General features: G+C 67.4%; 56 protein-coding genes and 1 pseudogene (1 of these 57 only partly in view). 23 read left to right on the top strand and 34 right to left on the bottom strand.

Annotated features, from left to right (window positions below; genetic code table 11):
• From ACTIEY_RS16140 to ACTIEY_RS16155, 4 genes and pseudogenes are all read left to right on the top strand, one after another.
• A protein-coding gene (locus tag ACTIEY_RS16140) for a DUF1254 domain-containing protein (protein ID WP_439520143.1) crosses the window boundary here: on the top strand, positions 1–440 show its end. The gene continues 811 nt to the left of window position 1, outside the view; 440 of the gene's 1251 nt are visible here — the last part of the coding sequence; the start codon falls outside the window, past its left edge; its stop codon occupies positions 438–440.
• Between the two features lie 42 nt (positions 441–482).
• A complete protein-coding gene (locus ACTIEY_RS16145) occupies positions 483–1502 on the top strand; it encodes a Bug family tripartite tricarboxylate transporter substrate binding protein (protein WP_439520144.1) in 1020 nt (339 codons plus the stop codon).
• A 7-nt stretch (positions 1503–1509) separates the two neighbouring features.
• On the top strand, positions 1510–3252 hold the full coding sequence (locus ACTIEY_RS16150) for a carboxylesterase/lipase family protein (RefSeq protein ID WP_439520145.1): 1743 nt from the start codon (positions 1510–1512) through the stop codon (positions 3250–3252).
• Between the two features lie 107 nt (positions 3253–3359).
• Positions 3360–3935, top strand: a pseudogene (locus ACTIEY_RS16155) (Crp/Fnr family transcriptional regulator); the annotation flags it as partial.
• 48 nt (positions 3936–3983) lie between these two features.
• Here ACTIEY_RS16155 and bktB read toward each other — a convergent pair.
• The 5 genes from bktB to ACTIEY_RS16180 all read right to left on the bottom strand — a co-directional run bounded on the left by bktB (position 3984) and on the right by ACTIEY_RS16180 (position 7757).
• Complete coding sequence (bktB, locus tag ACTIEY_RS16160) at positions 3984–5168, bottom strand: beta-ketothiolase BktB (RefSeq protein ID WP_439520146.1); 1185 nt, start codon at positions 5166–5168, stop codon at positions 3984–3986.
• Between the two features lie 73 nt (positions 5169–5241).
• The gene (locus ACTIEY_RS16165; RefSeq protein ID WP_439520147.1) at positions 5242–5817 is read right to left on the bottom strand and encodes a histidine phosphatase family protein; all 576 of its coding nucleotides are present in this window, start codon (positions 5815–5817) and stop codon (positions 5242–5244) included.
• Between the two features lie 12 nt (positions 5818–5829).
• On the bottom strand, positions 5830–6606 hold the full coding sequence (locus tag ACTIEY_RS16170; protein ID WP_439520148.1) for an SDR family NAD(P)-dependent oxidoreductase: 777 nt from the start codon (positions 6604–6606) through the stop codon (positions 5830–5832).
• A 9-nt stretch (positions 6607–6615) separates the two neighbouring features.
• Complete coding sequence (locus ACTIEY_RS16175) at positions 6616–7272, bottom strand: RluA family pseudouridine synthase (RefSeq protein ID WP_439520149.1); 657 nt, start codon at positions 7270–7272, stop codon at positions 6616–6618.
• Complete coding sequence (locus tag ACTIEY_RS16180; protein ID WP_439520150.1) at positions 7269–7757, bottom strand: HugZ family protein; 489 nt, start codon at positions 7755–7757, stop codon at positions 7269–7271. Before ACTIEY_RS16180 ends, ACTIEY_RS16175 begins: the two co-directional genes overlap by 4 nt.
• A 64-nt stretch (positions 7758–7821) precedes the next feature.
• Between ACTIEY_RS16180 and ACTIEY_RS16185 the strand changes: the two genes are divergently transcribed.
• The 3 genes from ACTIEY_RS16185 to ACTIEY_RS16195 are packed head-to-tail and all read left to right on the top strand — an operon-like array spanning position 7822 to position 11388.
• Positions 7822–8823, top strand: coding sequence for a tRNA dihydrouridine synthase (locus tag ACTIEY_RS16185; RefSeq protein WP_439520151.1), 1002 nt, complete (start codon positions 7822–7824; stop codon positions 8821–8823).
• Positions 8824–8856: 33 nt separating this feature from the next.
• On the top strand, positions 8857–10437 hold the full coding sequence (gshA, locus tag ACTIEY_RS16190) for a glutamate--cysteine ligase (RefSeq protein WP_439520152.1): 1581 nt from the start codon (positions 8857–8859) through the stop codon (positions 10435–10437).
• A 54-nt stretch (positions 10438–10491) separates the two neighbouring features.
• Positions 10492–11388, top strand: a complete 897-nt coding sequence (locus tag ACTIEY_RS16195; protein WP_439520153.1) for a dienelactone hydrolase family protein — start codon at positions 10492–10494, stop codon at positions 11386–11388.
• 14 nt (positions 11389–11402) lie between these two features.
• Here ACTIEY_RS16195 and ACTIEY_RS16200 read toward each other — a convergent pair whose 3' ends face one another.
• Positions 11403–11873, bottom strand: coding sequence for an SRPBCC family protein (locus tag ACTIEY_RS16200; protein WP_439520154.1), 471 nt, complete (start codon positions 11871–11873; stop codon positions 11403–11405).
• Between the two features lie 98 nt (positions 11874–11971).
• Here ACTIEY_RS16200 and ylqF point away from each other — a divergent pair, with 98 nt between their 5' ends.
• Entirely contained in the window at positions 11972–12913 is a 942-nt protein-coding gene (gene ylqF / locus ACTIEY_RS16205) for a ribosome biogenesis GTPase YlqF (RefSeq protein ID WP_439520155.1), read from the top strand.
• A gap of 78 nt (positions 12914–12991) precedes the next feature.
• Positions 12992–13591: an NAD(P)H-dependent oxidoreductase gene (locus ACTIEY_RS16210; protein ID WP_439520156.1), complete on the top strand. Its 600-nt coding sequence runs from the start codon at positions 12992–12994 to the stop codon at positions 13589–13591.
• Positions 13592–13610: 19 nt separating this feature from the next.
• On the opposite strand, the gene ACTIEY_RS16215 is transcribed toward ACTIEY_RS16210, so the two are convergent.
• The 5 genes from ACTIEY_RS16215 to ACTIEY_RS16235 all read right to left on the bottom strand — a co-directional run bounded on the left by ACTIEY_RS16215 (position 13611) and on the right by ACTIEY_RS16235 (position 15834).
• Complete coding sequence (locus ACTIEY_RS16215) at positions 13611–13892, bottom strand: DUF427 domain-containing protein (RefSeq protein ID WP_439520157.1); 282 nt, start codon at positions 13890–13892, stop codon at positions 13611–13613.
• Between the two features lie 10 nt (positions 13893–13902).
• Positions 13903–14043, bottom strand: a complete 141-nt coding sequence (locus tag ACTIEY_RS16220; RefSeq protein ID WP_439520158.1) for a hypothetical protein — start codon at positions 14041–14043, stop codon at positions 13903–13905.
• 86 nt (positions 14044–14129) lie between these two features.
• The gene (locus ACTIEY_RS16225) at positions 14130–14720 is read right to left on the bottom strand and encodes a DsbC family protein (RefSeq protein WP_439520159.1); all 591 of its coding nucleotides are present in this window, start codon (positions 14718–14720) and stop codon (positions 14130–14132) included.
• Between the two features lie 66 nt (positions 14721–14786).
• Positions 14787–15230, bottom strand: a complete 444-nt coding sequence (locus ACTIEY_RS16230) for an RcnB family protein (protein WP_439520160.1) — start codon at positions 15228–15230, stop codon at positions 14787–14789.
• Positions 15231–15342: 112 nt separating this feature from the next.
• Positions 15343–15834, bottom strand: coding sequence for a TerB family tellurite resistance protein (locus tag ACTIEY_RS16235; RefSeq protein ID WP_439520161.1), 492 nt, complete (start codon positions 15832–15834; stop codon positions 15343–15345).
• Positions 15835–15917: 83 nt separating this feature from the next.
• On the opposite strand from ACTIEY_RS16235, the gene ACTIEY_RS16240 reads away from it, so the two are divergent.
• Positions 15918–16607 carry an SOS response-associated peptidase gene (locus ACTIEY_RS16240; RefSeq protein ID WP_439520162.1) on the top strand — a complete coding sequence of 230 codons (690 nt, stop codon included), beginning with the start codon at positions 15918–15920 and terminating at the stop codon, positions 16605–16607.
• A gap of 1 nt (position 16608) precedes the next feature.
• On the opposite strand, the gene ACTIEY_RS16245 is transcribed toward ACTIEY_RS16240, so the two are convergent.
• Complete coding sequence (locus tag ACTIEY_RS16245; protein WP_439520163.1) at positions 16609–17829, bottom strand: hypothetical protein; 1221 nt, start codon at positions 17827–17829, stop codon at positions 16609–16611.
• A gap of 89 nt (positions 17830–17918) precedes the next feature.
• Positions 17919–18278: a hypothetical protein gene (locus ACTIEY_RS16250; protein ID WP_439520164.1), complete on the bottom strand. Its 360-nt coding sequence runs from the start codon at positions 18276–18278 to the stop codon at positions 17919–17921.
• 186 nt (positions 18279–18464) lie between these two features.
• Here ACTIEY_RS16250 and ACTIEY_RS16255 point away from each other — a divergent pair, with 186 nt between their 5' ends.
• Positions 18465–19277 (top strand): tRNA-uridine aminocarboxypropyltransferase, encoded by an 813-nt coding sequence (locus ACTIEY_RS16255; protein ID WP_439520165.1) that lies wholly within the window; start codon positions 18465–18467, stop codon positions 19275–19277.
• Here ACTIEY_RS16255 and ACTIEY_RS16260 read toward each other — a convergent pair.
• A complete protein-coding gene (locus tag ACTIEY_RS16260) occupies positions 19240–19701 on the bottom strand; it encodes an SRPBCC family protein (protein ID WP_439520166.1) in 462 nt (153 codons plus the stop codon). The genes ACTIEY_RS16255 and ACTIEY_RS16260 overlap by 38 nt on opposite strands.
• Before the next feature lie 161 nt (positions 19702–19862).
• Between ACTIEY_RS16260 and ACTIEY_RS16265 the strand changes: the two genes are divergently transcribed.
• The 3 genes from ACTIEY_RS16265 to ACTIEY_RS16275 are packed head-to-tail and all read left to right on the top strand — an operon-like array spanning position 19863 to position 22094.
• A complete protein-coding gene (locus ACTIEY_RS16265) occupies positions 19863–20729 on the top strand; it encodes a DUF3014 domain-containing protein (protein WP_439520167.1) in 867 nt (288 codons plus the stop codon).
• A gap of 1 nt (position 20730) precedes the next feature.
• On the top strand, positions 20731–21381 hold the full coding sequence (gene pcp / locus ACTIEY_RS16270; RefSeq protein ID WP_439520168.1) for a pyroglutamyl-peptidase I: 651 nt from the start codon (positions 20731–20733) through the stop codon (positions 21379–21381).
• Positions 21382–21419: 38 nt separating this feature from the next.
• Positions 21420–22094: a cold shock domain-containing protein gene (locus ACTIEY_RS16275; RefSeq protein ID WP_439520169.1), complete on the top strand. Its 675-nt coding sequence runs from the start codon at positions 21420–21422 to the stop codon at positions 22092–22094.
• A gap of 19 nt (positions 22095–22113) precedes the next feature.
• On the opposite strand, the gene ACTIEY_RS16280 is transcribed toward ACTIEY_RS16275, so the two are convergent.
• Positions 22114–22440 (bottom strand): hypothetical protein, encoded by a 327-nt coding sequence (locus ACTIEY_RS16280; protein ID WP_439520170.1) that lies wholly within the window; start codon positions 22438–22440, stop codon positions 22114–22116.
• Positions 22441–22513: 73 nt separating this feature from the next.
• Between ACTIEY_RS16280 and ACTIEY_RS16285 the strand changes: the two genes are divergently transcribed.
• The gene (locus ACTIEY_RS16285; protein ID WP_439520171.1) at positions 22514–23569 is read left to right on the top strand and encodes a phosphotransferase enzyme family protein; all 1056 of its coding nucleotides are present in this window, start codon (positions 22514–22516) and stop codon (positions 23567–23569) included.
• 4 nt (positions 23570–23573) lie between these two features.
• On the opposite strand, the gene ACTIEY_RS16290 is transcribed toward ACTIEY_RS16285, so the two are convergent.
• Positions 23574–23981 (bottom strand): phage holin family protein, encoded by a 408-nt coding sequence (locus ACTIEY_RS16290; RefSeq protein WP_305540480.1) that lies wholly within the window; start codon positions 23979–23981, stop codon positions 23574–23576.
• 16 nt (positions 23982–23997) lie between these two features.
• A complete protein-coding gene (locus ACTIEY_RS16295) occupies positions 23998–25830 on the bottom strand; it encodes a glutamine--tRNA ligase/YqeY domain fusion protein (protein ID WP_439520172.1) in 1833 nt (610 codons plus the stop codon).
• Positions 25831–25905: 75 nt separating this feature from the next.
• On the opposite strand from ACTIEY_RS16295, the gene ACTIEY_RS16300 reads away from it, so the two are divergent.
• On the top strand, positions 25906–27129 hold the full coding sequence (locus ACTIEY_RS16300; protein WP_439520173.1) for a DUF2157 domain-containing protein: 1224 nt from the start codon (positions 25906–25908) through the stop codon (positions 27127–27129).
• A 6-nt stretch (positions 27130–27135) separates the two neighbouring features.
• Here ACTIEY_RS16300 and ACTIEY_RS16305 read toward each other — a convergent pair whose 3' ends face one another.
• Together ACTIEY_RS16305 and ACTIEY_RS16310 are read right to left on the bottom strand one after the other, a co-directional pair.
• Positions 27136–28962 (bottom strand): choice-of-anchor I family protein, encoded by a 1827-nt coding sequence (locus ACTIEY_RS16305; protein WP_439520174.1) that lies wholly within the window; start codon positions 28960–28962, stop codon positions 27136–27138.
• 139 nt (positions 28963–29101) lie between these two features.
• Positions 29102–29728: a DUF924 family protein gene (locus ACTIEY_RS16310; protein WP_439520175.1), complete on the bottom strand. Its 627-nt coding sequence runs from the start codon at positions 29726–29728 to the stop codon at positions 29102–29104.
• Positions 29729–29869: 141 nt separating this feature from the next.
• Between ACTIEY_RS16310 and ACTIEY_RS16315 the strand changes: the two genes are divergently transcribed.
• Positions 29870–30271, top strand: coding sequence for a hypothetical protein (locus ACTIEY_RS16315; protein WP_439520176.1), 402 nt, complete (start codon positions 29870–29872; stop codon positions 30269–30271).
• Positions 30272–30321: 50 nt separating this feature from the next.
• Here ACTIEY_RS16315 and ACTIEY_RS16320 read toward each other — a convergent pair whose 3' ends face one another.
• Genes ACTIEY_RS16320 through ACTIEY_RS16335 form a run of 4 tightly spaced genes read right to left on the bottom strand, consistent with a single transcriptional unit; the run spans position 30322 to position 32929 of the window.
• The gene (locus ACTIEY_RS16320; RefSeq protein ID WP_439520177.1) at positions 30322–31113 is read right to left on the bottom strand and encodes a LytR/AlgR family response regulator transcription factor; all 792 of its coding nucleotides are present in this window, start codon (positions 31111–31113) and stop codon (positions 30322–30324) included.
• A gap of 1 nt (position 31114) precedes the next feature.
• Entirely contained in the window at positions 31115–32149 is a 1035-nt protein-coding gene (locus ACTIEY_RS16325; protein WP_439520178.1) for a sensor histidine kinase, read from the bottom strand.
• A 32-nt stretch (positions 32150–32181) separates the two neighbouring features.
• Complete coding sequence (locus ACTIEY_RS16330; RefSeq protein ID WP_439520179.1) at positions 32182–32481, bottom strand: 2TM domain-containing protein; 300 nt, start codon at positions 32479–32481, stop codon at positions 32182–32184.
• Positions 32482–32512: 31 nt separating this feature from the next.
• Positions 32513–32929 (bottom strand): DUF2306 domain-containing protein, encoded by a 417-nt coding sequence (locus ACTIEY_RS16335; protein WP_439520180.1) that lies wholly within the window; start codon positions 32927–32929, stop codon positions 32513–32515.
• A 207-nt stretch (positions 32930–33136) separates the two neighbouring features.
• On the opposite strand from ACTIEY_RS16335, the gene ACTIEY_RS16340 reads away from it, so the two are divergent.
• From ACTIEY_RS16340 to ACTIEY_RS16350, 3 genes are read left to right on the top strand one after another with little or no spacing between them, the layout of a single operon-like run.
• A complete protein-coding gene (locus ACTIEY_RS16340) occupies positions 33137–34555 on the top strand; it encodes an efflux RND transporter periplasmic adaptor subunit (RefSeq protein WP_439520181.1) in 1419 nt (472 codons plus the stop codon).
• A 5-nt stretch (positions 34556–34560) separates the two neighbouring features.
• Positions 34561–35292, top strand: coding sequence for an ABC transporter ATP-binding protein (locus tag ACTIEY_RS16345; protein WP_439520182.1), 732 nt, complete (start codon positions 34561–34563; stop codon positions 35290–35292).
• Positions 35289–36521, top strand: a complete 1233-nt coding sequence (locus ACTIEY_RS16350; RefSeq protein ID WP_439520183.1) for an ABC transporter permease — start codon at positions 35289–35291, stop codon at positions 36519–36521. Before ACTIEY_RS16345 ends, ACTIEY_RS16350 begins: the two co-directional genes overlap by 4 nt.
• A 12-nt stretch (positions 36522–36533) precedes the next feature.
• On the opposite strand, the gene ACTIEY_RS16355 is transcribed toward ACTIEY_RS16350, so the two are convergent.
• From ACTIEY_RS16355 to mutS, 4 genes are read right to left on the bottom strand one after another with little or no spacing between them, the layout of a single operon-like run.
• Positions 36534–38441, bottom strand: a complete 1908-nt coding sequence (locus ACTIEY_RS16355; protein WP_439520184.1) for a PAS domain S-box protein — start codon at positions 38439–38441, stop codon at positions 36534–36536.
• Positions 38442–38485: 44 nt separating this feature from the next.
• Positions 38486–39346 carry an alpha/beta hydrolase gene (locus tag ACTIEY_RS16360; RefSeq protein WP_439520185.1) on the bottom strand — a complete coding sequence of 287 codons (861 nt, stop codon included), beginning with the start codon at positions 39344–39346 and terminating at the stop codon, positions 38486–38488.
• Positions 39347–39355: 9 nt separating this feature from the next.
• Positions 39356–40183, bottom strand: a complete 828-nt coding sequence (locus ACTIEY_RS16365) for a peptidase (RefSeq protein ID WP_439520186.1) — start codon at positions 40181–40183, stop codon at positions 39356–39358.
• A complete protein-coding gene (gene mutS / locus ACTIEY_RS16370) occupies positions 40180–42831 on the bottom strand; it encodes a DNA mismatch repair protein MutS (protein ID WP_439520187.1) in 2652 nt (883 codons plus the stop codon). Before mutS ends, ACTIEY_RS16365 begins: the two co-directional genes overlap by 4 nt.
• 98 nt (positions 42832–42929) lie before the next feature.
• Between mutS and ACTIEY_RS16375 the strand changes: the two genes are divergently transcribed.
• Positions 42930–44456 (top strand): cryptochrome/photolyase family protein, encoded by a 1527-nt coding sequence (locus ACTIEY_RS16375; protein ID WP_439520188.1) that lies wholly within the window; start codon positions 42930–42932, stop codon positions 44454–44456.
• A 1-nt stretch (position 44457) separates the two neighbouring features.
• Here ACTIEY_RS16375 and ACTIEY_RS16380 read toward each other — a convergent pair whose 3' ends face one another.
• From ACTIEY_RS16380 to ACTIEY_RS16400, 5 genes are all read right to left on the bottom strand, one after another.
• Positions 44458–45417: a Bug family tripartite tricarboxylate transporter substrate binding protein gene (locus tag ACTIEY_RS16380; protein ID WP_439520189.1), complete on the bottom strand. Its 960-nt coding sequence runs from the start codon at positions 45415–45417 to the stop codon at positions 44458–44460.
• Between the two features lie 41 nt (positions 45418–45458).
• The gene (locus ACTIEY_RS16385; RefSeq protein ID WP_439520190.1) at positions 45459–46808 is read right to left on the bottom strand and encodes an amidohydrolase family protein; all 1350 of its coding nucleotides are present in this window, start codon (positions 46806–46808) and stop codon (positions 45459–45461) included.
• Between the two features lie 2 nt (positions 46809–46810).
• Positions 46811–47653 (bottom strand): alpha/beta fold hydrolase, encoded by an 843-nt coding sequence (locus ACTIEY_RS16390; RefSeq protein WP_439520191.1) that lies wholly within the window; start codon positions 47651–47653, stop codon positions 46811–46813.
• 135 nt (positions 47654–47788) lie between these two features.
• Entirely contained in the window at positions 47789–48577 is a 789-nt protein-coding gene (locus tag ACTIEY_RS16395) for an IclR family transcriptional regulator (protein ID WP_439520192.1), read from the bottom strand.
• Between the two features lie 27 nt (positions 48578–48604).
• Positions 48605–49078 (bottom strand): guanylate cyclase, encoded by a 474-nt coding sequence (locus ACTIEY_RS16400; RefSeq protein WP_439520193.1) that lies wholly within the window; start codon positions 49076–49078, stop codon positions 48605–48607.
• Between the two features lie 156 nt (positions 49079–49234).
• Here ACTIEY_RS16400 and ACTIEY_RS16405 point away from each other — a divergent pair, with 156 nt between their 5' ends.
• Complete coding sequence (locus ACTIEY_RS16405; RefSeq protein WP_439520194.1) at positions 49235–50110, top strand: EamA family transporter; 876 nt, start codon at positions 49235–49237, stop codon at positions 50108–50110.
• Between the two features lie 9 nt (positions 50111–50119).
• On the opposite strand, the gene ACTIEY_RS16410 is transcribed toward ACTIEY_RS16405, so the two are convergent.
• A complete protein-coding gene (locus tag ACTIEY_RS16410; RefSeq protein ID WP_439520195.1) occupies positions 50120–50656 on the bottom strand; it encodes a DUF4142 domain-containing protein in 537 nt (178 codons plus the stop codon).
• A 37-nt stretch (positions 50657–50693) separates the two neighbouring features.
• Positions 50694–50993, bottom strand: coding sequence for a hypothetical protein (locus ACTIEY_RS16415; protein WP_439520196.1), 300 nt, complete (start codon positions 50991–50993; stop codon positions 50694–50696).
• A 444-nt stretch (positions 50994–51437) separates the two neighbouring features.
• On the opposite strand from ACTIEY_RS16415, the gene ACTIEY_RS16420 reads away from it, so the two are divergent.
• A complete protein-coding gene (locus ACTIEY_RS16420) occupies positions 51438–52880 on the top strand; it encodes a sigma-54-dependent transcriptional regulator (RefSeq protein ID WP_439520197.1) in 1443 nt (480 codons plus the stop codon).
• Positions 52881–52941 lie beyond the last annotated feature (61 nt).

A 52941-nucleotide genomic window follows, 5' to 3' on the forward strand; every position in this document is an offset into this window, starting at 1 on the left:
GAGCAGACCTGGAGATGCGCGCCCGCGTGGCGCGCAATTTCATCGGCGCCCTCGGGATCGAGGAGGCCATGTACCCCACCGCGGAAGTGGATGCCCACGGCGAGGTGCTGAACGGCTCGCACGCCTACGAACTTCGGTTCCCGCCCGGCGCCACGCCCGAGGTGGACGCGTTCTGGTCGCTCACCCTGTACCGCCGCAGCGACTGCCTGCTGGTGGCCAATCCCATTCACCGCTACTCGGTGGGCGATCGCCTGCCTGGCCTGCTGACCCAGGCAGACGGGGGTCTGTCGATCCGCGTCCAGGCGCACGACCCGGGAGCGGGCCACAACTGGCTGCCGGCTCCGCCGGGCGAAGACTTTTACGTGGTGCTTCGCCTCTACCAGCCCCGGCGCAGGCACCTGGAGTTTCAGTTTCCGTATCCCCCCTTGCGCCGCAGCTGACCCCGGGCGCGTCTCAGCGACACTTCAAATCAGGAGACAGACATGAGCTTGCACCGCAGACCTTCGCCGACCCTCCGCCCGACCGGGCTCCAGCGCCGCACGGTGCTCGTCTCGCTGGCGGCGGGCGTCGCCGCCGGTTCGGGCGTGCTGGCCCACGCCCAGGCCGACTGGCCCGCGCGGCCGGTGAAGCTGATCTCGCCCTACGGTGCCGGGGGTGCGAGCGACCTCTCGGCCCGCGTGCTGGGCGAGTACCTCGCCAAGGAACTGGGCCAGCAGATCGTGGTGGAAAACAAGCCCGGCGCCGGCACGCGCGTGGCCATCGAGATGGTGGCGCGCGCGCCCGCCGATGGCTACACCGTGCTTTACGTGGCCGCGCCCTACGCCACGGCCGAGGCGCTGTACGGCAAGGGCCTGAGCTACCAGCGTGACCAGCTGCGACCGATTGCCATGGCCATGCACGCGCCGCTGTTCCTGATCGTCAATGCCCAAAGCCTGGTGAAGACCGTGCGCGACCTCGTGGCGTTTTCGAAGACGCGCCCGGGCGGCCTCAACTTTGGCTCGCCCGGCGCCGGTTCGCAGCCGCATCTGGCGGCCGAACTGCTGTTGCGCGAGGGCGGCATGCAGGGGGTGAATGTGCACATGCGGGGCGACGCCATGGCCTATTCCGAGTTGCTGGGCGGGCGCATCGACGCGACGCTGACGGCCATCAGCTCGGCGTTGCCGCACATCGAGGCCGGCAAGCTGCGCGTGATCGGCGTGGCCTCCGAGGCGCGCAGCCCGCTGTACCCGTCGGCCCCCACCATCCGCGAGCAGGGCTTCCCCAGCGTGGTGGCGTCCGGCTGGTACGGCTTCATGGTGCCCGCCGCCACGCCGCCCGAGGTGGTGGCGCGCCTGCAGCCTGCCCTGCTGCGCGCGCTCGACGATCCCGCCATCAAGCAGAAGCTGCTCGACATCGGGCTGGAAGCCAGCGGCGCGCCGGGACCGGAATTCGCCCGGTTCATCGACGGCGAAACCCGCAAGTGGACGGACGTGATCCGCAAGGCCAACATCCAGATCGAGTAGGCCCGCCATGAACACCGCTGCCACTCGCCTTGTCCTCCTCATCGGCGCGCTGCTGATGTTCAACGCCTGCACGCACGCTCCCCACGGGCAATCCGGCCTGCAGCGCCAGACCACGTTCGGCCCGGTGGTCGGTGCCGACGATTCGGCCGCCAACGGCACCCACGCCTGGAAGGGCGTTCCGTTCGCCGCCGCGCCGGTGGGCGAACGCCGCTGGCAGGCACCGGTGGATCCGCCGGCGTGGACGGCGCCTCGCGCGACCACCGCGTTCGCGCCGGCCTGCGTGCAGACCGGCCGCCTCTATGGCCCCGGCCTGAACAACCGCTACGACGCCACCATTGGCAGCACCCTGGGCCAGACACTGGGGTCGGAAGACTGCCTCTACCTCAACATCTGGGCGCCGTCCGCGGCATCGTCTTCCCCCAGGCCCGTCATCGTGTGGGTGCACGGGGGCAGCAACATCACCGGCTACACCGCCGACCCGGTGTACGACGGCGCCGCGCTGGCCCGCGCCACTGGCTCGGTGGTGGTGTCGGTGGCCTACCGCCTGGGCATCTTCGGCTTCCTGGATCTCGCGGCGCTGAAGACGGGCGCCCCGGCGGCCGACTCGGGCAACTTCGCGCTGCTGGACATCGTCAAGTCGCTGGAGTTCGTTCAGGGCAACATCGCGCGTTTCGGCGGCGACCCGAGCCGGGTCACGCTGATGGGCGAATCCGCCGGAGCGGTCAATGTGTACGCGCTGCTCACGTCTCCCATGGTGGTGGCCAGGCCCGCGCCCCTGTTCCAGCGCCTGGTGGCGCTCAGCGGCGGCATTTCATCGGCCGCCACGCTGCCGCCCGGCTCGTTCGCCACCATCCTGCCCCGCAGCGTCTGGGCCACGCGCGGCAATGGTTTGCTGATCCATTCACTCATTGCAGACGGCACGGTGGCCGACCGCGCGGCCGCCGAAGCGCACATGGCCTCGCGCACGCCGCAGCAACTCGCGGCGTACCTGCGCAGCCAGTCGGCCGATGCGCTGCTGACCACGGTGAAGACGCGCCTGACCCCGCTGGGGCTGGCCGCCGCCAACCCGATTCCCGATGGCCATGTGGTGCCGGCCGATCCCATCGCCGCCATTCGCGCCGGGCAGTATGTGAAGGTGCCGGTGCTCTCGGGCAACACGCGCGACGAAAGCAAGCTGTTCCCGAGCCTGCTGGCACTGCGACCCGCACTGGGGGGTACCAGCGGGCGCCTGCTGGATGACGCGGCGGTGTTCGAGCTGGTTCACAGCTACCAGCCCGACGCGCCGCCGGCCAGCCGGATCGAGCAATGGATTCCACCGGCCTACCTGCCGGTGGATGCGCCGACCACGGGCCTCAACGCGCGCATCGCGGAGCTCGATCGCATCTGGTTCTTTGCCTTTCGCGACGACGTGATGAACGCCCTGAAGGCCCGCCAGCCCGACGTCTGGCACTACCGTTTCGACTGGGACGAACTGCCGCCGCCCTTTGACGTGGTCTATGGCGCGGCACACAGTTTCGATCTGCCTTTCATCTTCGGCAACTTCGGCCCATCGCTCTACGCCAACATCTCCTTCAGCCGCGCCAACGAGCCCGGCCGGCTGGCGTTGTCGCAGCGCATGATGCACAGCCTCGGCGCGTTCGCCCGCGCGGGAGATCCCAACACCGCCATTCTCGGTACCCGCTGGCCGGCCTGGCCCGGGCGAATGGTCTTTGATGCCGATCGGCAAACGGCCCGACTGGTGGCGGAGTGAAAGGCGCGGTCAATCTGCTGGACTACGCGACCCGCGTGGCCGTGCGAAGCCGCGGCTGGTTGTCGGGCCTGTCGCCGACGTTGTGCGACGAACTCCTGCGCGACGCCGTGGCCATCCGGCTCCAGGCCGGCCACCGGCTTTTTGCTTCGGGCGACCGGGCCGAAGGCCTCTGGCTCTGCGCCAGTGGTTTTGTTCGTCTGAGCAGGGAATCCAGCGGCCGGCGGCGCACGCTGGCGTATGCCCACGAGGGCGATGTCGTGGGCGCCCCCGGCTTCTTCCTCAACGCGCAGGAATGCGATGCCGATGTGCACCGGGACGCCACGCTGCTGTTCCTGGGTCGAACCGAACTGCAGCGCAGGCTGAACCAGTGGCCGCAGCTCTCGCAGGCGCTGCTTTCGGTGCTCGCCCAACAGGTGAGGCACCTCGGCGAGGAGGTCTGTGACGCCAGGTACCTGCCGCTGGACGCCCTCATGGCCAAACGCCTCGCGTGCCTGTGGTCGCAGCACGGCCAGGCCCTGCATCCCGGGGGTCCCGCCAATCGCATCAAGCTCGCCATGGCGCAATCCGAGCTTGGCGAGCTCATTGGCTACTCACGCCAGCACGTCAACGCCTCGCTCAAGCGGCTGGAACGCCGCGGACTGATCGCCGTCACCGCCTGCGGCATCGTGGTTCACGATGCCGCAGGCTTGCGCGCGCAGTTCAGCGAGCAGCGCGCGGCCGAGCCAGGGCGTTCAGACGCGCTCGAAGATCGCGGCGATGCCCTGTCCACCACCGATGCACATGGTCACCAGCGCGTACTTGCCACCGATGCGGTGCAGTTCGTGCAGGGCCTTGACGGTGATCAGCGCGCCGGTGGCGCCGATGGGATGGCCGAGCGAAATGCCTGAGCCGTTGGGGTTGACCTTGGCCGGGTCCAGGCCGAGGTCGCGCGTGACGGCGCAGGCCTGGGCGGCAAAGGCTTCGTTGGCCTCGATGACGTCCAGGTCGTCCACGGTGAGTCCGGCCTTCTGCAGCGCGACCTTCGTGGCCGGCACGGGGCCGATGCCCATGTACTTGGGATCAACGCCCGCGTGGGCATACGCCACCAGCCGCGCCAGCGGTTTCGCCCCCCGCGCCTTCGCGGCACCCGCTTCCATCAGCACCACGGCGGCGGCCGCGTCGTTGATGCCCGAGGCGTTGCCGGCGGTCACGGTGCCGTTCTCCTTCAGGAACACGGGCTTGAGCTTGCCCAGGTCTTCCAGCGTGGCATTCGGGCGGAAGTGCTCGTCGGTGGCGTAGGCCACTTCGCCTTTCTTGCTCTTGATCATCACCGGCACGATCTGGTCCTTGAAAAGGCCCGCCTCGGTGGCGCGCTGGGCGCGGTTGTGGCTCTCCACCGCGAGCTGGTCCTGCTCTTCGCGGGTGATGCCCCATTTGGCGGCAATGTTCTCGGCCGTCACGCCCATGTGGATGGTGTGGAAAGGGTCGTGCAGTGCGCCCGTCATCATGTCCACCATCCTGGTGTCGCCCATGCGCGCGCCCCATCGCATGTTCAGGCTGGCAAACGGCGCGCGGCTCATGTTCTCGGCGCCCGCACCAATGGCGATGTCGGTGTCGCCCAGCAGGATGCTCTGCGAGGCCGAGACGATGGCCTGCAGGCCCGAGCCGCAGAGGCGGTTCACGTTGAACGCTGGCGTGCCTTCGGCGCAACCGCCGTTGATGGCGGCCACGCGCGAAAGGTACATGTCCTTCGGCTCGGTATTGACCACATGGCCGAAGACCACATGGCCCACGTCCTTGCCCTCCACGCCGGCGCGTGAGAGCGATTCGCGCACCACCAGCGCGCCCAGTTCGGTGGGAGGCTGGTCCTTCAGTCTGCCGCCGAAGGTGCCGATGGCGGTGCGCACGGCGCTGACGACCACGACTTCTCTGCTCATGAGGTGTTCTCCTGTTGTTGAATCGGTTCGCCAGCCATCCTACCCCTGGGGCCGGCCGTGGATTTGACGTGCGTCAGAAGGTCTGGCGCGCCAGCAGGCGCAGCCGGCCGGCTTCGGGCCGGGTTGCGAACACCTCGCCCATGGCGAGGTACTCACCCGTCAGCGCCGTGATGTTGACCTGATGCGTCACCAGCATCAGGTTGCGCGGCGGCGACCAGGCCTGCGCAGCGGCCAGCACCTCGCGGGTCTGGCTGTCGCGCCCCTCGCCACCAAAGAACGAATTGATCGGGGGCCAGACGGTGTTCTGCTTGAAGGCCAGCATGGCGGTGTCGACACAACGGCACCAGGCACTGGAGCGCACCTGGGCCAGCTGCACGCGCTCGCGCACAAAGGCAGCGCCCACCCGGCGCGCCTGCTCGCGGCCGGCCTCGCTCAGGTTGCGCTGGGTGCTGCATTCGCCGAGCCTGAAGTTCGGTGGGTCGCCCACGCCAGGATCGGTCTGGGCGTGGCGCATCAGCAGCACACAGCCCCCTTCGCGCAGCAGTGTCCAGAAACCCTCGGTGGCGCCTTGGCCCGTTGCGAGGCCGGTGGACAGCGCCAGCGCGGTGCCGGCGGTGAACTGGCGCCGGGTGATCAGGCTTTCGGTCATGGAACAGCTCCTTCAGTCGCGCACGTCGGCCACGGGCTTGTCGCCGAAATCGGCGCGTTCCAGCCACACGAGCAGGCGCGCCGCCGCGTCCTGCGGCGACGTGAGCTGACCCTGTCGCTGAAGTTCGACAAAGCGGTTGCGGTCGGGGAATGCCGCGGGGTCCCCGGCGCGCAGTTGCGACTGCATGTCGGTGTCGATCACGCCCGGCGCCAGCGAGACCAGGCGCGCACCGTGCTCGCGCTGGGCTTCGTCGAGCGCGCTGCAGCGGGTGAAGTGGTCCATGCCGGCCTTGGCGGCGCAGTAGGGCGCCTGCGCGGCCATGGCGCTGCGGCCCAGGCCCGAAGAAATATTGAGCACCTTGCGCGGCCCGCGCCAGCCCGCTTGCACCCAGGCACCGGTGGCGGCCAGGAAGGCCGCCGTGAGCTGCATGGGCGCCTCCAGTCCCACGCGAAGCGCGTTGGCCAGTTCGTCAGGAGGGCAGTCGTCCAGCGGGCCGATGCGCGGAATCACGCCGGCATTGTTGATCAGCGTGGCGCTTTTCATTCCGCTGGTGTCCATCGACTCCAGCCACGCCTGCAGACGCTGGCGCGACCCGGTGGTGTCGGCGAGGTCCTGCGTCCATTGCGTCAGCAGTGCGCCCTTGTGCCTGGCCTGTTCTGCGAGCTCATCGCTGGCGCGGCGCGAGATGCACAGCAAGTGCCGCTCGGGTGAGAGCAACTGCTGGGCCATGGCCAGGCCCATGCCGCGCGAGGCGCCGGTGAGGATGGTGAGGTGCGGAGTCTTCGTCATGTGAACGCTTCAGAAAGGGCAGGGGCTGTGGAAATCGATGGCCTGGCCATCGAGCGGATGAGGCAACTGCAACCAGTGCGCGTGCAGCAACAGTCGCCCGGCCATGGCCTGTTGCTGCGCGTTCGCATACAACGCGTCACCCACGATGGGGTGGCCGAGGGCCTGCAGGTGCACGCGCAACTGGTGCGTGCGACCCGTGACCGGCTCCAGTTCTAACCGGGTTGTGATTCCTGCGTGCGTCGCCGGGCTTTGGTCTGGCGACAGGCGCCAGCGCGACAGGCTGGGTTTGCCCAGTTCATGGCTGACGATGCTGCGGGGGCGGTTGGGCCAGTCCACGGTGAGCGGCAGGTCGATGAGGTTCCAGCCGTTGCCGGGCAACAGATTCTTCAGCGCCCCCGCCACCACAGCGGTGTAGCGCTTGTGGACCTGGCGTGTCTCAAATGCGCGGGACAGGGTGCGCTGATGCGCCAGCCCGCGGGCCATCACCACCAGACCTGAAGTGGCCATGTCGAGCCGGTGCACCACCAGGGCATCGGGCCAGCGCGCCTGGGCTCGGGCGCTGAGGCAATCCTGCTTGTCGGGGCCGCGCCCGGGCACGGCGAGCAGTCCGGCCGGCTTGTCCAGCACGATCAGGGCGTCGTCCTCGTGGACGACCTGCAGGGTCACGAAGCCGGCCCGAGCGCGCGAACCACCTCGTCGGCTTCCAGGCTGCGCGCCGCGCCGAAACCCGCCACCTGGCGCGCGCCCAACGGCGTGAGGGCGACAAAGCTGAAGTCGCCCAGCGTGGTCATGTGCGTGGCTTCGGGAAAGCGCAGCAGGTAGGCCGCGCAGGCGCTCTTCTCGGCATTGCCACCGGCCTCCAGGGTCTGCGCCTGCATGACCAGCATCACCCGCGAGAGCGCATGCACCGGCTCGCCGGCCACCTCGGCCTGCGCCACCAGCAACGAGGCGCGTGGCTCGCGCCGAAGGTTGGCGCTGTGCGAGGCGAGGGCGCTGACATGAATCACGATCACGCGCAAGGCGCTGTCGACCGCGAACGGCACCAGAGAGACCCAGGGCGCGCCGTCCATCCCGAGCGTGCCAAGCGACCCCACCCGCTGGCTTGCCAGCAGTTCACGCAGGGCCTGGGTCAGGCGAGGTTGGTGAGGCATGGAAGGGCCATGTTAGCGCGGCGCGGCCCGGCTGTGGAAGCACCGGCGTGGTGAAATACCCGACATGTTGCTGCTCGCGCCCATGGAAGGTCTGCTGGATGCGACCCTGCGCGATGTGCTCACGCGCACGGGCGGGGTCGATCGCTGCGTGAGCGAGTTCATCCGCGTGACCAACACCCTGCTGCCGGAGCGCGCTTTCGTGCGCGTGGTGCCCGAACTGCTGAACGGTGGCCGCACCCTTGCCGGTGTGCCGGTGCGCCCGCAACTGCTGGGCTCGGATCCCACCTGCCTGGCCGAGAATGCGGCGCGGCTGGCCGGGCTGGATCCGCCAGGCATCGATCTCAACTTTGGCTGCCCGGCCAAGACCGTGAACCAGAGCCGCGGCGGCGCCGTGCTGCTGGACGAACCCGAGCTGGTGGGCCGCATCGTGGCAGCGGTGCGGCGCGCCGTGCCCGCCAGCGTGCCGGTGTCGGCCAAGATGCGACTGGGGTTCAACGACGATCTCGTGGCCGAAGCCTGCGCCCAGGCGATTGCCGAGGCAGGTGCCGACGAACTGGTGATCCACGCGCGCACCAAGGCCCACGGCTACCGACCGCCGGCTTACTGGGAGCGCATCGCACAGGTGCGCGATGCCTTGCCTGCTGCGCACCGCATTCCGGTGATCGCCAACGGCGAGATCTGGAGCGTGGCCGATGCGATGCGCTGCCGCGAAGTGAGTGGCTGCGATTCGCTCATGATCGGCCGCGGCATGGTCGCCGATCCCGGGCTCGCTCTGGCCATCCGCGGGCAGGGCGGCGTGGGCTGGTGGCAGATCGAGCCTTTGCTCACCGTCTTCTGGGAACGCGTGAGCGCAAGGGTGGAGCGCCGGCACCGCGCCGGGCGCCTGAAGCAGTGGCTCAATCTGTTGCGCCGGCGGCATCCCGAGGCGCAGGCCGCGTTCGATGAACTGAGGCTGCTGAACGATCCGGCGGCCATCGATGCCTGGTTGCTGCGCTCGCGCGGCGAAGCGCCCACTACCACAGAGCCGATGCGGGCGCTGCCAGCAGAATTGGGCCAGCCGTGTTAACTTCCGGCCCCGGACCCGATTCAAGACGCCTGTATGACCCCTCTCCAACAACGGCTGGACACGCTCACGGCTGAGCAATTGCGTGGCATGCGGCGAGGCCTTGAAAAGGAAAGCCTGCGCGCGCAACCCGATGGACGCCTGGCCCTCACGCCGCATCCGGCGGCGCTGGGCAGCGCGCTGACCCATCCGCACATCACCACGGACTACAGCGAGTCTCAGCTCGAACTCATCACTGGGGTGCACGCCAGTGTCGATGCGTGCCTGACCGAACTCACCGAGGTGCACCAGTTCACCGTGCGCAGCCTGCGCGCCGCGGGCGACGAAATGCTCTGGGCCTCCAGCATGCCCTGCGGGCTGCCCACCGACGAGACCATTCCACTGGGCCGTTATGGCTCATCCAACGTGGGCCGGGCCAAGAGCGTCTACCGAATGGGCCTGGGCCACCGTTATGGCCGGCGCATGCAGACCATCTCGGGCATCCACTACAACTGGTCATTGCCGGGCGTGGACAACGACGGCTACTTCTCCCTCATCCGCAACTTCCGCCGCCACGCCTTTTTGCTGCTCACGCTGTTTGGTGCTTCCCCGGCGGTGTGTTCCAGTTTCGTCGAAGGGCGGCAGCACGAACTCCAGAAACTGGGCAGTGGCGGCACGCTCTACATGCCCCATGGCACGTCGCTGCGCATGGGCCGCCTGGGTTACCAGAGCGAGGCGCAAGCCACGCTGGCGGTGAGCTACAACGGGCTCGAAGGCTATGCGGCTTCGCTGCACGATGCGCTCACCCGGCCCTGGCCGGCCTACGAAGCGGTAGGCATCCGCAATCCGGGAGGCGACTACAACCAGCTCGCCACCACCTTGCTGCAGATCGAGAACGAGTTCTACGGCACCATCCGCCCCAAGCGTGTGATCTACCCCGGCGAGCGGCCGCTGCACGCGCTGCGCGAGCGCGGCGTGGAGTACATCGAAGTGCGGCTGATGGACCTCAACCCCTTCGAACCGATCGGCATTGGCGCAGCCACGTTGCGATTTCTCGACGTGTTCCTGCTGCATTGCCTGTTGTCGGACAGCCCGCCGGACACGCCGGCCGAAATCCGCGAACTCGCACACAACCAGCACCTCACCGCCGCGCGCGGCCGCGAGCCCGGGCTGGACCTGATGCGCGAAGGCCAGGCTGTGCCGCTGGTGCAGTGGGGGCTGGAGATCATCGACCAGCTGGTGCCCATTGCCGCGGCTCTGGACCGCGCGCACGGCGGCGCCGATCATGCCGATGCCGTGGCTCAGGCCCGCACCGCGCTGCAGGACCCGCAACGCCTGCCCTCGGCACGCGTACTGCAGGCCATGCACGAGGACCACGGGGACGCGTTCCTGGGCTTCGCCCGTGCGCAGTCGCTCGCCACGCACCAGCACCTCCTGTCGCTGGACTGGAGCGCCAAGCAGCAAGCCCGCTTCGAGGCCATGGCGGCCAAATCGGTCGAGGACCAGCGTACCATCGAAGCCGCCGATTCCATGCCGTTCGAGATCTACCGACAGGAATACACCTCACCGGCCCGCCTGGGTCGGCCCCAGACCGCCGCCACCCCGGTCGCGGCAGAAGCCCTCACGGCCGCACGGTGAATGGGGCCGGCGCGGTCCGCAGGGCTATCCTGCGGCTTTCTGCCGGAGACGCCCATGACCCGACTCACCGCCGCCGATTTCGACCAGGAACTGCTGATCCTGTTTGACGCCTACGTGCATGGCGACATCGACCGCCGGGCGTTCCTGGACCGGGCTTCGAAGTTCGCCGTGGGTGGCATGACAGCGGTCGGCCTGCTGGCGGCACTCAGCCCCGACTTTGCCCACGCCCAGGTGATTCCGGCCGGCGATCCCCGCCTGAAGACCGAAACCATCAGCGTCGCATCGCCACAGGGCCACGGCACCATCAAGGTCTACGTGGCGCAACCGTCGGTGCCTCCACCCGGTGGGCGTCTTCCCGGCGTGCTGGTGGTGCACGAGAACCGGGGACTGAACCCGCACATCGAAGACATCGCGCGCCGCCTCGCGCTGGAGGGCTACCTCGCCTTCGCGCCCGATGCGCTGACGCCACTGGGCGGCTACCCCGGCAATGAAGACAAGGCCCGCGCGCTGTTCGCCCAGCTCGACCAGACGAAAACGCGTCAGGACTTCCTGGCCACCGCCGCGGCGCTCAAGGCCCGGCCCGACGGCATCGGACGCATCGGCGCGATGGGTTTCTGCTACGGCGGCGGCATCGCGCACATGCTGTCCACCGAGCTGCCCGACCTGGCCGCGGCCGTGCCGTATTACGGCAACCACCCTCCGGTGGAGGCGGCAGCCAAAGTGAAGGCGCCCCTGCTGATTCACTTTGCCGCGGTGGACGAGCGCATCAACGCCGCCTGGCCGGCTTACGAGGCGGCTCTCAAGGCCGCCGGCGCGCGCTACACGGCCCACCTGTACCCGGGCACGCAACACGGATTCAACAACGACACCACGCCGCGATTCGATGCCGCTGCTGCGAAACTGTCGTGGGACCGCACGCTGGCATTCTTCCGTGAGCACGTACGCGCCTGAAGGCGCGCGCGTGCTCAGGCCTCGCCGCCGAAGCGCTTGATCAGGTTGGCGATGTATTTCTCGACGAGCTTCTCGAACTCGCCTTCCACCACCGGCGCCACCACCATCTTCATGAGGCCGGGCAGCGGCACTTCGATCTCGCCCTGAATGGCCAGGGTGAGACCGGTGGATTTCTTGTTGTCCACGATCTTCCAGTTGCCGCCCACCTGGGCGTTGCCCACACCCTTGACCGGCGTCCATTTCACCGTGCCGCGCGCCTTGTCACTCACGTACTTGCTGGCGTAGATGGTCTGGATGTTGACCTGCGCCGTGCCCACTTTCTCCATTTCCCACTGGTAGACACCACCGCCCAGATCCGTGAGCTTCTCGACCTTGGGAAAATGGCTGACCGACTCGGGCACGTTGGAAAGCACCTCGAACACCTCGGCCGCCTTGGCCTTGACGTCGAATTCGTAACCCAGATCGATCTTGACGGTGATGCTCATGAGGCGCCTCTGCGGGTGTGGAAGTGGGGACGATTGTAGGGATGGCTCCAGCCGCCGGACCCGGGGGTTACACCAAGGACCAAGGCACAATCGCCGCCATGAGCATCCAGTGGTTCCCCGGGCACATGCACCTCACGCGCAAGGCCATCACCGAGCGCGTGAAAGACATCGACGTCGTCATCGAAATGCTCGATGCACGCCTGCCCGGCTCCAGCGCCAACCCGCTGCTGGGCGAGCTCACCGCAGGCAGGCCCACGCTGAAGGTGGTGAACAAGCAGGACATGGCCGATGCCGCACGCACTGCGCTGTGGCTGGCCCACTACAACGCGCAGCCCCGCACCCGCGCCATTGCGCTCGATGCCAGCGTCACCGCACCCGCGCGCGCCATCATCGACGCCTGTCATGAACTCGCGCCCTTGCGCGGCGGCATGGTCAAGCCCATGCGGGTGCTCATCTGCGGCATTCCCAACGTCGGCAAGTCCACCCTCATCAACACCCTCATGGGCAAGCGCGCGGCCAGGACCGGCGACGAGGCCGGCATCACCCGCAATGAGCAGCGCATTGCCCTGGCCGACGATTTCTACCTGTTCGACACGCCCGGCATGCTCTGGCCGCGCATCGTGGTGCCCGAAAGCGGCTTCAACCTGGCCGCCAGTGGCGCCGTGGGACGCAACGCCTACGACGACCAGGAAGTGGCGCTGGAGCTGCTGGCCAGACTCAAGCACGCCTACGGCGCGTTGCTCGAAGCGCGCTACCGGCTGGGCTTGAGCGAAGACGCCATCGCCGCGCTGCACGACGACGAACTCCTGGACGCCATCGGCCGCAAACGTGGTGCGCTCGCGGGTGGCGGTGCCGTGAACCTGCAGAAGGCCGCCGAGCTGTTGATTGCCGATTTCCGAAGCGGCGCGCTGGGCCGCATCACGCTGGAGACACCTGAGGAATTCAGCCGCTGGCTGAACGCAGGGCAGAAGGCCGACGCGGCCCGGCAGGAACGCAAGAAGGAGCGCGCGCCGAAAGCGCGCAAGCCCGACCGGCGCTGACGATGCCGCTTTGATCCGCGTCAAGGCGGGGCGCGGTCCGCGGTGAGAGCATGCGGGCCTGCACCTCCGGAGCCCGCCATGACGTCTCTTGCCGCTCGCCGCATCCTCCTCATTGAAGGCCATCCCGATGCTCAGGGGCCGCACCTCAACCGCACCCTGGCCGACGCCTATGCCGAAGGCGCGATGGCAGGCGGACACGGGGTGCGCCGTGTGGTGGTGGGCGCCATCGACTTTCCCCTGCTCATGCGCGCAGCCGACTGGCTGCATGGCGAAGTCCCACCGATGCTCAAAGCCTCTCAGGCAGAAATTGTCTGGGCCGAGCACGTGGTGATCTTCTTTCCCTTGTGGCTGGGCGACATGCCAGCGCTCCTCAAGGGCTACCTCGAACAGGTGGCGAGGCCTGGATTTGCCGTGGGTCCCGAGGGCGCCAAGCCCTTTGGCCACAAGCCGCTATCCGGCCGCTCTGCCCGTGTGGTGGTGACCATGGGCATGCCCGCACTCGCGTACCGCTGGTACTTCCGGGCGCACAGCCTGAAGTCCCTGGAGCGCAACATACTGGGATTTGTCGGATTTGCACCGATCCACGAGACGCTCATCGGCACGGTCGACCAGCTCGGCGAAGCCGGGGTGACCCGATGGAGGGCCTGCTTGCGAAAGCTGGGGGAGAAGGGCGAGTGAGGCCGGGCCCGGCTCGGGCTCAGGCCTCGACCTTCACACCCTTCCAGAATGCCACCCGCCCACGAACCATGTCTGCCTCGGGCTTGGGGTCCGGGTAGTACCAGGCGGCGTCGGCGTTGAGCTCGCCGTTGACCAGCAGCGAGTAGTAGCTGGCCTGGCCTTTCCAGGGGCAACTGGTGCGGTGGTTGCTGAAGGTCACGAACTCGCGCTTGAGCGCGCTGTCGGGAAAGTAGTGGTTGCCTTCCACCACCACCGTGTCGTCGCTCTCGGCGACCACGACGCCGTTCCAGGTGGCCTTCATGCGACGGCGCTCATTTGTTCTTTTCCTTGCCCCGCGGCAGCACGGAAGTGACCGGCGGCACGGGACGGTCGGAGCTGACCGGGCCCTTGGGCGCGGACGTGTCCTTCTTGGGTTTCTTGCTCATCTTTTCGTTGCGCTGTTCCTTGCCCATGAGACCTCCAATGACAGCCGCGACGCGCGGCTCGATGCGGCGATGGTAAGCGACAAAAGGCGTGTTTCATCGGCGTCTCAGGCGGCTCACTGCGCCATGCCGAGGAACGCGGCCAGCGCCTCGGTTCCCATGGCTCCGGCCTGGGTCACGACCTGCCCACTGCCCTGGTGTTTGGCCACCATGAACGGCACCGAGGTGGCGCCCAGGCGGTCGAGCAGCGCGGTGTTGTTCTTGATCGCGGCCTCCACGTCGGGCGCGATGCTGGCCGATGCCGCGATGCCACCGCCGTTGGCCAGCAGCTCGCGTTCGTGGGTGTTCATGGTGTCTGCCGGGTTGGCCGAAGTCAGGATGGCAGCGCCCTGGGGCAGGCTCTTGGCGTTCAGCAGCGACACCGGCAACCAGGTGAACTTGACCTTGCCCTGCAGCGGGATGGACGACTGCCAGAGGTGCGCGCAGTGTGGGCACTGGGGATCGAAAAGCACATACACGGTGTTGGCGCTCATGAGCGCACCCACCGTGAAGCCCTTGCCTTCCTTGGCCAGCACCTCCAGGGCCTGGGCGGGGGGAATGGGGGTGGCAGCCGCTGCTGGCGCGCTGGCACTGTCCTGCTTCGAACAGGCGGTCAGCGCAGCGGTGAGGGAGGCGACCAGGGAGAGGGAGAAGAGACGGCGTTGCATGGTGGGCGGGAACAGGGAGTTGCGCTGAGTGGAATCATCGCAGACTCGCCCTGTCCCCGGGCACGTTCAACGGTTGAGGATGAGGTGGGCGATCAGCCCGGTGGCAATGGCCACCAGCACGTAGTCGCCACCCACCTGCACCCACTGCTGGCCGCGCGGAGGTGCAGACAGGCGGTGCGCGCGGTAGTCCGTCACCACATACTGACGGCTGCGGTATTCGCGCGGGATGTAGTGGCCGCGGCGGAACTCGGGGCCGCGTGCGTTGTAGTGGCGCATGTTCTGCGAGTGGCGGAAATCGCGGCGGTCTTCCCGGCGCTCCTCGCGGAAGTCCCGGCGGTCATCGCGGCGGTCCTGCCGGAAGTCGCGTCGGTCATCGCGCCGATCATCGACCTTGATGATTCTGGGGGCCTCGTGGCGCGGACCCTGGAAAGGACCCTGCGCGAACGACATGGTGCTCATGCCGAGGGTGGCGGCTGCAACAGCAAGGACAACAAGGTTTCGGGATTTCATGGAGGTGACTCCTGGGGGTTGGTGAGCCTCCATCGTGTTCCCCGCCTGTATCGCCGGCGTAAACGCCCGGCACCCGCTGCGCAAAGTTGCGTAGCAGTGTGTGGCGCCCGGATCAGGCAGCGCCGCTGCGCCGCTTCAAGGTGTCCTGCGCGTGCAGCTTGGCCGCGATGTACTCACCGTGCGTCACATGCAGCAGGCCTGCCACCTTGCTGATGACGTGGTGCTCGTTGGCGTCGAGGTGGTGGTCTGCAAAGGCCACTTCCCACATGGCTTCGACCACGTTGATCTTCTGTTCCTGGGTGAATCGCTCGTTCATGAGCGCCGTGAAACGCTGGTAGTCGTAGGCCGTGCGGGCCGTCTCGTGCGCGAGCTCCAGCAGACGCTCGAGTTCGTCATCACCCAGATCGAACTTGCGGCGCAGAGCCGTCAGCACGGCGTCCCGCTCGCTGTCCTGCAGGGTCGGGTCGGCGCGCATCACTTCCACCAGCAGCACTGCGGTGGAGAGTTGCAGGGTGTGTGCCTGCTCGGCGGGACCCTGCGCGCCGGGCGGCGCCGTCAGGCTGGCGGTGAGGTTGTCGAACAGGTCCTTGAGGGTGGAGAGCATGGTGGCTTGGGTTGGTGGCCGGATAAGGGTGGAGCCTTGGCAGGTGCCCGGGGTTCCCGGCCGCGGTCAGCTAGCATGGCCGCATGACCACCCACTTCGAGAGCCTGCGCCCCGACACACTGTACCGCGATGCTTTCGACGTGGACCCGCCGCTCGACCCGCCAGGCCGCGATGTCTGGCCGCGCCGCCCCGTTGTCTTCATCCGCCGCAAGGCCGAGGCACCGCACGTCGATGGCGAAGGCCCCGCAGGTGCGCTGCAACGCGAGCTGGTGGGCGGACAGTTCGGTCTGGTGCCACCCTGGGTCAAGTCCGCGTCCGATGCGAAGCTGCGCTCGACCAAACTGGTCAACGCACGCTCGGAAATCGTGACCACCTCGAACAACTTCCGCGGGGCCTGGCTGGGGGCTCAGCGCTGCATCGTTCCGATGATGGCGTTTCGCGAGGACGACCATCGCAGCGGCAAGGCCGTGCCCACGCGCATTGCCCGCGTGGACGGCAGGCCCATGGGCGTGGCGGGGCTGTGGGAGAGCTGGCGCGGCGCCGACGGTGAGGTGATCGTGAGCTGTTGCCTGCTCACGGTGAACGCCAACAGCCATGCCCTCCTGCACCGTTACCAGCAGCCGGGCGCCGAGAAGCGCATGGTGGTGATCCTGAACGACGGGTCTTTTGATGCCTGGCTGGGGGCGCATCCCGCCAAAGCCGGCGAATTCATGCGCGCCTACGCTGCCAGCGCGCTGACGGCCAACCCGGTGCAGAAAGGACCGGCAGCCTGACTCAGCTCAGTTGCATCGGGACCGTCTCGATGTCGTTTTCCATCAGACGGCTGGGCATCAGCACCTTGGCCAGGGCATGGCGCTCGGCATCGTTGAGCACGTCCATGGGGTTCACGCCTTCGGGATCCAGCGTGACCACACCCAGGCCCAGTCGGGGTCGGAACAGCTGACGCGCCTTCTTCTCGTCGATCACGGTCAGCGGGTGCGACACCGCGCCGCGCAGATGGGTCAGCATCTCCGACATCGGGGTCTGGTGCTTGTCGGCGGTGGTCACCACCACGAAGCAGCGCGGGTGGTACAGGCCCACCACGCAACGGAAACCCGCGGCCCGGCGGATGCGCGCGGCGAGGGTGATGAGGATCTGGCCTTCCACCCCGGGGCCCGCGGTTTCCGCCAGTTCGTAGAGGTTGCTCACGTAGACGCAGATCACCGTGCATTCGCCATGGCGGCGAGCCGTGCGCCAGAAGGCGTGTTCCACCTGGGCGAGCAAGGCAGAGCCGGTGGGCAGGCCGGTGGCGGAGTCCGCACCCTGCTGCAGGCGTGAGAGCCGCGAGAGTTCCCGGTTGTGGCGGTTGCGCAGCAGGCCCAGCACGGAGGCCATGAGGAAGTAGACGAGCGTCACGGTGGCCGTGAAGATCCAGGCACCCAGACCCAGGCCCTGCACTTCCAGACCCCGCATGTAGAGACCGGTGGTCATCAACCCCAGGCAGCCAATGGCCAGCAGCATCCAGCGCGCCAGGGGATCCCCCAGCTTGGTGGCGCGCACGACCGCGAAAAAGGCCAGAAGCACGGGCACCAGGTTGACCAGGGCGGCCGCCAGCAGCAAGGGGCGGAAATGATCCAGCGGCGCGAGCGCGGCCACCACAGCCAGAGCGAGCGAGGCCAGCAGCAGCACGACCGCGCCCCAGTTGGTGAGACGGTGCATCAGCGCGTCTTCGCGCACGCCACCGAGCCAGTTGCCAAGGAAGTGCAATGCCACGGCGCCCGCCGTGGGCCCCAGGCTGGCCTTGAGCACCATCATCAGCCGCTCGGGCAGGTTGGGGAAAAAAGCCTCCGGCAAACCGGTGATCACCACACAACTCGTGCCGGTGAACAGGACGAACAACAGGTTGCGCACAGAGCCGTGGGTGCGGCTGTCCAGCACGTCGGCCAACGCCAGCGCTGCAAGGGTCAGCAGCCCCCCCAGCATGGCCGACCAGACGGCGATCTCGGAAATGGACATGCGCGAATTATGGTGGCCGCCAGACGGCCTTCCCTGGACCTATTGCACACTTTGACGGGGTTAGTGCCAGCGCTCAGTGGAGCACGCCTTCACCGCGTGGAAAGGTTCGCAGATCGATTTCGGCTTTCGCCATGCTTGCCCCGGGGCTTGAGTCTGGGCATGGGTTCCAGGAAGGTGGAGTGCTGGCGCAACAGCATGTCGGCTTCGGCCTGGGTGCGGCGCTTTTCCAGCAGGTGCAGCACCAGCAGGGCGATGCCGATTCCGATGGCCATCCAGGCGGGTGCCAGCAGGGCCTTGGAGGCCACCGGGGGCAGGCCACGCGCCTCCATCATCAGAGACAGCAGCCACAGTGCCATGCCGGCGGCGGTGGCGCCCACCCCATTGGCCAGCAGCGGTGGGGTCCTGCGTCGGCTGGACCGTCGGCGGGCCGGCTTCTTCGTCTTGCTCATGTCGCGCGGAAATCGTTGTGTGCGTGTGTGATGGCAGGCATCATGCGGCACGGCCGACGAGCGGCACCGTGCGGACCGACGAAGCGGGCGATTGACCGGCTGGCCGCAACCGGCGGTGATGCCTTGGTGTGAACGGGCGCCTGACAAGTAAGTAAAAGGCCTGCGCAAAGCGCCTATATTTGCCGCATGCCCATTGCGCCGTCCCCGTCACCCGAACACGCCGTTTTCCGGCTTCGCGCCACGCGGCTGGCCGCCAGTGCAAAACCCTATCTGGCGCGTGGATCGGGCCTGGTGCGTTGTGCGGGCTGCCGGCTGATCGCGAGCCATTGCGTGTGTGCGTTGCGCCCGCAGGTGCCCACCCGCGCCGGCATGTGCCTGGTCATGGGTGACATCGAAGCCCTCAAGCCCACCAACACCGGCTGGCTGGTGGCCGACGTGGTGCGCGACACGTGGGCATTCGGCTGGTCACGAACCGCGGTGGACCCCGGCCTGCTCGCGTTGCTGGCCGATCCGCAATGGCAACCCTATGTGGTGTTTCCAGGCGAATTCGCGGCAGCCCAGCGGGTGGTGACAAAGCTGCCGCCCGCGCAGGGCATGGCGCTGGGGGCGGCGCATTCGCGCAAGCCCTTGTTCGTCCTGCTCGACGGCACCTGGTCGGAGGCGCGCAAGATGTTTCGCAAGAGCCCGTACCTGGACGGCCTGCCCGTGCTGAGCCTGCAACCGGATCAGGTGGTCTCTCAGTACCGGTTGCGAAGGTCCTCTTGCGAAAGCCATTTCTGCACCGCCGAGGTGGCGGCGTTGTGCATGGCGCTGGCGGGTGAAGACCATGCCGCGAACACCCTGGCTGCGTGGTTCGATGTGTTCAGCGAGCGCTATCTCAGTCTGCGACTGAGTGCGCCGCTGAACCCGGGGAGCGAAGCGCACCTGCGCCTGCATACCCTGGCGGCGGGTGCGCGGGGCTTCACTCCGCTGGAATCTCTGCCGAGACCAGCAGCGTGAGCAACTGCAGCGATTCCTGCCAGCCGAGGTAGCAGGCTTCCACGGGAATCACCGCGGGGATGCCGGTCTGCTCCACGTGCAGCTCGGTGCCCACCGACACGGCCTTGAAAGTCAGCGTCACGCGCATCTCCCCCGGCAGGTTCGGGTCGTCGAACTTGTCGGTGTGCACGATGCGCTCGTTGGGCACGAGCTCGAGGTAATCACCACCGAAGGCGTGCGACTGGCCATTGCTGAAGTTGGTGAACTGCATGCGGTAGCTGCCGCCCACGCGCGCGTCCATGTGAAGCACGCGCCCAGTGAATCCGTGCGGCGGCAACCACTTGGGCATGGCGTCCGGATCGATGAAGGCGCGGTAGACGCGCTCGGGCGGTGCGGGCAGCACGCGGTGAAGGGTCACGGTGCCCGTGGCGGGGGAATTGCTCATGCTGCACTCCTGGATGGTCTGGAAGGGTGGAACGGTCCACAGCCTCACGACGAAGCACAGGGACCTGTTTCGACAAGGCCGCAGAATAGCCTTGCCCGCGGGTGCGACAAACGCAGCCGCGTAGCATGGGAGGCCCCCAACCCCTTGACAGGTGAAGAGGCATGCAAGACCGACCCACTTCCCGACTCCCCGTTGTCATTCCCGTCGTGGTGGTGGCGCTCGCTGTGGCCGCGTGGTTCGCCTGGCGCCATTTCGAGCAGCGTTCACGCGTCGAGCCGCCCGAGCCCGTGGCCGTCACGGCGCCGGCCGACGCGCCCACGCCGGCAGCGTCCGCACCGGCGGCAGAGCCGGCCATCCAGCACCCGGTAGACCCGCCCGGCACCGAGACCGCCGTGGCACCCACGCCGCTGCCTGCACTGGCCAGCGCCGACGCGCTGGTGCGCGAGCTGATCACGGACGTCATCACCAGCAAGGACGTGACGACTTTCCTGCAGATGGACGGCTTCATCCGCCGGGTGGTGGCCACGGTGGACAACCTGCCGCGTGAGCAGGCGCCGCTGATGGTGTGGCCCGTGTATCCCACACTCCAGCGCTTCACCACGCAGCGCAGCGACACCGGTGTGGAAAGCATCCACCCCGACAACAGCCAGCGCTACGCGCCCTTCGTGCAACTGGTTGAATCGGTGGACACCGCCAAGGCCGTGGCGGTTTACCGCCGGCTCTACCCGCTGTTCCAGCAGGCTTATGAAGAGCTCGGTTTTCCGGGCCGCTATTTCAACGACCGCCTGGTGCAGGTGCTCGATCACCTCATCGCCACGCCCGTGCAGACCGGGCCGCTGGCGGTGACGCTCGTCGAAGTCAAGGGCGAGGTGCCGTCCACCCGCCCGTGGGTGCGCTACGAGTTTTCTGATCCCGCGCTGCAGTCCCTGTCGGCCGGGCAGAAAATGCTGATCCGCACCGGTGCCGACCACCACCAGCGCTTGCGCGCCAAGCTCGTCGACATCCGCGCCCGCGTGGCCCGGCGCTGACATGGCGCTGCACACCCACAAGGTGCTGCTCACGGGCTTCGAGCCCTTCGGTGGAGAAACCATCAACCCGAGCTGGCTCGCCGTGAAGGCGCTGCACGGCCGCAAGATGCTCGGCCGCACGGTGGTGGCTGCGCAACTGCCCACCGTGTTCGACGATTCGCTGCGCGTGTTGAACGCGCTGCTGCGCGAGCACCAGCCCGAACTCGTGGTGTGCGTGGGCCAGGCCGGCGGCCGCCATGCCATGTCGCTCGAGCGCGTGGCCATCAACGTGAACGATGCCCCTATCGCCGACAACGCCGGTGCCCAGCCCATCGACACGCCCGTGGTGCCCCGCGCGCCCGTGGCCTACTTCACCACCCTGCCCATCAAGGCCATGCTCGCCGCGCTGCAGAAGGAGGGCGTGCGAGCCGAAGTGTCCCAAACCGCCGGCACCTTCGTCTGCAACCACGTGTTCTACGGGCTCATGCGAACGCTGGCCACCCACCAAGCCCTGCGGCAGACCCGCGGCGGCTTCGTGCACGTGCCGTGGTTGCCAGAGCAGGGCGCACCCCACATGTCGCTCGAGGACATCGTTCGCGGCTTGCGGGCGGCGGTGCGGTGTGCGTTGCAGGTGCAGACAGATCAGGCGTTGGGGGCTGGCGCGACGGATTGAATCCCGTACGATCTGTGACCGGCTCGGGAGGAATGTCAATGAGCAACACAGGGACCCGCTTCAACGGCACGCTGAAAAAATGGGACATCGATCGAGGCTTTGGCTTCCTCGCGGCCGAACAGGGTGGACAGGACGTGTTCGTTCACGTCTCGTCATTTCCCCGCGACGGCCACCAGCCCATCGTGGGTGAGCCACTCACCTTCGAGATCGACCGAGATCGTGATGGGCGCAAGCGGGCTGTGCGGGTGCAAAGGCCTGGCGTGGCGCGAGCGATGCCCAAGCCCCACACCCGAATCGATCGCCATCGCCGAACGGCTCGATCCAACTCGCGGACATCGTGGTCGTTTCGAACGGGCCTCATCGCGCTCCTGCTGATCGCCAGCCTCGTGGGGTTCGTCTACAACCAGTTCACCGGTGCGCGCGAACGCGCGGCCCGGCTTTCGGTGGCACCACCCGTGGAATCGCTCGTTGCCCCGACGACTGCGGTTCCCGAGTCGCCGCGACCGCCACCCGTGGTTTCCCGTCCGTTGACCGCCCAGGCGCCTGCCCAGCGCGCATCGTTCCAGTGCGATGGCCGCCAGCACTGTTCGCAGATGTCTTCCTGCGCAGAGGCGACCTATTTCCTGAAGAACTGCCCAGGCACCCAGATGGACGGGGACGGCGATGGGGTTCCCTGTGAGCAGCAGCTCTGCAACGGGTCTTTTGGACGGTGACGTAGCCAGCTGCCGCGCCTCAAGCCTGCCAGACCCCGAACCCCGCCGACCGCAGGTCGATCCCCACCTCGATCTCCTTGTCCACCGCGTCGTCGTAGCGCATCGGGTTGAAGCCCTCGTACAAGTCCGGCAGCAGGCGCAGGCCGTACTTGAAGACGTACGAGTTCGACTGGATGCCTGCCTTGTGCTTGTCGAAGCGCACGTCCGGGTCCAGGCCGGTCATGCCCACGTACACGCAGGGCTTGCCGTCCACGTAGTCCGGGTTGCACTGGCGGAACTTGTGCTCGAGCAGCACGTCTTTGTGCAGCTCGATGACGTAGACGTGGTGGTGGGGGCGACGGCTCATGGCGGGGTGCGGGGCGGCGGCCATTATGGGTCGCTCTCTATAATCGCGCCCTTTTTCCCAACGGGGCCCGGCCATGCAGCTTGAGATTGCGCAGTCCACACCCACGGCCGCCGCCATGGCGCGCGTGGTCCAGGCCCACTACCCGCTGGGCGATGTGGTGGCCGCTGAATTCCTGCGGCGCAGCTTCAACCAGGTGTATGGCCTGACGCTGGCGGACGGCCGCCGCGTGGTGGCCCGGCTGTGCGCGGCGCGCCCGCGCGGCGAGCCCCGGCTGCGGTTCGAGGCCGACGTGTTGCAGCACCTGCGCGCGCGTGGCTGCCCCGTGGCCGCGAGCCTGCCCACCACCAACGGCGACGTGGCGGTGCGCATCACGCTGCCCGAAGGCGAACGCGAGGTGATGCTGTTCGAACACCTGGACGGCGAAGCCACCACCGACCTGCCTGCCAACATCGAGGCCTTTGGCCGCGGCCTGGCGCAACTGCACACGGCGGGTGAAGGATGGCAGAGCGACGCGCCCCACTACACCCTGAATCTGGATCACCTGCTGCTGCGTCCGCTGCAACACCTGTTGCGCGCGCCCACCATGACGGCCGAACTCCGCCCCCAATTCGAAGCCCTCGGCTTGCGCCTGCACGACCGAGTCGCCGCGCTTGGCGAACTCACCCAGGTGCTCTGCCACGGCGACGCGCACAGCGACAACAACTTCATCACCGTGAACGAGGGCGAGAACGGCGCAGGTGAACGCCAGGCCGTGTTTTTCGATTTCGACGACACAGGCCCAGGCTACCTCGCCTACGAACTCGCCGTGTACCCGTGGTGGCTGCACCCGCGCAACGTGGACGGCGTGTGGAGCGAGAAGGCGCTGGTGCGGTGGAACCACTTCATCTCCGCCTATCAGGCGGTGCGCCCCTTGACCGAAACCGACCTGGCCGCCCTGCCCATGTTCGTGGCGGTGCGCCAGTTCTGGCTGCTGGGCGAATACGCCGGGCGCGTGCCTGTGTGGGGCTCGCAGGCCATGCCGCTGGACTATCTGCAGCGGCAGGTGAAGGTGTTGACGCAGTGGGAGGGGCTGGAGCTGGCTGTCGCTGGAGTCACGGCGGCGGGCAGTGAGTCAACCTCACGCTCATGAGTGACTAGAGCCAGACCCGCCCATCCCCAGGCCCGGTATCGATCGTGAATTCCGGCGAGCCACCCAGCACGAAGGCGCCCAGCACGAAGCTCAGCACCGCGATGAACAGGCTGGCCCAGAACGCCGTCCAGAACCCATCCACCTTGAAGCCGTCCACGATCTTCGCCACCAGCAACAGCATCAGCGCGTTGATGACCAGCAGGAACAGGCCGAAGGTGAGCACGGTCAACGGCAGGGTGAGGAAGACCAGCAGCGGCCGCACGATGGCATTGGCCAGGCCCAGCAACAGGGCCGACACCACCAGCGCCGAGGTGCTGCCGAATCGGATGCCCTTGAACAGATGGCTCGCCACCCAGAGGGAGAGGGCGGTGATGGCCCAATGGAGGAGGAAGGGGGTCAGGTTGGTGAGCATGCAGAGGTCCTGGAGGTCATTTGGCCCAGGAGTCCTTCAACCCCGTGACCCGGTTGAATACCGGCTCCCCAATCTCATGATCCACCCGATCTGCCACAAAGTACCCGTGCCGCTCGAACTGGAACTTCTCGTCTGGTTTCGCCGCCGCCAGTGAAGGCTCCACATAAGCGGTGACGACTTTCAAACTGTCCGGGTTCAGCGCCTCGATGAAGTCCTTGCCCCCCGCATCCGGGTGCGGGTCGCTGAACAGGCGGTCGTAGAGGCGCACTTCGGCTTGCACGCCGTCGGCCACGCTCACCCAGGTGATGGCGGCTTTGGCTTTCACGCTGTCGGCGCCGGGGGTGCCGCTCTTGGTGTCGGGGATCACTTTGGCGTGCACTTCGGTCACTGTGCCGGCTGCGTCCTTGGCGCCCACCCCGGTGCACTCGATGATGTAGCCGCCTTTCAAGCGCACCACATTGCCGGGGAACAGGCGCTTGTAGCCCTTGGGCGGCACTTCTTCAAAGTCTTCGCGTTCGATCCACACCTCTCTGCCGATCTTGAAGGTGCGATCGGGCGGCGCGGGCTGGCCTTCGGGCACGGCGCTGTGGGGCAGGGCGGGCTGGGTGCAGTCTTCGGTGTGGTCGTCGGAGCCGAACACCTCACCCCAGTTGGTGAGCACCAGCTTGACCGGGTCGAGCACGGCCATCCCTCGGTGGGCCTTGTTCTCCAGGTCTTCGCGCAGGCAGCCCTCCAGCGTTCCATAGTCGATCCAGGAATCGCTTTTGGTCACGCCGATGCGGTCGGCGAACAGCTGGATGCTCTCGGGCGTGTAGCCGCGCCGACGCAGGCCGACGATGGTGGGCATGCGCGGGTCGTCCCAGCCGTTGACCTTGTGGTCGTACACCAGTTGCGCGAGCTTGCGTTTGCTGGTGATCACGTACGTGAGGTTCAGCCGCGCAAATTCGTATTGCCGTGGCGGCGGGCTTTTCAGCAAGCCGCCTTCGCACAGGCGTTCCAGCAGCCAGTCGTAAAACGGGCGCTGGTCTTCGAATTCCAGCGTGCAGAAGGAATGGGTGATCTGCTCCAGCGCGTCCTCGATGGGGTGCGCGTAGGTGTACATGGGGTAGATGCACCACTTGTCACCGGTGTGGTGGTGCGTGGCGCGGCGAATGCGGTAGATGGCCGGGTCGCGGAGATTGATGTTGGGGCTGGCCATGTCGATCTTCGCGCGCAGCACCATGCTGCCGTCTTCGTGCTGGCCGTCGCGCATTTCGCGGAAGCGCGCCAGGTTCTCGGCCGGTGTGCGGCTGCGGAAGGGGCTGTCCACGCCAGGCTTGCCGAAATCGCCGCGGTTCACGCGCATCTGCTCCACGGTCTGTTCGTCCACGTAGGCGTGGCCGGCCTCCACCAGGTACTCGGCGGCGCGGTACATGAAGTCGAAGTAATCGCTGGCCTGGTAGAGGTGGGTCTCGCCTTGGGCCTGCCAATCGAAGCCGAGCCACTTCACGGCATCGATGATGCTGTTGACGTACTCGGTGTCTTCCTTCTCGGGGTTGGTGTCGTCAAAGCGCAGGTGGCAAACGCCGCCGTAGTCGCGCGCCAGGCCGAAGTTCAGGCAGATGCTCTTGGCGTGTCCCACGTGCAGGTAGCCGTTGGGCTCGGGCGGGAACCGGGTGCGGATTTTTGCCGGGTCGGGTTGCCCGGCGGCGTGGTGGGCCGCGTCCCCGGGGCTGCCGGCCCATTGCCGGCTGGCATAGGTGCCGGCGGCCAGGTCGTGTTCAATGATCTGGCGCAGGAAGTTGCTGACCTTGTGTTCGCCGTCTTCGGCGGGGGTGTGGGGCTTGCTGGCGGGGGTGGTGGAGCTCATGCCGCATTCTATTGATGTGGTTTGCCGCGGCACGGGTTTCCGCTATCGTCCTGCCCACAGGAAGAGGAAACACATATGAACAAAGACAATCCCGACACCATGCCCGGCGAAGAGCCCTCGCGCTGGGAGATCACCCAGGCCGAAGATGTGTTTCTGCCCAGCGTGCGGGTGCAGATCTCGTGGCGCGACGTGCAGAACGCCGTGGAGCAGGGCGCCATCGTGCCCACCGAGGCACATGCGCTCTGGGCGTCGTGGGCCACGCCGGGCAGCCCGCTGCGCGTGAAGGCCGCGCCCGATATCGACACGCATCCCCAGCCGCTCGAAGCACTTCCGCAGCCCGCGCGGGTGCATGCCAGCCCGGTGTTCTCCTTCACCAACACGCTCTATTACTTCGGCGGCATGCTGGCCATTGGCGCCATGACGCTCTTCATGACGCTGGGCTGGGAGCTGTTTGGCGCCTGGGGCGTATTTGCGCTCGCGCTGGGCTACCTCGTGGGCGCGCTGGCGGTGGCGGGCAACCTCCTGAAAAAGGGCCTGCGCACGCCAGCCGGCATCCTCGCCACGCTGGCGGTGTGCCTGGTGTCGCTGGTGGTGTGGTCCTTCCAGGTTGGCGTCGGTTTGTGGCCAGAAGGTGGACCCGACAGCTACCGCGATTACCACCGCTTCATCGACTGGCGCTGGCTCACGCTGGAACTGGCCACCCTGGCCGCCGCCGTGGTGCTGCTGTGGCGCTACAAGCTGCCCTTCATGGTGATGCCGGTGGCCGTGACGCTCTGGTACATGAACATGGACGTGGCGCACATGCTGATGCAGAAAGAAGGCTTCGACTGGGAGTTCACGCGCGACGTGTCGATGGTGTTCGGCCTGGTCACCTGCGCCATTGCGGTGTGGGTGGACCTGCGCACCCGCACCGCCACCGAGGCCGAAGACCGCCAGGACTTCGCCTTCTGGCTCTACCTGTTTGGCGCGGTCATGTTCTGGTGTGGCCTGAGCCTGCGCGAAAGCGAGTCCGAGCTCAACAAGTTCCTCTACGGACTGATCAACGTGTTCCTGGTGTTCCTGGGCGCTGCCATCGGCCGGCGCGTGTTCACCGTGCTGGGCGGGTTTGGCGTGGCAGGTTACCTGGGCTACCTGGCGCACCGCGTGTTCGAAAACAGCCTGCTGTTCCCGTTTGCGCTCACGCTGCTCGGCCTGGCGGTGGTGGCGCTGGGCATCTGGTGGCAGCGCAATGAAGCCGCCATCCATGCCCGCCTGGCGAGCTGGCTGCCAGCGGCACTGAAGCCGCTGGCGTCCGGCTGAGTTCGCTCAATACGTCAGGTTCAGCTGCAGCACGGCGGTGGTGCCGCTCACCTCGTTGCCCACCACCAGCAGCGGCTTGCCGTTGGGTGAATCCTTCGCGGCGATGAACACCAGGCCTTCGGGGCCCAGATCACCAGCGGTGGCCAGGTCGGGTGGGTCGGTCAGCCATTCGTCGCGGGTGTTCAGGTAGTCCACGCGGGTGGGCGCCATCGGGTTGGTGATGTCGTACACCAGCACCCCGCCCATGCGCTCCAGACCGATGAAGGCAAAGGTCTTGTTGCCGATCTTGCCCAGCGCCAGGCCTTCGGGTTCGGGGCCCTTGGCGTCGCTGCGGCTGTCCATGGCGTTGCCTTCGTCGTGGCCGGAGTTGAAGTACGTGGCGCAGGGAATGCTGCGGCTGCGGCCGAGCCGGCAGTCCGGGCTCTCCAAAAATTTCTCGATCGCCGAGCCCGAGTCCCACACCAGCGTGCCATTGGCGTTCCAGATGCTGAACGAGCGCGCGCCGTAGCTGTAGAGCTGGTCGTACATGAGGCGGTTGCCGGCGGGGTCGGCCACGCCAGCGGCGGAAAACATCATGGGCGAACCGTCTGGGTTGGTGCGGTAGCCCATGGTCCAGCTGATGTTCAGGCGGCCCAGCGCGGCGTCGGCACGGCAGCCGGCCGGGTCGCCGGCGATGGCGCCGCAGTAGCTGAAGGTGGCGGGGTCGAGCAGGCCGCCCGCGGCCAGGGCGTTCAGTTGCGGCGGCAGGTCGTCGCCCGCGCGACCGGCCCAGCCGTTGCGGTTCACCAGGTGCTTCACGCGGAATTCTTCGACGAAGCCCTGGGTGGCGTCGCCGGCCCAGTAGGCGGCATTGCCTTCGCCCCAGGCGCGCGCATCGCCTTCGTTGGCGGTCACCAGGTAGGTCTGGCCGCCCACGGTGTAGGAGGCCATCGCGTCGGGCAGGTACATGCCGCGCACGCCCGGCCAGGTGCGGATGTTGATGATGGAGCCGTCGGTGTCGGAGGCGTCGAGTTCGTTGCCGGCCACGCCGTGGTCCTTGAAGCCCAGCGGCAGGACGTTGGTGACGGTGGCGGTGGCGATGTTCACGCGCGCCAGGGCGTTGTTCTCCTGCAGCGTCACCCAGGCCGTGGTGCCGTCGGCCGAGACGGCGATGTATTCCGGCTCCAGGTCTTGGGCGGCGGTGGCGCCGGGGCCGTAGATGCGCACGCCCTGCGCGCGCAGCGTGGCTTCCTGCCCGTTGAAGGCGGCGAACGTGGCCTTGCGTTCCACCGGCGTGGCCGGGTTGCGCACGTCGATCACGCTCACGCTGCCTTCGGGGTCGATCTGGTAGTCGTCGCTGGGCTCGCCCTCGTTGGCCACGAGCACGGTGTTGCCGTCGGGCGTGAAAGTCACCATGTCGGGCAGGGCGCCCACGGCCACCGAGCCGAGCAGGGCGAGGTCGCTCGCGCGGTAGAGCGCCATGCGGCCGTTGTCGGTTTTCACGGGCGCCTGGATGGCCACGGCCACGATGCCGTTGTGCACCGCCACGCTGTTGATTTCGGCGCCGGCCAGCACGGCGGTGGCGTCGAGCACGTTGATCTTTACCGGCGCAGCCGGATTGCTCAGGTCGAGCACGTCGACGGCGCCGAGCTGGGCGTTCACCACGAAGAGGCGCTTGCTGGCGGCATCAAAGGCCGGAATCTCGGCCGCGCTCACGCCGAACTGGCCGGTGCTGTAGCCGCCGATTTTCTCCAGCGTGAGTCTGACCGGCGTGGCTTCGGGCACGGGCGTGCCGGGGGCTGGCGCGGGCGGGTTGTCGCCGCCGCCACCGCAGGCGGCGAGGACGGCGGTCATGACGAGGGTGGAGCTGAACAAGCGGAGGGAAGTGGGTCTCATGGTGGGTCGTGACAGTCGGGGTGGAAACCCCCGGTTGTATGGACCCGCCGTGACGGTGGTGTGACGAAACGGTGTCGGCGTGCGTCGCCACCCGCAGCTACTGGCCGAAGCGCGGGCCGTCTTTCAGGAACGTCCGTTCCTCGTCCGTGCTCTCGCGCCCCAGGGCCGCATTGCGGTGCGGGAAGCGGCCAAAGCGCAGCACGATGTCCCGGTGCAGCCGGGCGAAGTGAAGGTTGCGCGCCAGCTTCTCGCGCAGCGCCGCCTCGCTGCTGTCGTGCAGTTGCTGGAAGCGCGCCACCGCCTCGTCCTGCAGGGCGAGGTTTTCAGCGTGCACGAGTGGCATGTAGAGAAACACGCGGCCCACGGGCGCCATGTCACGGTCCATCCCGCTGGCCAGCGCCGCTTGCACCAGTTGCTGGGCACGCGCATCGCCGGCGAACGCTCGCGGCTGGCCGCGGTGGATGTTGCGCGGGAACTGGTCGAGCAGCAGCACCAGCGCCAGGCGGGTTTCCACCTGCGCCTCCCACGCGCCCAGGCCGCCATCCAGGGCTTGTTCCACCCGCGCGCCGAAGCGATCCCGGATGGTGGCGTCCAGCTTCGGACCGCCCGCGAACCAGAGATCGTCGCGGTCGTCCGAGCACCAGCCGCGTTCCAGGCCGTCGCCGAGCCAGAAATCGATGACGTCCTGCGCACTGGGCGGGTGGGATGGGGCGGGTGTATTCATGGTTTTCCCTAGGAAGTGGATACCTTTACCGGTGTCGTTACGTCTGGCTACGACTTTGACCGTGCATGTGGAACAGCGTAGCGCGGAAAATTCTGTAATACGTTCACAGGGTGCCATCCAGCCCTGCCTAAGGAGCCCCACATGAAAGCCTTGTCGTTCACCACCGCCTGGAGCCGCAGCTCGGGCTGGGCACGCGGTCTCACCATCGCCACCCTGGCCGCCGGCGCCTGGGCACTGTCCGGCATCGCCACGCAGGCCCAGGCCCGCGGCAATGACGTGTACTTCTCCATCGGCGTGAACACCCCCGGCGTTGCCGTGGGCGTGTCCAACGCGCCGCCGGTGTATTACGCGCCGCGCCCGGTCTACCACGCGCCGCGCCCCATCTACTACGCACCGCCCCCGGTGTATTACGTGCCGCCACCGGCCTACTACGCCCCGCGTCCGGTCTACCGTTCGCATTGGGGCCACGGTCCCCGTTTCGATGACCGCCGCCACGGTCACGGCCACCGCGGCCATCGCGGTCACCGTCACGGGCATCGTTGATCGAGTCAGAAGCCACAACCGGGACACGGTGGAAACGTGAATGGATACGTTCACATCGCTTTGAACCGGTCCGCATAAAGGCGGCTCACGGCCAGCGGTTCCGGCCGCCCGCGCAGCCGCAGACTCATTCGCCCGGCTTCGTTGCGTGTGACGCTGTCGATGGCATCGGCGCGCACCACGGTGCCGCGGTGGATCTGCCAGAACACGGCGGGGTCCAGTTGGGGCAGCAGTTCTTTGAGCGGTGTGCGGATCAGCACTTCGCTGTCCCGGGTCAGCACGCGCACGTACTTGTCGGCGGCCTCGAACACCAGCACCTCGCGAATGGGCACCATGCGGATGCCCTGGCCCACGCTGGCGGGAATCACCTGCAGTCGCGGAGCTGGCGGCTGGGCGCCACCCGCCAGCAGGGCGCGCAGCTGGGCCATGGACTCGTCCAGCCCCGCTGGCGCGGTGCGCCGGGCCGCCAGCTGGGCCTGAACGCGCTGCACCGCTCGCGCCAGCCGCTCGGGTTGCACGGGCTTGAGCAGGTAGTCGACCGCCTGGGCCTCGAAGGCCTGCACCGCGTAGGCGTCGTAGGCCGTGACGAACACGATCGCAGGAAAGGGCGAGCCTTCCGGCCACTCGTCCGCCAGCTCGGCGGCGGCCTCCAGTCCGCTCAGGCCGGGCATCCTGATATCGAGGAACAGCACGTCTGGCGCCTGCGCCAGCGCCAGGGCCACGGCCGATTCGCCATCGCCCACCACGGCGCTGATGCGAAGCGTGGGCCACGCGAGCGCCAGCTCGGCCTGCAGTGCCTGCGCCAGCAGCGGCTCGTCTTCGGCGATCAGCGCGGTGGGGTTCACGTCAGGCCCCTTTCAAGGGCAGGGTGAGCACGGCGCGTGTGCCGGCGCCGGGGCGGCTGTCCCAGTCCAGCCGGGCCTGGCCGGGGTAGGCGGTGTCCAGGCGCTCGCGCACTTGCGCCAGCCCGAACCCGGCTTGCGGTTCGGCATCGCAACCCACGCCGGTGTCGCTCACCTCCAGTTCGAGGCCGCTGGCGCCCGCGCGCGCAGTCACCTGCACGTCGCCCCCTTCGCGGCTGGGCTCGAGACCGTGGCGAATGCTGTTCTCCACCAAAGGCTGCAGCAGCAGCGGCGGCACGCTCTGGCCCGCGAGGCTTTCAGGGAGTTCCAGCGTGTAGCGCAGGCGCGGGCCCATGCGCACGGCCATGAGTTCCAGGTAGTCCCGCAGCCGCGCGAACTCGTCGGCGAGCGTGTGGCGACCCGCGGTGGCCTCGGTGCGCGACGCGGTGAGCGTGGCGCGCAGGTAGCCGTTGAGCCGGTCCAGCATGGCGGTGGCACGGTCGGGGTCGGTACCGATGAGCGCGCGCAGGTTGGCCAGCGTGTTGAACAGCATGTGCGGTTCAAGCTGCGATTCCAGCAGCTTGAGCCGCGCTTCGCTGGCCTGGCGCTGCGCTTCTTCCTGGGCCAGGCGCGCACGCGCCAGCATTTCGCGGCTGGTGAAGAAATAGGCGCCAAAGCCGCCGGCAGAAAGCGACATGAGCACGAAGCCCAGCGTGGCGCGCGGGAAGTTGTTCAGACCCATCAAAAGCTCGCGTCCCAGCAGCAGGTTGGCCGACACGCTGCCCACCAGGTACGAAGCCAGCACCGAAGCCACCACCAGCGCTGCCATGGCCGGGGCGCCGGGCCAGCCGCCCGGGTTGAGCACGTAGCGCCCGCCGTCGATCAGCACCCAGATGCACAGGCCGATGAACTGCGAATAGAGCATGTTCACGGCAAAGCTTTCGCCGCTGACCACGGTGATGGCCAGCGCAATCACGGTGTTGAACACCACCGCCGCCAGGGCACGGCGGGCGATGGTGGCGGGCTTGAACGGCGGCATGGACGCAGTATCCCGCACGCCGGGCGCCGCGGTCACAGACCGTTTCGATCGCGGGTCAGGCGCTCGCGCTCCTGCGCCACCAGGCGGTCGTGCAGTCCGCCGCCACCCAGCGCGATCCACACACCCACGCCGTGCATGAGCAGGCCAAGGCCCCAGCCCAGCGCGGGGTAGATGGCCCAGTGGCGGCCGCTGCTGAAAGACAGGAAGGCCAGCGCGGTGTTGACGGCCAGAAACACCAGCGCGTGCACGTACCAGCCCATGCGGGCACCGGCGCGGCGGCGCGCACGGCTTTCGAGTTCGTCGTCGACCAGGGGGCGGGAAGTGGGATACATGGACATCTCCAGAGGGTTGGGAAAAGCAGGTTCAGGCGAGGCCCAGCCACTGGCCCCAGACCAGCTGGCCCAGGGTGCGGTGGGGCAGGAGCGTGAAGGCCCCCGCGCCCACGCAGCCGGCCAAGTAGAGCGAGAGCATCGTGATGCGGTGGCCGCGCACGTTGCCGTGCAGCAGAAACCGGAAGGCGAAGAACAGGGCGCCCAGCACCACCGGCACCAGCAGGTGCACCGGCGAGAAGCCGGCGATGTTGGGCATGTGCGGGTCGCTGATGAAGATGGCCGAGATCGCGGTGACCAGCATCAGCGTGACCCAGGCGTAGCCGGCCGCGCGGTGCAGGCGGGGGCGCTGGCCAGTGGGCTGGCGGCGCGCCCACAGGGCGAGCGGGCCAATGAGCACGGCGGCCAGGGCGGCGGCCAGGTGGATGGCGATGACGGGGGTGAGCTGCATGGCGAACTCCTGGGAGTGGATGGGTGACGCGGACTGTGCCCAGGCGCCTCTGGGTTCGCCATGCGTTTGCGACGGACATGCCGGCCGCGTTCGCGAAACGCGTTCTGGCGGCGTGAAGTGCAGTCGGCAAAGACTCTTTACCGGCGAGAAACCGCGTGGTTACCCTGCAGAGATGTGAATCAGGGGCCCGTTCCTACAATGGGCCTCATGAAAAAGTCCTCGTGGATCTCTGGCGTGGTGGTGCTGGCCTTGCTCGCGGGAGGGGGTTGGTGGTGGACGCAGCGCAACGCGCAGTCCGCCGTGCAGTACCGCACCGCCACCCTGGAACGCGGGCCGCTGCAGGCCAGCGTGTCGGCCAGCGGCACGGTCAATCCGGTGACGCAGGTCTCGGTCGGCACCCAGGTCTCCGGCCAGTTGCGCGGCGTCTACGCCGACTTCAACACCGAGGTCAAGGCCGGCCAGCTCATCGCGGAGATCGATCCGCAGACCTTCGAATACCGCGTCCGATCGGCCCAGGCCGATGTGGATGCCGCCCGCGCTGCCGTGGGCATTGCCGTGGCGAATGCGGCCTCGTCGCGGGCCAACGTGTCGCGCGCGCAGACCGACCTGGCCGAGGCCAGGCGCGCCCACGACCGCAACGTCAGCCTCGTGGCCCAGGGATTCATTGCGCAGAGCGAGGCCGACCGCACCCGGGCAGCGGTGAACTCGGCACAGGAGTCGGTCAACGCCGTGCAGGCGCTGGTGAGCGTGAGCCAGGCTCAGATCCAGAGCGCCCAGGCCAATGTGGCCCAGCGCGAAGCTGCGCTGGCGCAGGCGCGCATCGATCTCTCGCGCACCCGCATCACGTCGCCGGTGGACGGCATCGTGATCAAGCGCACCGTGGAAAAGGGCCAGACGGTGGCCGCCAGCCTGCAGGCGCCCGAGCTGTTCGTGATTGCCCAGAACCTCTCTGACATGCAGGTCGACGCCAGCATCGACGAGGCCGACGTCGGCCGCATCCGGCCAGGGCAGAAGACCACCTTCACGGTGGATGCGTTTCCTGGCCAGACCTTCGAAGGCGAAGTGCGACAGGTGCGCAAGGCCGCCACCAATGTCTCCAACGTGGTGACCTACGTGGCGGTGGTCGGGTTCGCCAACCACAGCGGCCGTCTCCTGCCGGGCATGACCGCCAACGTGCGCGTGGTGACCTCGGCGCGCGAGGACGCGCTCAAGGTGCCCAATGCGGCACTGCGCGTTCGGCTGGCCGGCGTGGAGCCCGCCGCGCGCGCCGCACCGGCGGGCCCGGTGGACGCGCCCCAGGGCGCCGCCTCCGCACCCGGCGGCAGCGGCACCGCGTCGCGGGCGAACGGCCAGCCACCGCGCGGCATGGGCGCCGGGGGCGCAGGCGGCCGTGGCGCAAGTTCGCGCGGACGCATCTTCCTGCTGGGTGCCGATGGTAAGCCCACCGCCCACGACGTGCGCCTGGGTGTGACCGATGGCACCAGCACCGAGTTGCTGGTGCAGCCCGAATCGGCCGATGCCTCGGTGCTCACGGCAGGGGCCACCGTGGTCACCGGCGTGACCGGTGGCGCGGCCACCAGCGCACCGGGCGCCCGCGCCCCGGCCGGTCCCCGCATGCCGTTCTGAATTCGATGACCCCCGCCACCCCCGCCCTCATCGACGCGCGCGACCTCGTCAAGACCTATGCCATGGGCGACCAGGAGGTTCGCGCCCTGGACGGCGTCTCGCTGCAGATCGAGACGGGGGGCTTCGTCGCCATCATGGGCGCATCGGGTTCGGGCAAGTCCACGCTGATGAACATCCTGGGGTGCCTGGACCGGCCCACCAGCGGCCACTACAGCCTGGCCGGCGAGGCGGTGGAATCGCTGGATGGCGATGCGCTGGCCAGCGTGCGCAACCGCCGCATCGGCTTCGTGTTCCAGCAGTTCAACCTTTTGCCGCGCACGAGCGCGCAGGAGAACGTGGAGTTGCCCATGGTGTACGCCGGCGTGCCCACCGCCGAGCGCCACCGCCGTGCACTGGAGGCCCTGCAGCGCGTGGGACTGGGCGAGCGAGCGGGCCACACGCCGGCCGAACTCTCCGGCGGGCAGCAGCAACGTGTGGCGATTGCGCGAGCGCTCGTCAACCAGCCGCAGCTGATCCTGGCCGACGAACCCACCGGCGCGCTGGACACACGCACCAGCGAGGACATCATGCGGCTGCTCACCGATCTCAACGACCAGGGCATCACCGTCGTGCTCGTCACGCACGAGCCCGACATCGCTGCCTGGGCACGTCGACGGCTGGTGTTCCGCGATGGCCGCATCGTCGAGGACGTGGTGCAGCAACCCGTTCGCCACGGAACGGCCGAGGTGCTGCCATGAACTTCGTGGCCGCACTGCGCAGTGCATGGCGCGCGCTCGCCTCCAACGCGCTGCGATCGATCCTCACCATGCTGGGCATCATCATCGGCGTGGCGGCGGTCATCACCATGATCGCGGTGGGCGCGGGCGCCACCGCGCGGGTGCAGGACCAGATGAAGAGCCTGGGCTCGAACATCATGCTGGTGATCCCGGGCGGGGTCACCTCGGGGGGGGTGAGGCTGGGGGCGCAGACGGCGCAGGGCCTGACGGAAGACGACGCGCAGGCGATCGCGCTCGAAGTGCCTGAGGTCCAGGTGGCCGCGCCGAGCTCGCGCACCAGCGCGCAAGTGGTCGCGGGCAACACCAACTGGGCCACCTCCGTGTTTGGCACCACCAACGACTACCTCGAAGCGCGCGACTGGCCACTGGCCACCGGGCGCCTGTTCGAAGACGCCGAGCTGCAGGGGTCGGCGAAGGTCGCCATCGTTGGGCTCACCGTGGCGCGCGAGCTCTTCGGCGACCAGGACCCGATCGACCAGGTGCTGCGCATCAAGGGCGTGCCCGTCACGGTGATCGGGCTGCTCGAACGCAAGGGCCAGAATTCCATGGGGCAGGACCAGGACGACGTGATCGTGATCCCCATCTCCACCTACCGCAACCGCATCCAGGGCGGTGGCGGCGGCCGCCTCAAACGCGTGGGCTCGATCAACGTGAAGGTGTATGAGGGCCAGAGCATGCAGGTGGCCGAAGACGCCATCAAGGAATTGCTGCGGCAGCGCAAGCGCGTGCAGCCGGGCAGCGACGACCCGTTCACGGTGCGCAACCTCACCGAAATCCTGCAGGCCCAGGAGGCCTCCAGCCAGGTGATGACCTTGTTGCTCTCGGCGGTGGCGGGCGTGAGCCTGGTGGTTGGTGGGATCGGCATCATGAACATCATGCTGGTCAGCGTGACCGAACGAACACGCGAGATCGGGCTTCGCATGGCCGTGGGTGCGCGCGGCCGCGACATCCTGAGCCAGTTCCTCATCGAGGCGGTGACGCTGTCGCTGATCGGGGGTGCCATCGGTGTGGTGCTCGGGGCCATCGCCACCTGGGCGGTGGGCCAGTTTGCCGGCTGGCAGGTCAGCATGACGCTGAACTCCATCGTGCTGGCGGCGGGGTTCTCCGCCTTCGTGGGCGTGTTCTTCGGCTTCTATCCCGCGCGGCGGGCCTCGCAACTGCTGCCCATCCAGGCGCTGCGCCACGAGTAGCCGAGGGTCGCTTCAGGCCAGCGTGAAGCGGAAGGTGGCGCCTTCACCCGGTGCTGCTTCGGCCTGCAGCTCGCCGCTGTGGCGCTGCACGATGCGCCGGGCCGTGGCCAGCCCGATGCCCAGGCCGCTGAATTCATTGGGCATGTGCAGGCGCTGGAACGGCTGGAAGAGCTTGGCCGAGCGCGCCATGTCGAAACCGGCGCCGTTGTCGGTGACGCAGAACCAGTTCTTGCCGTCGCGGCGCTGGGCGTACACCCGCACCGAGGCCGCCGGCGTCTGGGCGGTGTACTTCCACGCGTTGTGCAGCAGGTTCTGCAGCAACGCTTCCACCAGCGGCGGATCGCCCATGGCCTGCAGGCCGGGATCCACCCGCCATTGCACGTGGCGCTCGGGTTCGGTGGTGGCGAACTCGTCCAGCAGCCGCGTGGCAATGGCACTGATGTCCACCCGCTCGCGCCGCAGTTCGCCCCGGGCGAATTGCGAGAGCGTGAGCAGGCCGTCGATGAGCTCGCCCATCTTCTTGCTCGCCGCCATGATGCGTTCCAGGTGCGCCTGGCTGTCGGCGTCCATGGATGGGTTGTCTTCCTGCAGCGCTTGCGCGAAGCCATTGATGATGCGCAGCGGCGAGCGCAGATCGTGCGCAACCGCATACGAATAGCTCTCCAGTTCCTCGTAGGCAGCTTCCAGCGCCTGGGTGCGAAGCCGGATGCGTTGTTCCAGCGACGCGTTGAGTCGCTGGATTTCCATCTCGCTGCGTTTGCGTTCGGTCACATCCTGCGTCACGCCCAGCGCTCGCACGGCGCGACCCTGCGCGTTTCGCTCGAACTCCGCCTGCACCGAAAACCAGCGGTCTTCTCCGTCGAAATTCATGCGGTACTCGATGTCGTACTTCAGCGCGCCCTTGACCGCCTCAGACCAGCGCTGCAGCACCAGCGGCCGGTCTTCAGGGTGTGTGCGGTCGAGCAGTTCCTCGTCGCTGAATTCCGGTGCTGGCAGGTGCAGCACGCCGTGGGATTGCGCCAGCGTGCTGAAGCGGCGCGTGGCCACGTCGGCCTGCCAGCTGGCCAGGCCGGCCATCTTGTGCGCCTGGCGAAGCAGTTGCTCGCTGGTGCGCAGCGCTTCCTCGGTGGCCTTGCGCGCGCTGATGTCCTGCACCACCGCAATGAGGTAGTCGGGCTCGCCAGCCTCGGTGCGCACCAGGGACAACGTCAGGTACACCCACACGCTGTGGCCCTGCTTGTGGATGTAGCGCTTTTCGAAGCTGTAGTGCGTGATTTCGCCGTCCAGTGTGCGCTGGAGTTGTTTCATGTCCAGCGCCAGGTCTTGCGGATGCGTGAAATCACGGAAGTGCATGCCCAGCATTTCTGCCTTCGTGTAGCCCACGATGTCGCAATAGGTCTGGTTGACGCGGATCCAGCGGCCATCGATGTGGCTGTGGGCCATGCCGGTGGCACCCTGCTCGAAGGTGTCTTCGAGCTTTCGCTTGCTTTCCTCGAGCTGCGCGGTGGCGGCACGCAGGTCGTGGTTGCGGCGCTGCATCAGCGCGATGGAGCCCACCACCACGATCTGCGTGATGAAGTGCCACAGGTTGAGCCAGAAGGCCTCCACCCGGTTGTCGATCGCAAAGCTGAAGTACGGCTGGACCAGCAGGAAGTTGATCAGCAGCATGCCGATCACGGTGCTGAACATGCCGACGCGGAAACCGCCGTACAGCGCCGAGATGGCGGCTGCGAGCGAGAGGGTGATGAATCGGCCGCCCGACTCGGCAGGCGCGAGCTCCATGCGCAGCCAGGCCGCCAGGAGCGTCACCACCAACGCGACGCTGTAGCGGTTCCAGGCGCTGCGCCGCTCGGGTTGCCAGTCCACCAGCTTCTGCCAGTACCTTTGCGCCAGGGACCCCGTGGGGGCGGTGGTGGTCATGGAGGGCGTGGGCTGGGTAGAGAGGCGTGTGGGGTTTGTTAGCGTTATACCGGATGAGCTTGGGGGCGTGCCAGTGCCTGCAGCACGGATTCGATCGCGTTGGCCGTTTCCTGTGGCTTTTCCATCGGAAACAGATGGCTGCCTTCCACCATCATCAGCCGTTCGGGGTGTTTCAGGCCGACGAGCCGCTGGGTCATGGCCATGCCCACCTGCTTCATCTCCAGCGAGCGCGTGCCGCCGATGAAGCCCACCGGGCAGCCCAGCGGATGGCGGCGCAGCAGGCGGTCCAGGTTGTGCGGCAGGGTGTTGTAGATCGACGTCTCGATATCGCGGTCGAAGGCCAGCACGCGCTGCGCCCGGCCTTCGGCATCGACCTGATCCTGCGTGCCATGGTGGATGTAGTCGCGAAGCACCTGCGGGTCCCAGTCGGCAAAGGCCCGCTTGGAAACGAAGTAGTCATGCGCCGTGGCACTGTCGGGCCAGGCGTTGCGCCTACGCCGGCTCACCTTGCCCGGCGTGATGGAGCCCACCAGCTGAGTGCGCTTGACCACCTCCAGCGCACGGGCACGCCAGCCACCCAGGATGGGTGAATCGATCAGCACCACGCCGCGCACCGCCTCGCCACCCAGGCGCGGATGGCGCGCGGCGCACATCAGGCTGAGAAAGCCGCCCAGCGAATGGCCCACGAGCCAGGCGCCCTGGCCATGGCGCTGCACTTCGGGCGCAGCGAAGTCGGCGAGCTGCTGCACCAGGAAAGGCCAGTTGCTGGTGACAGGGTAACGGGGGTCGTGGCCGAAGCGGTCCACCGCGCGAACCGCATGGCCGCGCGCCCGAAGTGACTTGAACAGCACGCCGTAGGTGCTGGCAGGAAAACTGTTGGCGTGGGAGAAGACGATGAGCGACAACGCGAGGCCTCAGATGAGCTTTTCGCGCGCGTTGGTGATCTTCTTCAGCGGCTGGCTGCGCGGCGTGCTGCACAGCAGGGGCACCTCGGTGTGGGCGCCGTCCCAGGTCGGGTCCTCGATGCTGTCGAACACCTCGCGCAGCTTCTGGCCCCAGGTGTTGTGCACCATGCGGAAATAGGGATTGTTGTCGTCGATGCAGGTGATCTTGTCGGACTGCAGGCGGTCGGCCTCGTAGACCGCCATGTCCAGCGGGAGGCCGACCGACAGGTTGGACTTGAGCGTGGAATCCATGGAGACCAGCACGCACTTGGCGGCCTCGTCCAGCGGCGTGTCGGGAGTGATCACGCGGTCGAGCACGGGCTTGCCGTATTTGGATTCGCCGATCTGGAAGAACGGCGTTTCCGAGGTGGCCTCGATGAAGTTGCCGGCCGAGTAGACCTGGAACAGGCGCATGCCTTCGCCTTGCACCTGGCCGCCGAAGATCATGGACACATTGAACTCCACGCCGGCGCGCTGCAGGGAGTCACCGTCGCGCTCATAGACATGCCGCACGGCCGAACCCAGCACACGAGCCGCATCGAACATGCTCCTGGCGTTCCAGATGGTGATGGGTTCGCCGCCGTCGGCATCCTCCAGTTGTTCGATCTGCAGAATCTCGCGCACCGATTGCGACACGCTCAGGTTTCCCGCCGACAGGAGGCACATGAAGCGGTCGCCCGGCTTTTCGTAGACGATCATCTTGCGGAAGGTGCTGATCTGGTCGAGGCCCGCATTGGTGCGGGAGTCCGACAGGAAGACCATGCCGGCATTGAGTTTCACGGCGACGCAGTAGGTCATGATGGCTTGCTCAGTTTCTTGAGTGTGTAGAGCTGTTCCAGCGCCTCGCGCGGGGTCAGGGAATCGGGGTCGATCACCTGCAGGGCAGCCTGCAGGGGGTGTGTCTCGGGCTCGAGTGTGGCAGGTGGTGGCGCGAACAGGTCCACCTGGCTGCGGCTTTCCTCGCTTTGGGCTTCCAGCGCAGCCAGGGCGTGGCGTGCATGCTGCACCACACCAGGCGGTACGCCGGCCAGCCGCGCCACCTGGATGCCGTAGCTGCGGCTCGCGGGCCCGGGTTCGATCTGGTGCAGGAACACGATGCCGCCGGACTTGCCACCCGCTTCGGCCGCACTCACGTGCACGTTCACCGCCGCGTGATGGCGGGCGGGAAACTCGGTGAGTTCGAAGTAGTGCGTGGCGAACAGGGTGAAAGCGCGCGATTTGTCGTGGAGGTGCGTGGCGATGCCGCCGGCGAGCGCCAGACCGTCGAAGGTGGACGTGCCGCGGCCGATCTCGTCCATGAGCACCAGGCTCTCGGCCGTGGCGGCGTGCAGGATCTGCGCAGCCTCGGTCATCTCCACCATGAAGGTGGACTGCGCGTTGGCCAGGTCGTCGGCCGCGCCGATGCGGGTGTGGATGGCGTCGATCGGGCCCAGGTGGCATTCAGTGGCCGGCACGCAGCTGCCGATGCTGGCCAGCAGCACGATCACCGCCACCTGCCGCATGTAGGTGCTCTTGCCGCCCATGTTCGGGCCGGTGATCACCTGCATGCGCTGCTTCGGGCCCAGCACCGTGTCGTTCGCGATGAAGCTGCCGCCGCTGGTCTCGTTCAGCCGGGCTTCCACCACCGGGTGGCGTCCACCGCGGATGTGGATGCAGGGCTCGGGGACAAATCGGGGCTCGCACCAGTTCAGGGTGAGGGCGCGTTCGGTGAGGGCGCACAGCGCGTCCAGCGCGGCCATGGCGCGGGCCAGTTGCGTGAGGGGCGCCACGAATGCCTGAAGCTGGTCGAGCAATTGTTCGTACAGCCACTTCTCGCGCGCCAGCGCGCGGTCCTGCGCCGAGAGCGCCTTGTCTTCGAAGGCCTTGAGTTCGGGCGTGATGAAGCGCTCGGCGTTCTTGAGCGTCTGACGCCGGCGGTAGTCGTCGGGCACCTTCGCCGCCTGTCCCTGGGTCACCTCGATGTAGAAGCCATGCACCTTGTTGAACTGCACGCGCAGGTTGGCGATGCCGGTGCGCGCGCGCTCGCGCTGCTCCAGTTCCACCAGGAAACCGTCGCAGTTGTTCTGGATGCCGCGCAACTCGTCCAGCTGGGCATCAAAACCATCGGCGATCACGCCACCATCGCGCACCAGGGCGGCGGGTTCTGCCAGCAGCGCGTGGCGCAACAGGTCTGCGCAGCCCGGTGGCGGCATCAGGTGCTGGCCCATGCCGTGCAGCAGCGCGCTGGCGGGTTGAGGGCCGAGCTGGCGCGCAAGCTGCTGGGCGCGCTCCAGTGTCTGGCCCAGGCCCACGAGTTCGCGCGGCTTGACCTGGCGCAGCGCGGTGCGCGCGGTGATGCGCTCCACGTCGCTCGCGCCCTTGAGCGACTGGCGCAGCTCCTGCCAAAGGCCGCTGCGCAACACGCCGATGGCAGCCAGGCGTTCGCGTGCCTCGGTGCGGTCGCGCCGGGGTTCCAGCAGCCATTGCCGCAGCGCCCGGCTGCCCATGCCGGTGCAGCACACGTCCAGCAGCGAGAAGAGGGTGGGGCTGGTCTCGCCGCGCAGCGTCTGCGTGAGTTCCAGATTGCGCCGAGTGTTGGCCGGCAGGTCGATGCGCTCGTCGCTGCGCGCCACCTGCAGGCTGCGCACGTGGGTGAGGGCGCGGCCCTGGGTGTGCTCGGCGTATTGCAGCAGGGCTGCGGCGGCGGCGTGGGCATCGGGCAGGTCCTGCGCGTCCCAGCCGGCCAGGCTGGCGGCCTGCAACTGCTCCAGCAGCTTGCGCTGGCCCAGCCCGGCGTCGAAGGCCCAGGCGGGCCGCAGCACCGCCACCAGCCGGGTGCCGTTGCCGCCGCTGTGGCTGGCCAGGGTCTGTATTGAACGTTCGAAAGCGGGCGTGGCCTCGGCGCTGTAGAGCAGCTCGCCTGGAGCGACGCGCGCCACCCAGTCGGCCAGTTCATCGCTCGCGCACTGCGCCAGGAACACGATGCCCTGCGTCACCGACATCCAGGCCAGGCCGCAGCCGGTGCGTGCGCCCGGGTGCACCGCCATCAGCAGCGCCTCGGTCTTGTCGGAGAGCAGCTCGCTGTCGGTCAGGGTGCCGGGCGTGACCACCCGCACCACCTTGCGCTCCACCGGGCCCTTGGCGGTGGCCACGTCGCCCACCTGCTCGCAGATGGCCACCGATTCGCCCAATTTGATCAGGCGCGCGAGGTAGGTGTCGACCGAATGAAACGGCACGCCGGCCATGACCACCGGCTGGCCCGCGGACTGGCCGCGCTGCGTGAGCGTGATGTCGAGCAACCGGGCAGCTTTCTCGGCATCGGCAAAGAACAGCTCGTAGAAATCGCCCATGCGGTAGAACAGCAGCGTGTCCGGGTGCCCGGCCTTCAGGGCCAGGTACTGCTGCATCATGGGGGTGTGTGCGGACAGGCTGGCGGCGGCGGCGCTGTCTGGAAAATCGTGTTTCATCAAGGACTTGGGTGAAGCGCGATATCTTAGGTGAAGGACGTTCCGGTGACCGATGACAGTGGAATCAAGGGCAGCATGCGGATGCTGCCTCGCCGGCCATGACCCGGCCGTGCCGCCATCTGGTGGTGGTGCTGGGCGATCAGCTCAACCGCGACGCCAGCGCGTTCGACGGCTTCGATCCCACGCAGGACCGGGTGTGGATGTGCGAGACCACCGAGGAAAGCACCCACGTGTGGAGCAGTCAGCAGCGCATCGTGCAGTTCCTTTCTGCCATGCGCCATTTCGCCGCGGCCTTGCGCGCCGCTGGCCTGCCGCTCGATTACCAGCACCTGCGCGAGGGAGGGCTTGGCGATGCCCTGGTCGAAGCCATCGCGACATGGCGGCCGCAGCGCGTGCGGCTCACGCAGCCTGGCGACTGGCGCGTGCTCCAGGCTTTGCGCGTTGCGGTGGGTGCCACTCCGCTGGACGTGCTGGAGGACCGCCACTTCCTTTGCAGCAACGCGCGCTTCGCGGCCCACGTGCGCGGAAAACGATCGCTGCGCATGGAGTTTTTCTACCGCGAGATGCGGCGCGAGCACGGCATCCTGATGGAGGGCCGGCAGCCCTGTGGCGGGGATTGGAACTTCGACGCCGACAACCGCGAGGCGTTCGGGCCGAACGGGCCGGGTTTCCTCCCTCCGCCGTCACGCTTCGAACCCGACGGCATCACGCAGGAAGTGATCGAACTGGTGCGGACCCGATTCACGGACCATCCCGGCCAGGCAGCACCCTTTGGCTGGCCAGTCACCCGCGAACAGGCCCTGGCGGCAATGCAGGTTTTCATCGACGAGCGCCTGGAACACTTCGGCCGCTGGCAGGACGCCATGTGGACCGGCGAGCCCTGGCTCTACCACGCGCACCTGGCCGCCGCGCTCAACCTGAAGCTGCTCGATCCGCGCGAGGTGATCGCCGCCGCCGAATCCGCCTGGCGCGAGGGGCGGGTGCCGCTCGCCTCAGCCGAGGGCTTCATCCGGCAGATCCTGGGCTGGCGCGAATACGTGCGCGGCATCTACTGGTTGAAGATGCCCGACTACGCGGACATGAACGCGCTGGATGCCCACGAGAACCTGCCGGCGTGGTACTGGACCGGCGACACGCCCATGCAGTGCCTGGCAGACGCCATCGGCCAGACCTTGCAGCATGGCTACGCGCACCACATCCAGCGCCTCATGGTGACCGGGCTCTTCGCCTTGCTGTTCGGCGTCGAGCCGCGCCAGGTGCACGGGTGGTACCTGAGCGTGTACGTGGATGCGGTGGAGTGGGTGGAGCTGCCCAACACCCTGGGCATGAGCCAGTACGCCGACGGTGGCCTGCTGGCGAGCAAGCCCTACATTGCCAGCGGACGGTACATCGACCGCATGAGCGACCACTGCCGGGGCTGCCGCTTCGACCCCGGCGAGCGCACCGGTGAGCGCGCGTGCCCGTTCACCACCCTGTATTGGGATTTCCTCATTCGTCACGAAGTCCGCTTCGCCAGCCACCCCCGGCTGGCCCTTCAGGTGAAGAACCTGGCGCGCTTGGCCCCGACAGAGCGAAGCGCGATCCAGGCGCGGGCGAGCGAGGTGCGGGCCGGGCGCCAGGGCTGAATCACTCAACCGAGATGTTGCGCTCGCGCACCAGGTTGGCCCATTTCTCGCGATCTGCGGTCACGACCTGGCGCATCTGTTCGGGTGTGCTGGTGGTGATGGAGGCTCCACGGGCCAGCATCACGCTGCTGACCTCCTCGGAGCGGATGGCCCGGATCAGTTCCTCGTTGAGTTTTTTCTCCACCGCCGGCGGCAAACCGGCTGGGGCAATGAATCCGAACCAGATGTTGTCGACGAAGCCAGGCACGGACTTGCCGATGGGCGGAATATCGGGCGCCTGCGCCGAACTGTTGGTGCTGGTCACGCCAATGGCGCGCAGCTTGCCGGACTGGATCATGGGCAGCGCCACGGGAAGATTCTCGAAAGCCATCTGGATGTTGCCTGCGACCAGATCCTGCATGGCCGGCCCGCTGCCTTTGTAGGGCACGTGGGTGATCTGCAACTGCGCGGAGCGTGAAAGCAGTTCGCCATTGAGGTGCGCGCTAGAGCCTGTGCCCATCGAACCATACGACACCTTGTTGCCGGACTGGCGCAGGTAGGCGAGCAGTTCGTCCATGTTCTTCGCAGGCACCGAGGGGTTCACCACCAGCACGTTGGGCAGGGTGATGGCCAGCGTAAGGGGCGTGATGTCGCGCAGCGTGTCGACGTTCATGTTCTTGTAGAGCGAAGGATTCACCGTCATCACACTCGCCGGCACCATGCCAATGACCGTGCCGTCGGGCTTGGCGCGCGCAATGCCCTGCAGCCCCAGCACCCCATTGGCTCCGGGGCGGTTCTCAACGATCACCGGCACGTTCATGTTCTGCGACATCACCTTGCCGGTCAGCCGGGCGAGCGTGTCCGACAGGCCACCCGGTGGATAGGGCACGATGATGGTGATCGGGTCTGCCGCCTGGGCGGTGGCGGTCAATGCAGTGGCGGCAAGGGCCACGAAGAGGCGGCGGGACATAGGCAGTTTCATCGTTGTCTCCTGTTGGTCTGGTGGGGGCAGGTGGGGGGAGATCAGGCGGCGCAGAGGGCGCTGGCCACCGTGGTCTGGTAAAGCTCGCGCTCCGAGATCTGCAGGCTGCGCTCCCAAGGCCAGCGCTGCATGGGGGGTTGGGGCGTGCGGTCGATGGCCTGTCCACCCAGGTAAATGGTGGTGAGCCGCGTGCGGTCCTGCAGGATGCGGATGTCGGCGAGTGGATCGCCATCCACCACCAGCATGTCAGCCAGCTTTCCCACTTGAAGGGTTCCGGTGTTCTGAGCGTCCACTGTGATCGACGAATGCCGCGTGGCGCAGGTAATGGCTTGAAGCGGACTCATGCCCAGCAGGCTCACGAACAATTCGAGCTCCCGTGCATGCCATTCGCCATACGGTGTAACGGCAAAGCCGGAGTCGGTGCCGCACATCATGGTGACGCCATTGCGCCAGGCATAGCTCAGGTTGACGATGGCCTTGTCGAGATCGCGCCTGAAGCGGTCGATGCGCGCCTGTGAGCAACCGGCGATGTGGCCCCAGTCGGCCACGTTGGCCGTGAAGGTGAGCGCAGGGCAGCAGGGAATGCCACTTGCGGCCAGGCGATCGGCCTGCTGGGTGTCCATGAAGTCGGCGTGCATGATCCAGTCGATGCCGGCATCGACGCAATCCATGACCGACTGCCCACTTCGCGCGTGGGCCGTCACGCGGCGGCCCAGGCGGTGTGCCTCCTGCACGATCACCTTGAGTTCGGCGGCATTGAACGCGGGCACGCTGCCGCCACCGGGGGTGAGCACGGACGATTCGCCGCTGGCTGCGATCTTGATGAAGTCCACGCCGTTCTTCACCTGATCGCGCACTTCGTTGACCATCTGGCTTTCGCCCTCGGTCAAGGCGCCCACCCCCGAGCGCGGTGAGCCCACCCATGATGGAAAGTAGTCGGTCAGCGCCGCGTGCGTGCTGAGATACCGCGCGGCGGCCGATATGCGCGGCCCCGGGAAAAGGCCGGCCTTGATGGCGTTGCGCACCGCGACCGCCACAAACCAGCTGCCGCCGGGATCGCTGAACGACGTCACGCCCGACAGGAGGACTGTGCGCGCATGGTAGACGCCGCGGATCGAGCGGTATTCGGCCGAGGCAAAGAGGTCTTGCTCCTCGATGCCTCGCGCCACGCCGTAGCTGATGTGGCAATGGGCGTCGATGAGGCCGGGCATCACGGTCTTGCCCCTAGCGTCCTCCGTGCTCGTCGCGTCGGGCGGCAGTGGCGCGCCTGGTCCTTCACCCGCTTCGATGCGGGTGATGCGTTCGCCGTCCATCTCCAGCCAGTGCAGGGGCCGCGCTGGCGCGCCCGTGCCGTCGATGAGGTTGCCACCCACGAGGTAGTGTTTGCCCACGTTCAGCTCCAGGTCACGCCGGCGCGCGGTGTCTGCCCATCGCGGCCGGCGAGGAAATCGACCAGGACGGCGTTGAAGTCGTCCGCACGTTCGTAGTAGGCGGTGTGCGCAGCGCCAGCCAGCATGACGAGCCGGCTGTCAGGGACGAGAGCCCGAACCTTTTCGCCGATGGCTGGCGCTACCGTCTTGTCCTGGTCGCCCCAGACCAGCAAGGTGGGGAAGTCCGCGCGGGCCAGTTGCTCGCCCACCACCTCCTTGTCGAGATCCGAGGCAATGTAGCTGCCCAGTGCAGCAAACGACTCTTTTGCCCCGGGAGAGTTGTTGATGCGCCATTCCTCTTCGAGCATCTCGGGCGTGACCAGAGCGGGGTCAAAGATCACGCGCTGCATCTTCCCGGCCACGCCTTCGCGCGTCTGGTTGTTAGCACCGGCCTGGATGCGCCCTCGCGCTTCGTCGCCAATGGGCACCAGACCCATGCTGCCCACGAGGGCAATGGCCCTGACCCGGCCAGCTTGTTCGCACGCATAGGACGCCACCACATGACCGCCGAGCGACGTGCCCACGATGACGGGTTGACTGGCGCCGATGGCTGCCACGAATTCCCCCAGGAACGCGCGGTAGGCGGGCACCGAGCAAGCGACGCCGGGGCCCTTGGAGGCAAAGCCATGGCCAGGGAGGTCCATGGCGTAAACGTGATAGCCCGTCCCTGCCAGTGCGTCCACATTGCGGACCCACCGGTCCGCCCGGCCACCGGTACCGTGAACGAGGATGATGACGTTGTCCCCGTGGCCCGCTTCGAGCACCCGGGTGGTGATGGCCCCGACGGCCATCGGATAGCTGATCATGCAGAACTCCTTTATTCATTGAATGAATTACGTATTCATTCAATGAAGGCGATTCTGTCGCGACTCGAGGCACTCGAAATCAGGGCATGTACGGAAACGGAATGAATAGCCACCGGCCACCCGCCGGTGACCCGATCACTCGTGTTCGAGGCGATCCACCACGGGGCGCAACTGAGCAGCGGCCTGCTTGAGCGCCTGCCCGGCCTCGGCCCGCACGGCCGGGCTGGCCATGTCGGAAGTGGCCGCCGTGCAGATGAGGACGTAGGGCGTGCTGCTCGCGGGAGAGGACAGCGGAATGGACACTGTGGTGAGGCCCTGGAAGAACACGTCGACATTCACCACATAGCCCTGATTCGGGAACTCGGCCAGCGCGGCGAGAAGGTGTTTTTCCACGCGCTTGTGCTGCGCCGGGTCTGCCTTGCGGCAAGCCTGGATGACCTCCTTGCGCGCTTCAGGAGGTAGACCCGCCAGATACCCCCAGCCGGTGCCTGAACTGATGATCGGCACCTGTGAGCCTGCGCGCACGTTGAGCTTGAGGAATGCGTGGGGCGATTCCGCGCGTTGAATGTAGAGCATCGTGGTGCCCTCCCGCGTGGAGAGGCTCGAGGCTCCCTTGAACCGCTCGGCAATGTCCTTGAGAAGGGGCCGCGCCAGCTCCGCCAGTTCCAGCGTGTCGAGCGCCGAATACCCCAGAGTGAGGATGGAGAGGCCGGGGCGAAATCGTGATCCGTCCGAATCGGAAGTGAGGTATCCCCCGTGTTCGAGTGTCTTGCACAGGCGCCACACCGTCGGCTGTGGCAGGTCGATCATTCGCGCGATTTCACTGCTGCCCAGCCGCTCTCGCCCGTGGTCGAAACAGCGGAGCACCGCAAGGCCCCGCAACAACGCCGTGACCAGCGGTTGACCTTGCTTGCGTTCCTTCATTCGGCAACGGTGGACTCGAACCGGACTTCAGCGCTCGCCGGGGTCGAGGAACTCCCGCAGCACGCCCGCCGCCTGCTGCATCAACAGGTAGTTCTCGGGCGACAGGTCGCGCTCGACCAGATCGAAGTGACACAGGGTGCCCACGAGCTTTCCGCGTGCATCGCTCATCGGAACGCCGTGGTAGGCCACCATCACGCCCTGATAAGGATGCCCATCGACGCGTCTGTCTTCGCTGGTGTTGCTGGTGAGGAACTGTCCATCGCGCAGGACGAACTGGCAGAAGCTCACGTCCAGCGGCACCTCGGCCAGGTACTCGGGCTTCATTTCACCCGCCTTGTCGAAGAGGCCCAGGTTCTTCAGCCGGGCTTCGTGAAGCCGGTAGACGGCCGTGTACCGGTGGTCGATGCGCTGGTTCAGGAACCTGAGGCCGCCGTCGATGCCGGCCTCCTGAAGCGCGGCGCGCAGTTGGTCCAGGGAGTCGGGTTGCGCGGAAGAGGCCATGGTGGGGCGGGGGTGTGGGGTGCGAAGGCTGGAAGAATACCCGTTGCCGGCCTTTCTGGCTGGCGCAGGGCCGGGAGTCGGGTGGATGACAATCGGCGCTCATCGGCTTTTCTGAACCACCGCCATGCCGTCTTTCATCGTGCTGGAAATCTGTCTGTGCTGACCCTCACCTGGCCCGTGGTGGCTGCTGTGCTGGTGGGGGCGTTTCTGCATGCCGCCTGGAACGCGCTGGTCAAGAGCAGTGGCGACAAGGCCCTGGACACGGCGCTGCTTCATCTGGTGGGTTCGGCGGTGGCGCTGCCGGTGCTCTGGCTCTCGGGACTGCCCGAGCCCGCGAGCTTGCCGTTCATTGCGGCGTCGGTGGTGATCCACATTGGCTACTACGTGGCACTGGTGGGCGCCTACCAGCACGGAGATCTGGGGCTGACCTACCCCATCATGCGCGGCCTCGCCCCGTTGCTGGTGGCGCTGGCCAGCGGCAGCCTGCTGGGGGAAATGCCCAGCCTGACGGCCTGGGTGGGCGTGATCGGCATCACCACCGGCGTGGCGCTGGTCGGCCTGGCCCATCCGGGCGAAGCGCTTCACCACCGCAAGGCGTTGCTCTACGCCTTGGCCAACGCCGGCATCATCGCCCTGTACACGGTGGTCGATGGGCTGGGCGTGCGTGCGGAGGTGGCCAACGGCGGCAATGCCCTGCGCTACGTGCTGCTGCTGTTCGTGCTCAATGGTGTGTGCTATCCGCTGCTGGTCTGGTGCCGTCGACCCGCAGCGGGGCGGACCGCCATGCTCGCCTATGCCCGACGCCGCTGGCCGGTCGCCACCCTGGGCGCCGCCGCCTCGATCGCGTCGTACGCCATCGCGTTGTGGGCCATGACACGCGCACCGGTGGCCAGCGTGGCCGCGCTGCGCGAGACCTCGGTGCTCTTTGCAGCGGTCATGGGCACGCTGCTGCTCAAGGAAAAATTCGGCATGCAGCGCGCCGCCGGCACGGCGGTGATCGTGGCCGGCGTGATGGCTCTGCGGATGGCGTGAGCGCGCCATTCAGCGACGCGGCGGTGGGGTGGTGGGCTCGACCTTGACCTTCAGTTCCCGCGCCACTTCCAGATGCTGGCGCAGGTGGGGCAGGTGCTTCGCGGCGAACGCTTTCACCTCCGGATCCCGCGCTTCGCTCGCCGCTTTCTCGAACAGGCGGATCGTGTCCTGGTGCGCTTCCACGCCCATCTGGTGCACGTAACGGCGGTCGAAAGTCTCGTCGGCCATGCCGCCGATCACCATCTCCTTGCCCTTTTGCAGCATGGAGGGTTCGGTGGGCGGCTTGTAGTTGCGGGCGGTGGCCAGCGCGACCAGTTCTTCGCCGATGCGGGTGTGGTCCTCAATCATGCGTTGCGCGAACGCCTGCACCTGCGGATTGCGCGCCTTGGTGAGGGCCAGACGACCCGCGGAAAGCTCGGCGTGGCCGTTCTGCGCGGCCTGCTCCAGAAAGGCCTGGTCCTGCTGGGCGAGCGTGTCGGCCAGGGAGTGTCCACCGAGCAGCAATCCCACGACGATCGAGGCTTGTTGAAGGGTTCGTTTTTTCATGCCTGTGTGGTCCATGATGTGTTTCCGCACGGAGCGCTCACTTGCGTGGGCGCTCCCCACCCTCTCCGGGGACATAGCGCTTGCGTTGCGCCGCATCCAGGCCGGGTGAAGCGCGCATGTCGGTGTCCACCATGCCCGCTTCCAGGTCCTTGCTGGCCTGCTTCATGGCGGCGTCGGGTTCCTCTGCGGTGTTCTGCGTCGACTGGTCGCGCTCGTGCGGCAGCTCCATGTCTTCGTCTTCCGGTTGAGGGGGCGTGGAGCCGGGCGCACGGGGCGAGCGGTCCACAGGATCGCGCGGCGCGCGGTGGTCTGCCCCATCGGGGCGTTGCTTCGTCATGATGTCTCCTGGAGATGGCTTTGCCATGACAGGGCAAGGCGCGTGCCTGCCCCCCGCGCGCGGCGCCGGGCACGTGCCTTGCCCGAAAAGCGCATACAGCGAACCTCGCTGGAGTCAGGAGTTGCTCATGAATCCGCATGCCCACCAGCCAGAAGTGCCCCAGCCCGCGCCCCCCATTCCCTCGCCGTACCCTGATTCACCACCGGGGCGCCCCATGGAAGTCCCCCCCGACATCCAGGAGCCCGGCATCCCCGGCCCAGACACCCCCCCCGAAGGCGATCCGCCCGGCAAGCCCAATCCGATCGTCGTCCTGCATTGACAGACCGCGAGGCGCCATCGCCTCGACTTGGTAGCTGGAGGGCTCGTCGGCTTTCAGAACAATGGCATCATGGGCGCCGCCGCGCAAAGCCCCGGATCACGCGCGCCCACAGGAACAATTCATCGATGACCCATGCCTTGATCGTGGACGACGACGTCGATTCCGCAGCGATGCTCAGCGAGCTGATTGCGTTGCAGGGATTGACTGTTGCCACAGCGAATTCCCTGCGCGATGCGCGCAAACAACTTGCCCTTCAGACGCCCGACCTGGTGCTGCTCGACCTGCGCCTGCCGGACGGCAGCGGCATGGACCTGTTTTCCGACCCCGAACTGGTGGCCGACTCCGAGGTGGTGCTGATGACCGGGCACGCCAGCCTGGAAACCTCCATCCTCGCGTTGCGCCTGGGGGCGGTCGATTACCTGGTCAAGCCCGTCACGCTAAAGCATCTGCAGGGCGTGCTCTCACGCGTCACCAAGCCTGCCGTGCTCAAGGCCGAAGTGGCCGGACTTACCGCCAACCTCGCCAGCACCGGCAATTTCGGACAACTCTGGGGACGCTCTCCGTGCATGCAGCGCGTGTACGAGCAGATCAGCCGGGTGGCGGGTTCAGGCGTGACCGTCTTCATCACCGGTGAGAGCGGAACCGGCAAGGAGGTGGTGGCCCAGACCATCCACGAACTCAGCCGCCGGCGCAAGATGCCGTTCCTCGGCGTGAACTGCGGTGCCATTTCGCCGAACCTGATCGAGAGCGAAATCTTCGGCCACGAGAAGGGCAGCTTCACTGGCGCAGACCGCCAGCACCAGGGCTTTTTCGAGCGGGCCGCTGGTGGCACGCTGTTCCTGGACGAAATCACCGAGATGCCGCTGGACCTGCAGGTCAAGCTGCTGCGTGTGCTCGAGACGGGCCGGTTCATGCGCGTGGGTGCGGCGCAGAGCCAGGAAACCGACGTGCGCATCATTGCGGCCACCAACCGCTCGCCCATGCAGGCGGTCGCCGATGGGCACCTGCGCGTGGACCTGATGTACCGGCTCAATGTCTTTCCGATCGAGATGCCGCCACTGCGCGAACGGCTCTCGGACGTGCCCCTGCTGGCCGGCCGTTTCCTGCGCCTCATTGGCGAGCAGGAAGGCAAGGAAAAAAGCTTCACGCCCGAGGCGCTGGAGCAGCTCAGCGCCTACCACTGGCCCGGCAACGTGCGCGAGCTTCGCAATGCCGTGCAACGTGCCTACGTCATGGCCACGGGGGGCTCCATCGACACCCAGTGGCTGCCTCACCCCACGGGTTGGCCCCAGCAGCGGCCCGTGGACGCACCGGATTCCGCGCCGGCTCCCTTGACCCGCGTGGCGGAGCCGGCGGTTGCTGCTGAAGTGCAGACCCGGGCCGAGGCCCCACGCGATGCCGTGGTGCTGCCCCTGGGCATTTCGCTGGCAGAGGCTGAACAGAAGCTCATCCTGGCCACGCTGGAGCACTACGGCCGGCAGAAAGAGCGCACCGCTGCGGCCTTGGGAATCAGCCTCAAGACCTTGTACAACCGGCTCAAGCAGTACGCCGCCGACGACAAGGATTGATGGGGGCCGGGCTGGCACGCCGCTTGCCCCTGAAGGACGGCGGGTCTGCATCGCGTTCTCG

This window comes from Hydrogenophaga sp. (genome assembly GCF_051858985.1).
GTDB lineage: Bacteria > Pseudomonadota > Gammaproteobacteria > Burkholderiales > Burkholderiaceae_C > Hydrogenophaga.

Excerpts from the sequence above, each read along its gene's own strand:
- ACTIEY_RS16145 (WP_439520144.1), top strand. The coding sequence starts at position 483 with ATGAGCTTGCACCGCAGACCTTCGCCGACCCTCCGCCCGACCGGGCTC.
- ACTIEY_RS16150 (WP_439520145.1), top strand. The coding sequence starts at position 1,510 with ATGAACACCGCTGCCACTCGCCTTGTCCTCCTCATCGGCGCGCTGCTG.
- bktB (WP_439520146.1), bottom strand. The coding sequence starts at position 5,168 with ATGAGCAGAGAAGTCGTGGTCGTCAGCGCCGTGCGCACCGCCATCGGC.
- ACTIEY_RS16165 (WP_439520147.1), bottom strand. The coding sequence starts at position 5,817 with ATGACCGAAAGCCTGATCACCCGGCGCCAGTTCACCGCCGGCACCGCG.
- ACTIEY_RS16170 (WP_439520148.1), bottom strand. The coding sequence starts at position 6,606 with ATGACGAAGACTCCGCACCTCACCATCCTCACCGGCGCCTCGCGCGGC.
- ACTIEY_RS16180 (WP_439520150.1), bottom strand. The coding sequence starts at position 7,757 with ATGCCTCACCAACCTCGCCTGACCCAGGCCCTGCGTGAACTGCTGGCA.
- ACTIEY_RS16185 (WP_439520151.1), top strand. The coding sequence starts at position 7,822 with ATGTTGCTGCTCGCGCCCATGGAAGGTCTGCTGGATGCGACCCTGCGC.
- gshA (WP_439520152.1), top strand. The coding sequence starts at position 8,857 with ATGACCCCTCTCCAACAACGGCTGGACACGCTCACGGCTGAGCAATTG.
- ACTIEY_RS16195 (WP_439520153.1), top strand. The coding sequence starts at position 10,492 with ATGACCCGACTCACCGCCGCCGATTTCGACCAGGAACTGCTGATCCTG.
- ACTIEY_RS16200 (WP_439520154.1), bottom strand. The coding sequence starts at position 11,873 with ATGAGCATCACCGTCAAGATCGATCTGGGTTACGAATTCGACGTCAAG.
- ylqF (WP_439520155.1), top strand. The coding sequence starts at position 11,972 with ATGAGCATCCAGTGGTTCCCCGGGCACATGCACCTCACGCGCAAGGCC.
- ACTIEY_RS16210 (WP_439520156.1), top strand. The coding sequence starts at position 12,992 with ATGACGTCTCTTGCCGCTCGCCGCATCCTCCTCATTGAAGGCCATCCC.
- ACTIEY_RS16215 (WP_439520157.1), bottom strand. The coding sequence starts at position 13,892 with ATGAAGGCCACCTGGAACGGCGTCGTGGTCGCCGAGAGCGACGACACG.
- ACTIEY_RS16220 (WP_439520158.1), bottom strand. The coding sequence starts at position 14,043 with ATGGGCAAGGAACAGCGCAACGAAAAGATGAGCAAGAAACCCAAGAAG.
- ACTIEY_RS16225 (WP_439520159.1), bottom strand. The coding sequence starts at position 14,720 with ATGCAACGCCGTCTCTTCTCCCTCTCCCTGGTCGCCTCCCTCACCGCT.
- ACTIEY_RS16230 (WP_439520160.1), bottom strand. The coding sequence starts at position 15,230 with ATGAAATCCCGAAACCTTGTTGTCCTTGCTGTTGCAGCCGCCACCCTC.
- ACTIEY_RS16235 (WP_439520161.1), bottom strand. The coding sequence starts at position 15,834 with ATGCTCTCCACCCTCAAGGACCTGTTCGACAACCTCACCGCCAGCCTG.
- ACTIEY_RS16240 (WP_439520162.1), top strand. The coding sequence starts at position 15,918 with ATGACCACCCACTTCGAGAGCCTGCGCCCCGACACACTGTACCGCGAT.
- ACTIEY_RS16245 (WP_439520163.1), bottom strand. The coding sequence starts at position 17,829 with ATGTCCATTTCCGAGATCGCCGTCTGGTCGGCCATGCTGGGGGGGCTG.
- ACTIEY_RS16250 (WP_439520164.1), bottom strand. The coding sequence starts at position 18,278 with ATGAGCAAGACGAAGAAGCCGGCCCGCCGACGGTCCAGCCGACGCAGG.
- ACTIEY_RS16255 (WP_439520165.1), top strand. The coding sequence starts at position 18,465 with ATGCCCATTGCGCCGTCCCCGTCACCCGAACACGCCGTTTTCCGGCTT.
- ACTIEY_RS16260 (WP_439520166.1), bottom strand. The coding sequence starts at position 19,701 with ATGAGCAATTCCCCCGCCACGGGCACCGTGACCCTTCACCGCGTGCTG.
- ACTIEY_RS16265 (WP_439520167.1), top strand. The coding sequence starts at position 19,863 with ATGCAAGACCGACCCACTTCCCGACTCCCCGTTGTCATTCCCGTCGTG.
- pcp (WP_439520168.1), top strand. The coding sequence starts at position 20,731 with ATGGCGCTGCACACCCACAAGGTGCTGCTCACGGGCTTCGAGCCCTTC.
- ACTIEY_RS16275 (WP_439520169.1), top strand. The coding sequence starts at position 21,420 with ATGAGCAACACAGGGACCCGCTTCAACGGCACGCTGAAAAAATGGGAC.
- ACTIEY_RS16280 (WP_439520170.1), bottom strand. The coding sequence starts at position 22,440 with ATGAGCCGTCGCCCCCACCACCACGTCTACGTCATCGAGCTGCACAAA.
- ACTIEY_RS16285 (WP_439520171.1), top strand. The coding sequence starts at position 22,514 with ATGCAGCTTGAGATTGCGCAGTCCACACCCACGGCCGCCGCCATGGCG.
- ACTIEY_RS16290 (WP_305540480.1), bottom strand. The coding sequence starts at position 23,981 with ATGCTCACCAACCTGACCCCCTTCCTCCTCCATTGGGCCATCACCGCC.
- ACTIEY_RS16295 (WP_439520172.1), bottom strand. The coding sequence starts at position 25,830 with ATGAGCTCCACCACCCCCGCCAGCAAGCCCCACACCCCCGCCGAAGAC.
- ACTIEY_RS16300 (WP_439520173.1), top strand. The coding sequence starts at position 25,906 with ATGAACAAAGACAATCCCGACACCATGCCCGGCGAAGAGCCCTCGCGC.
- ACTIEY_RS16305 (WP_439520174.1), bottom strand. The coding sequence starts at position 28,962 with ATGACCGCCGTCCTCGCCGCCTGCGGTGGCGGCGGCGACAACCCGCCC.
- ACTIEY_RS16310 (WP_439520175.1), bottom strand. The coding sequence starts at position 29,728 with ATGAATACACCCGCCCCATCCCACCCGCCCAGTGCGCAGGACGTCATC.
- ACTIEY_RS16315 (WP_439520176.1), top strand. The coding sequence starts at position 29,870 with ATGAAAGCCTTGTCGTTCACCACCGCCTGGAGCCGCAGCTCGGGCTGG.
- ACTIEY_RS16325 (WP_439520178.1), bottom strand. The coding sequence starts at position 32,149 with ATGCCGCCGTTCAAGCCCGCCACCATCGCCCGCCGTGCCCTGGCGGCG.
- ACTIEY_RS16330 (WP_439520179.1), bottom strand. The coding sequence starts at position 32,481 with ATGTATCCCACTTCCCGCCCCCTGGTCGACGACGAACTCGAAAGCCGT.
- ACTIEY_RS16335 (WP_439520180.1), bottom strand. The coding sequence starts at position 32,929 with ATGCAGCTCACCCCCGTCATCGCCATCCACCTGGCCGCCGCCCTGGCC.
- ACTIEY_RS16340 (WP_439520181.1), top strand. The coding sequence starts at position 33,137 with ATGAAAAAGTCCTCGTGGATCTCTGGCGTGGTGGTGCTGGCCTTGCTC.
- ACTIEY_RS16345 (WP_439520182.1), top strand. The coding sequence starts at position 34,561 with ATGACCCCCGCCACCCCCGCCCTCATCGACGCGCGCGACCTCGTCAAG.
- ACTIEY_RS16350 (WP_439520183.1), top strand. The coding sequence starts at position 35,289 with ATGAACTTCGTGGCCGCACTGCGCAGTGCATGGCGCGCGCTCGCCTCC.
- ACTIEY_RS16355 (WP_439520184.1), bottom strand. The coding sequence starts at position 38,441 with ATGACCACCACCGCCCCCACGGGGTCCCTGGCGCAAAGGTACTGGCAG.
- ACTIEY_RS16365 (WP_439520186.1), bottom strand. The coding sequence starts at position 40,183 with ATGACCTACTGCGTCGCCGTGAAACTCAATGCCGGCATGGTCTTCCTG.
- mutS (WP_439520187.1), bottom strand. The coding sequence starts at position 42,831 with ATGAAACACGATTTTCCAGACAGCGCCGCCGCCGCCAGCCTGTCCGCA.
- ACTIEY_RS16375 (WP_439520188.1), top strand. The coding sequence starts at position 42,930 with ATGACCCGGCCGTGCCGCCATCTGGTGGTGGTGCTGGGCGATCAGCTC.
- ACTIEY_RS16380 (WP_439520189.1), bottom strand. The coding sequence starts at position 45,417 with ATGAAACTGCCTATGTCCCGCCGCCTCTTCGTGGCCCTTGCCGCCACT.
- ACTIEY_RS16390 (WP_439520191.1), bottom strand. The coding sequence starts at position 47,653 with ATGATCAGCTATCCGATGGCCGTCGGGGCCATCACCACCCGGGTGCTC.
- ACTIEY_RS16395 (WP_439520192.1), bottom strand. The coding sequence starts at position 48,577 with ATGAAGGAACGCAAGCAAGGTCAACCGCTGGTCACGGCGTTGTTGCGG.
- ACTIEY_RS16400 (WP_439520193.1), bottom strand. The coding sequence starts at position 49,078 with ATGGCCTCTTCCGCGCAACCCGACTCCCTGGACCAACTGCGCGCCGCG.
- ACTIEY_RS16410 (WP_439520195.1), bottom strand. The coding sequence starts at position 50,656 with ATGAAAAAACGAACCCTTCAACAAGCCTCGATCGTCGTGGGATTGCTG.
- ACTIEY_RS16415 (WP_439520196.1), bottom strand. The coding sequence starts at position 50,993 with ATGACGAAGCAACGCCCCGATGGGGCAGACCACCGCGCGCCGCGCGAT.
- ACTIEY_RS16420 (WP_439520197.1), top strand. The coding sequence starts at position 51,438 with ATGACCCATGCCTTGATCGTGGACGACGACGTCGATTCCGCAGCGATG.